Source organism: Micromonospora salmantinae (assembly GCF_022230905.1).
Taxonomy (GTDB): domain Bacteria; phylum Actinomycetota; class Actinomycetes; order Mycobacteriales; family Micromonosporaceae; genus Micromonospora; species Micromonospora salmantinae.
Map to the genome: position 1 here is coordinate 1 of NZ_JAKKFG010000015.1, position 55,450 is coordinate 55,450.

55 protein-coding genes, 3 pseudogenes and 1 riboswitch (1 of these 59 cut by a window edge) are annotated in these 55,450 nt (G+C 71.5%); of the genes and pseudogenes, 28 read left to right on the plus strand and 30 right to left on the minus strand.

Annotation, left to right across the window (positions count from 1 at the left end; all coding sequences use genetic code 11):
* The 4 genes and pseudogenes from PSH03_RS14215 to PSH03_RS14230 form a co-directional block, all read right to left on the minus strand.
* Positions 1-265: pseudogene (locus tag PSH03_RS14215) on the minus strand (hypothetical protein); the annotation flags it as partial.
* A 648-nt stretch (positions 266-913) separates the two neighbouring features.
* The gene (locus PSH03_RS14220; RefSeq protein ID WP_210787479.1) at positions 914-1,558 is read right to left on the minus strand and encodes a response regulator; all 645 of its coding nucleotides are present in this window, start codon (positions 1,556-1,558) and stop codon (positions 914-916) included.
* Positions 1,549-2,730, minus strand: a complete 1,182-nt coding sequence (locus tag PSH03_RS14225; RefSeq protein WP_238689413.1) for a sensor histidine kinase — start codon at positions 2,728-2,730, stop codon at positions 1,549-1,551. Before PSH03_RS14225 ends, PSH03_RS14220 begins: the two co-directional genes overlap by 10 nt.
* 99 nt (positions 2,731-2,829) lie before the next feature.
* The gene (locus PSH03_RS14230; RefSeq protein ID WP_210787480.1) at positions 2,830-3,612 is read right to left on the minus strand and encodes a DedA family protein; all 783 of its coding nucleotides are present in this window, start codon (positions 3,610-3,612) and stop codon (positions 2,830-2,832) included.
* Positions 3,613-3,694: 82 nt separating this feature from the next.
* Here PSH03_RS14230 and PSH03_RS14235 point away from each other — a divergent pair, with 82 nt between their 5' ends.
* From PSH03_RS14235 to PSH03_RS14245, 3 genes are read left to right on the plus strand one after another with little or no spacing between them, the layout of a single operon-like run.
* Complete coding sequence (locus PSH03_RS14235; RefSeq protein ID WP_238689445.1) at positions 3,695-4,420, plus strand: carbon-nitrogen hydrolase family protein; 726 nt, start codon at positions 3,695-3,697, stop codon at positions 4,418-4,420.
* A gap of 9 nt (positions 4,421-4,429) precedes the next feature.
* Entirely contained in the window at positions 4,430-5,263 is an 834-nt protein-coding gene (locus PSH03_RS14240) for an MOSC domain-containing protein (RefSeq protein WP_238689414.1), read from the plus strand.
* Between the two features lie 39 nt (positions 5,264-5,302).
* The gene (locus PSH03_RS14245) at positions 5,303-5,803 is read left to right on the plus strand and encodes a DinB family protein (RefSeq protein WP_210787483.1); all 501 of its coding nucleotides are present in this window, start codon (positions 5,303-5,305) and stop codon (positions 5,801-5,803) included.
* A gap of 43 nt (positions 5,804-5,846) precedes the next feature.
* Here the strand turns inward: PSH03_RS14245 and PSH03_RS14250 are convergent, their stop codons facing one another.
* From PSH03_RS14250 to PSH03_RS14275, 6 genes are all read right to left on the minus strand, one after another.
* Complete coding sequence (locus PSH03_RS14250) at positions 5,847-6,488, minus strand: histidine phosphatase family protein (protein WP_210787484.1); 642 nt, start codon at positions 6,486-6,488, stop codon at positions 5,847-5,849.
* A 33-nt stretch (positions 6,489-6,521) separates the two neighbouring features.
* The gene (locus PSH03_RS14255) at positions 6,522-7,979 is read right to left on the minus strand and encodes a serine/threonine-protein kinase (protein WP_238689415.1); all 1,458 of its coding nucleotides are present in this window, start codon (positions 7,977-7,979) and stop codon (positions 6,522-6,524) included.
* A gap of 98 nt (positions 7,980-8,077) precedes the next feature.
* Positions 8,078-8,281 (minus strand): hypothetical protein, encoded by a 204-nt coding sequence (locus PSH03_RS14260; protein WP_238689416.1) that lies wholly within the window; start codon positions 8,279-8,281, stop codon positions 8,078-8,080.
* Between the two features lie 2 nt (positions 8,282-8,283).
* The gene (locus PSH03_RS14265; protein WP_238689417.1) at positions 8,284-9,327 is read right to left on the minus strand and encodes a LacI family DNA-binding transcriptional regulator; all 1,044 of its coding nucleotides are present in this window, start codon (positions 9,325-9,327) and stop codon (positions 8,284-8,286) included.
* 136 nt (positions 9,328-9,463) lie between these two features.
* On the minus strand, positions 9,464-10,351 hold the full coding sequence (locus tag PSH03_RS14270; protein WP_210785056.1) for a Sco1979 family transcriptional regulator: 888 nt from the start codon (positions 10,349-10,351) through the stop codon (positions 9,464-9,466).
* 142 nt (positions 10,352-10,493) lie between these two features.
* On the minus strand, positions 10,494-10,733 hold the full coding sequence (locus tag PSH03_RS14275) for a DUF397 domain-containing protein (RefSeq protein WP_091406718.1): 240 nt from the start codon (positions 10,731-10,733) through the stop codon (positions 10,494-10,496).
* Positions 10,734-10,997: 264 nt separating this feature from the next.
* On the opposite strand from PSH03_RS14275, the gene PSH03_RS14280 reads away from it, so the two are divergent.
* A complete protein-coding gene (locus PSH03_RS14280; RefSeq protein WP_210785055.1) occupies positions 10,998-11,648 on the plus strand; it encodes a GGDEF domain-containing protein in 651 nt (216 codons plus the stop codon).
* A gap of 26 nt (positions 11,649-11,674) precedes the next feature.
* Here the strand turns inward: PSH03_RS14280 and PSH03_RS14285 are convergent, their stop codons facing one another.
* Positions 11,675-12,715, minus strand: coding sequence for a phosphotransferase enzyme family protein (locus tag PSH03_RS14285; RefSeq protein ID WP_238689418.1), 1,041 nt, complete (start codon positions 12,713-12,715; stop codon positions 11,675-11,677).
* Positions 12,716-12,839: 124 nt separating this feature from the next.
* On the opposite strand from PSH03_RS14285, the gene PSH03_RS14290 reads away from it, so the two are divergent.
* Entirely contained in the window at positions 12,840-13,484 is a 645-nt protein-coding gene (locus PSH03_RS14290) for a flavodoxin family protein (protein WP_238689419.1), read from the plus strand.
* A gap of 99 nt (positions 13,485-13,583) precedes the next feature.
* Here PSH03_RS14290 and PSH03_RS14295 read toward each other — a convergent pair whose 3' ends face one another.
* Complete coding sequence (locus PSH03_RS14295) at positions 13,584-14,075, minus strand: type II toxin-antitoxin system PemK/MazF family toxin (protein ID WP_210785052.1); 492 nt, start codon at positions 14,073-14,075, stop codon at positions 13,584-13,586.
* 50 nt (positions 14,076-14,125) lie between these two features.
* On the opposite strand from PSH03_RS14295, the gene PSH03_RS14300 reads away from it, so the two are divergent.
* Both PSH03_RS14300 and PSH03_RS14305 read left to right on the plus strand, forming a co-directional pair.
* Positions 14,126-14,641 carry an NUDIX hydrolase gene (locus PSH03_RS14300; RefSeq protein ID WP_238689420.1) on the plus strand — a complete coding sequence of 172 codons (516 nt, stop codon included), beginning with the start codon at positions 14,126-14,128 and terminating at the stop codon, positions 14,639-14,641.
* Positions 14,642-14,667: 26 nt separating this feature from the next.
* Entirely contained in the window at positions 14,668-15,900 is a 1,233-nt protein-coding gene (locus tag PSH03_RS14305) for a serpin family protein (protein WP_238689421.1), read from the plus strand.
* A gap of 169 nt (positions 15,901-16,069) precedes the next feature.
* On the opposite strand, the gene PSH03_RS14310 is transcribed toward PSH03_RS14305, so the two are convergent.
* From PSH03_RS14310 to PSH03_RS14330, 5 genes are all read right to left on the minus strand, one after another.
* Entirely contained in the window at positions 16,070-16,555 is a 486-nt protein-coding gene (locus PSH03_RS14310; RefSeq protein ID WP_210785049.1) for a DUF2267 domain-containing protein, read from the minus strand.
* A gap of 40 nt (positions 16,556-16,595) precedes the next feature.
* Positions 16,596-16,994 (minus strand): NUDIX hydrolase, encoded by a 399-nt coding sequence (locus PSH03_RS14315; RefSeq protein WP_210785048.1) that lies wholly within the window; start codon positions 16,992-16,994, stop codon positions 16,596-16,598.
* A 51-nt stretch (positions 16,995-17,045) separates the two neighbouring features.
* Complete coding sequence (locus tag PSH03_RS14320) at positions 17,046-18,332, minus strand: MGH1-like glycoside hydrolase domain-containing protein (RefSeq protein WP_238689446.1); 1,287 nt, start codon at positions 18,330-18,332, stop codon at positions 17,046-17,048.
* A 128-nt stretch (positions 18,333-18,460) separates the two neighbouring features.
* Positions 18,461-19,282: a sugar phosphate isomerase/epimerase family protein gene (locus PSH03_RS14325; RefSeq protein WP_112589707.1), complete on the minus strand. Its 822-nt coding sequence runs from the start codon at positions 19,280-19,282 to the stop codon at positions 18,461-18,463.
* Positions 19,279-20,319: a zinc-dependent alcohol dehydrogenase gene (locus PSH03_RS14330; protein WP_210785046.1), complete on the minus strand. Its 1,041-nt coding sequence runs from the start codon at positions 20,317-20,319 to the stop codon at positions 19,279-19,281. The genes PSH03_RS14325 and PSH03_RS14330 overlap by 4 nt, the downstream gene beginning before the upstream one ends.
* A gap of 115 nt (positions 20,320-20,434) precedes the next feature.
* Between PSH03_RS14330 and PSH03_RS14335 the strand changes: the two genes are divergently transcribed.
* From PSH03_RS14335 to PSH03_RS14350, 4 genes are read left to right on the plus strand one after another with little or no spacing between them, the layout of a single operon-like run.
* A complete protein-coding gene (locus PSH03_RS14335; protein ID WP_238689422.1) occupies positions 20,435-21,829 on the plus strand; it encodes an ABC transporter substrate-binding protein in 1,395 nt (464 codons plus the stop codon).
* Complete coding sequence (locus tag PSH03_RS14340) at positions 21,826-22,782, plus strand: carbohydrate ABC transporter permease (protein WP_210785044.1); 957 nt, start codon at positions 21,826-21,828, stop codon at positions 22,780-22,782. The genes PSH03_RS14335 and PSH03_RS14340 overlap by 4 nt, the downstream gene beginning before the upstream one ends.
* Complete coding sequence (locus PSH03_RS14345) at positions 22,782-23,648, plus strand: carbohydrate ABC transporter permease (protein ID WP_091406739.1); 867 nt, start codon at positions 22,782-22,784, stop codon at positions 23,646-23,648. The genes PSH03_RS14340 and PSH03_RS14345 overlap by 1 nt, the downstream gene beginning before the upstream one ends.
* 54 nt (positions 23,649-23,702) lie before the next feature.
* Complete coding sequence (locus PSH03_RS14350; RefSeq protein ID WP_238689423.1) at positions 23,703-24,308, plus strand: class I SAM-dependent methyltransferase; 606 nt, start codon at positions 23,703-23,705, stop codon at positions 24,306-24,308.
* 119 nt (positions 24,309-24,427) lie between these two features.
* On the opposite strand, the gene eccB is transcribed toward PSH03_RS14350, so the two are convergent.
* On the minus strand, positions 24,428-25,813 hold the full coding sequence (eccB, locus tag PSH03_RS14355) for a type VII secretion protein EccB (protein WP_238689424.1): 1,386 nt from the start codon (positions 25,811-25,813) through the stop codon (positions 24,428-24,430).
* A gap of 129 nt (positions 25,814-25,942) precedes the next feature.
* On the opposite strand from eccB, the gene PSH03_RS14360 reads away from it, so the two are divergent.
* On the plus strand, positions 25,943-26,662 hold the full coding sequence (locus PSH03_RS14360) for a polyamine aminopropyltransferase (RefSeq protein WP_238689425.1): 720 nt from the start codon (positions 25,943-25,945) through the stop codon (positions 26,660-26,662).
* 97 nt (positions 26,663-26,759) lie between these two features.
* Complete coding sequence (locus tag PSH03_RS14365) at positions 26,760-26,936, plus strand: hypothetical protein (RefSeq protein WP_210785040.1); 177 nt, start codon at positions 26,760-26,762, stop codon at positions 26,934-26,936.
* Between the two features lie 16 nt (positions 26,937-26,952).
* Here the strand turns inward: PSH03_RS14365 and PSH03_RS14370 are convergent, their stop codons facing one another.
* The gene (locus PSH03_RS14370) at positions 26,953-28,755 is read right to left on the minus strand and encodes an acyl-CoA dehydrogenase (protein WP_238689426.1); all 1,803 of its coding nucleotides are present in this window, start codon (positions 28,753-28,755) and stop codon (positions 26,953-26,955) included.
* Between the two features lie 153 nt (positions 28,756-28,908).
* Here PSH03_RS14370 and PSH03_RS14375 point away from each other — a divergent pair, with 153 nt between their 5' ends.
* The 3 genes from PSH03_RS14375 to PSH03_RS14385 all read left to right on the plus strand — a co-directional run bounded on the left by PSH03_RS14375 (position 28,909) and on the right by PSH03_RS14385 (position 30,955).
* Positions 28,909-29,331, plus strand: a complete 423-nt coding sequence (locus tag PSH03_RS14375; RefSeq protein ID WP_238689427.1) for an MmcQ/YjbR family DNA-binding protein — start codon at positions 28,909-28,911, stop codon at positions 29,329-29,331.
* A gap of 248 nt (positions 29,332-29,579) precedes the next feature.
* Complete coding sequence (locus tag PSH03_RS14380; protein ID WP_238689428.1) at positions 29,580-30,179, plus strand: DUF4291 domain-containing protein; 600 nt, start codon at positions 29,580-29,582, stop codon at positions 30,177-30,179.
* 80 nt (positions 30,180-30,259) lie between these two features.
* Positions 30,260-30,955 carry an alpha/beta fold hydrolase gene (locus PSH03_RS14385; RefSeq protein ID WP_238689429.1) on the plus strand — a complete coding sequence of 232 codons (696 nt, stop codon included), beginning with the start codon at positions 30,260-30,262 and terminating at the stop codon, positions 30,953-30,955.
* A 117-nt stretch (positions 30,956-31,072) separates the two neighbouring features.
* Here PSH03_RS14385 and PSH03_RS14390 read toward each other — a convergent pair whose 3' ends face one another.
* From PSH03_RS14390 to PSH03_RS14400, 3 genes are all read right to left on the minus strand, one after another.
* On the minus strand, positions 31,073-32,335 hold the full coding sequence (locus PSH03_RS14390) for an MFS transporter (protein ID WP_210785035.1): 1,263 nt from the start codon (positions 32,333-32,335) through the stop codon (positions 31,073-31,075).
* Complete coding sequence (locus PSH03_RS14395; protein WP_238689430.1) at positions 32,332-32,952, minus strand: ArsR/SmtB family transcription factor; 621 nt, start codon at positions 32,950-32,952, stop codon at positions 32,332-32,334. Before PSH03_RS14395 ends, PSH03_RS14390 begins: the two co-directional genes overlap by 4 nt.
* Positions 32,953-33,015: 63 nt before the next feature.
* Positions 33,016-34,593 (minus strand): LLM class flavin-dependent oxidoreductase, encoded by a 1,578-nt coding sequence (locus PSH03_RS14400; RefSeq protein WP_238689431.1) that lies wholly within the window; start codon positions 34,591-34,593, stop codon positions 33,016-33,018.
* A gap of 114 nt (positions 34,594-34,707) precedes the next feature.
* Here PSH03_RS14400 and PSH03_RS14405 point away from each other — a divergent pair, with 114 nt between their 5' ends.
* Positions 34,708-35,310 (plus strand): MarR family winged helix-turn-helix transcriptional regulator, encoded by a 603-nt coding sequence (locus tag PSH03_RS14405; RefSeq protein ID WP_210785032.1) that lies wholly within the window; start codon positions 34,708-34,710, stop codon positions 35,308-35,310.
* A gap of 94 nt (positions 35,311-35,404) precedes the next feature.
* On the opposite strand, the gene PSH03_RS14410 is transcribed toward PSH03_RS14405, so the two are convergent.
* Both PSH03_RS14410 and PSH03_RS14415 read right to left on the minus strand, forming a co-directional pair.
* A complete protein-coding gene (locus tag PSH03_RS14410; RefSeq protein ID WP_210785031.1) occupies positions 35,405-36,916 on the minus strand; it encodes a CehA/McbA family metallohydrolase domain-containing protein in 1,512 nt (503 codons plus the stop codon).
* A gap of 233 nt (positions 36,917-37,149) precedes the next feature.
* Positions 37,150-37,812 carry a hypothetical protein gene (locus tag PSH03_RS14415; RefSeq protein WP_238689432.1) on the minus strand — a complete coding sequence of 221 codons (663 nt, stop codon included), beginning with the start codon at positions 37,810-37,812 and terminating at the stop codon, positions 37,150-37,152.
* Positions 37,813-38,234: 422 nt separating this feature from the next.
* On the opposite strand from PSH03_RS14415, the gene PSH03_RS32670 reads away from it, so the two are divergent.
* Complete coding sequence (locus PSH03_RS32670) at positions 38,235-39,197, plus strand: helix-turn-helix transcriptional regulator (RefSeq protein WP_305076084.1); 963 nt, start codon at positions 38,235-38,237, stop codon at positions 39,195-39,197.
* A gap of 39 nt (positions 39,198-39,236) precedes the next feature.
* Here the strand turns inward: PSH03_RS32670 and PSH03_RS14425 are convergent, their stop codons facing one another.
* A complete protein-coding gene (locus PSH03_RS14425; protein ID WP_238689433.1) occupies positions 39,237-40,625 on the minus strand; it encodes an aminotransferase-like domain-containing protein in 1,389 nt (462 codons plus the stop codon).
* Here PSH03_RS14425 and PSH03_RS14430 point away from each other — a divergent pair.
* Complete coding sequence (locus PSH03_RS14430; protein ID WP_238689434.1) at positions 40,624-41,577, plus strand: DMT family transporter; 954 nt, start codon at positions 40,624-40,626, stop codon at positions 41,575-41,577. The two genes, PSH03_RS14425 and PSH03_RS14430, sit on opposite strands and share 2 nt — an antisense overlap.
* Here PSH03_RS14430 and PSH03_RS14435 read toward each other — a convergent pair.
* The gene (locus tag PSH03_RS14435) at positions 41,574-41,969 is read right to left on the minus strand and encodes a winged helix-turn-helix transcriptional regulator (protein WP_210785065.1); all 396 of its coding nucleotides are present in this window, start codon (positions 41,967-41,969) and stop codon (positions 41,574-41,576) included. The two genes, PSH03_RS14430 and PSH03_RS14435, sit on opposite strands and share 4 nt — an antisense overlap.
* 96 nt (positions 41,970-42,065) lie before the next feature.
* Here PSH03_RS14435 and PSH03_RS14440 point away from each other — a divergent pair, with 96 nt between their 5' ends.
* Both PSH03_RS14440 and PSH03_RS14445 read left to right on the plus strand, forming a co-directional pair.
* Positions 42,066-42,923, plus strand: coding sequence for an SDR family oxidoreductase (locus tag PSH03_RS14440; protein WP_210785027.1), 858 nt, complete (start codon positions 42,066-42,068; stop codon positions 42,921-42,923).
* A 167-nt stretch (positions 42,924-43,090) separates the two neighbouring features.
* On the plus strand, positions 43,091-43,555 hold the full coding sequence (locus tag PSH03_RS14445) for a GNAT family N-acetyltransferase (RefSeq protein ID WP_238689435.1): 465 nt from the start codon (positions 43,091-43,093) through the stop codon (positions 43,553-43,555).
* Between the two features lie 33 nt (positions 43,556-43,588).
* On the opposite strand, the gene PSH03_RS14450 is transcribed toward PSH03_RS14445, so the two are convergent.
* Positions 43,589-43,948: a hypothetical protein gene (locus PSH03_RS14450; protein WP_238689436.1), complete on the minus strand. Its 360-nt coding sequence runs from the start codon at positions 43,946-43,948 to the stop codon at positions 43,589-43,591.
* A gap of 451 nt (positions 43,949-44,399) precedes the next feature.
* Here PSH03_RS14450 and PSH03_RS14455 point away from each other — a divergent pair, with 451 nt between their 5' ends.
* From PSH03_RS14455 to PSH03_RS14470, 4 genes and pseudogenes are all read left to right on the plus strand, one after another.
* Entirely contained in the window at positions 44,400-45,347 is a 948-nt protein-coding gene (locus tag PSH03_RS14455; RefSeq protein WP_210785025.1) for an ion transporter, read from the plus strand.
* Positions 45,348-45,554: 207 nt separating this feature from the next.
* Positions 45,555-45,692, plus strand: a pseudogene (locus PSH03_RS32865) (acyl-CoA dehydrogenase family protein); the annotation flags it as partial.
* 514 nt (positions 45,693-46,206) lie between these two features.
* Positions 46,207-46,560: a TraR/DksA family transcriptional regulator gene (locus PSH03_RS14465; protein ID WP_210785023.1), complete on the plus strand. Its 354-nt coding sequence runs from the start codon at positions 46,207-46,209 to the stop codon at positions 46,558-46,560.
* 132 nt (positions 46,561-46,692) lie between these two features.
* Positions 46,693-46,899, plus strand: a pseudogene (locus tag PSH03_RS14470) (low molecular weight phosphatase family protein); the annotation flags it as partial.
* A gap of 9 nt (positions 46,900-46,908) precedes the next feature.
* On the opposite strand, the gene eno reads toward PSH03_RS14470, so the two are convergent.
* A complete protein-coding gene (eno, locus tag PSH03_RS14475) occupies positions 46,909-48,174 on the minus strand; it encodes a phosphopyruvate hydratase (protein WP_238689437.1) in 1,266 nt (421 codons plus the stop codon).
* 118 nt (positions 48,175-48,292) lie between these two features.
* Here eno and PSH03_RS14480 point away from each other — a divergent pair, with 118 nt between their 5' ends.
* Entirely contained in the window at positions 48,293-49,207 is a 915-nt protein-coding gene (locus tag PSH03_RS14480; protein WP_210785021.1) for a MerR family transcriptional regulator, read from the plus strand.
* Between the two features lie 483 nt (positions 49,208-49,690).
* Entirely contained in the window at positions 49,691-49,918 is a 228-nt protein-coding gene (locus tag PSH03_RS14485; RefSeq protein ID WP_184186009.1) for a GntR family transcriptional regulator, read from the plus strand.
* Positions 49,919-50,241: 323 nt separating this feature from the next.
* Here the strand turns inward: PSH03_RS14485 and PSH03_RS14490 are convergent, their stop codons facing one another.
* Together PSH03_RS14490 and PSH03_RS14495 are read right to left on the minus strand one after the other, a co-directional pair.
* A complete protein-coding gene (locus tag PSH03_RS14490) occupies positions 50,242-51,237 on the minus strand; it encodes a ribonucleotide-diphosphate reductase subunit beta (RefSeq protein WP_238689448.1) in 996 nt (331 codons plus the stop codon).
* A gap of 56 nt (positions 51,238-51,293) precedes the next feature.
* Complete coding sequence (locus PSH03_RS14495) at positions 51,294-53,612, minus strand: ribonucleoside-diphosphate reductase subunit alpha (RefSeq protein WP_238689449.1); 2,319 nt, start codon at positions 53,610-53,612, stop codon at positions 51,294-51,296.
* Positions 53,613-53,802: 190 nt separating this feature from the next.
* A riboswitch (cobalamin riboswitch) is annotated at positions 53,803-54,019 on the minus strand.
* A 289-nt stretch (positions 54,020-54,308) separates the two neighbouring features.
* On the opposite strand from PSH03_RS14495, the gene PSH03_RS14500 reads away from it, so the two are divergent.
* Positions 54,309-55,450, plus strand: partial view of an enolase C-terminal domain-like protein gene (locus PSH03_RS14500; RefSeq protein WP_238689438.1) — the 5' portion only. 256 nt of this gene lie beyond the right edge of the window; 1,142 of the gene's 1,398 nt are visible here — the first part of the coding sequence; the start codon lies at positions 54,309-54,311; its stop codon lies off the right edge, out of view.

A 55,450-nucleotide genomic window follows, 5' to 3' on the forward strand; every position in this document is an offset into this window, starting at 1 on the left:
TCGAGATGACCGCGGCCCGCTCGGGGAGGCCGGCCTTCTTGGTGGCCGCGATGATGGCCTTCACGTTGGTGGTCTGCTCGTCGTTGAGGGTGATGTGGGACTGCTCGCCCTGCGGCTTCGGCGCCGCCGACTGCACGGCTACCGCAACCGCCTTGGCATCCACGGCCGGGGTAGCGGCGTGGGCGGCGATCGGGCCGGCGAACACACCACCGGCGAACGCGAGACCAGCAACAGACAGCACGCTCTTACGGAAGATCGTGTTCATGGGGGTAGCTCCTTCGGGGGTAGAACACCCACACCGCCAAAGAGGGAGACGGCGGTGATGGGTGTGAGCACCTCGTCCGGCGCTGCACTAACAAGAGGAAAAGTCTTGGGGGGTGACACCCGGTCGGGCGTCGGGGTCGGCGACCTGGCGAGCGGGGAGCTCGTGGCGCCGGGTCCCTGTGTAACGACCGGGGGGCCGGGGTCATTCCGGGGTCGGCCCATCCATCAGCACCCTCGTCGAGGCGGTGCCCGGTGGTCGTTCGTGGGGACTGTAACGACCCGGTGGAGGCTGGCATTCCACCTGCGCGACCAGCCGTCAGGGGTCCGGCGGCCGGTCGGTGGTACTGCGATCGTCAGGGTGTGTAACGACCCCGGCCCGGCCATGATTCCGGCCCACGAGTGCGCCCGGCCACACCCCACAAGCACCCACCAACGGACAAAGCGCCCACACGACACCGGGCCCACGTCGTCGAACCGGCCCTCACCGGATGATCCACTCGGGTCCACGGAAGTCGGGGCATCCCGGACACCCGGACACCCCCGACATCAAGGAACCCGAGTCGATCATGCCCGGCCCGGGACGCCCGTGCCCGGCGTCCGATTCCGCATGCCTGGCCGCCGCCGTGCCCGGCATGCGAGTCCGGGCGGGTCAGGTGCCCAGGTAGCGCAGGATTGCGAGGATTCGTCGGCTGTAGCCCGTTGTGTGTGCGAGGTCGAGTTTGTCGAAGATCGCGTTGACATGCTTCTCGACGGCGCTCTGCGATACGTGCAGCCGCTGGGCGATGGCGAGATTCGTGTGGCCCTGGGCCATCTCGTGCAACACGTCCCGTTCCCGCGGCGTGAGCCGACCGAACGGGTCGGGCCGATCCGAGCCGGCCACCACCTGACGGACCACCTCCGGGTCGAGGGCGGTGCCTCCGGCGGCGATCCGGTCGAGTGCGTCGAGGAAGTCGTCCACCTGGGCGACCCGGTCCTTGAGCAGGTAGCCAACTCCCTCGGGACGGTCCGCGAGCAGCCGCCCGGCGTAACGCCGCTCCACGTACTGGGAGAGCACGAGGACGCCGGTGTCGGGCCACCGACGACGGATCTCCAGGGCGGCCCGTAGCCCGTCATCGGTGTGGTTGGGTGGCATCCGGACGTCGGTGACGACCACGTCGGGACGTGATCGTCCGACCGCCTCGACAAGCTGGTCGGCGGTCCCGACCGCCGCGAGCACCTCGTGCTCCTCGTCGGCGAGCAGCCGCGTCAGGCCCTCCCGGAGCAGCGTCGAGTCTTCGGCGAGGACTAGTCGCACGGCAGCTGCGCCAGCACTGTCGTCGGACCTCCGGCCGGGCTGGTCACCAGCAGCCGACCGTCCAGCGCGGCGACCCGCCGCGCGAGCCCGGACAACCCGCGTCCGGCCGGGTCCGCCCCGCCGACGCCGTCGTCGTGTACGCGCATCCGGATCCACCCATCCCGTACTCCGATTTCGACAGTGACCAGGGTAGCGGCGGCGTGTTTCGCGGCGTTGGTGAGCGCCTCGCAGGCCACGAAGTACAGCACCGTCTCGACCTGCCGGTCGGGGCGGACGGGCAGCTCGCAGCGGATCCGCACCGGCACCTCGGATCCGCGGGCGACGATGGCCAGGACCTCGCCCAGATCGCTGTCGTTCAGTGCTGACGGGTAGACCCGCCATGCCACCTCGCGCAACTCTTCGATGGCCCGCTGCACGTCCTCGTGCGCCTGGGCGAGCAGTGCGTGTGTGCGGTCGGCGTCGCGGGCGCGCCGGGCCCGGCCGAGCAGCATGCCGAGGGCGACCAGCCGCTGTTGGAGGCCGTCATGCAGGTCGCGTTCGATGCGCTGCCGTTCGGCGTCGACAGCGGCGATGACCCCGGCCCGGCTGGTGGTCAGCTCATGGACCCGCCGCGTCAGCTCGGCCCGACTTCCCGGCCCGAGCAGTCGTCGCGCCAGCCGGATGTCGAGCGCGGCGATGCTGGCAACGGCCTGAACGTTGAGCAGTAACAGCACCGCCCCGACGGCGATCTGGGACAGGGCGTCGAGGAGGGTCAGCTCTCCGCGCAGCGCCGCGCGCAGCACGATCCCGGCCAGCACCATGCCGACGCCGAGCACGGTGTACGCCAGCAGGCCGAGCGTGCCGGGTAACAGTCGGGCGGCCAGGTAGCCGAGCTGCCGGCGGGTCGCCACGGTGTTCGGCGCGGGCAGATCCTCTGCGGCGAGCGGCCCGGTGAGGCGGCGATGTTCCATCCGTACCAGCCGCTCCCCGTACCGGTCGGTCAGGTCAGCGACCCGACGGCCGGCCGCGGGCGCTACCGCGCGCACGCTGGATGCGGCGGCCGCGACGGCGAGGAAGGCGAGCTCGACGGCGGCCGTCGCGATGCCGACGGCGACGCCGAGCGGCAGCCGGAGCCGAAGCCACCACCCGCCGGTTCGCCGCTCCCCCATCACCTCGCCCGCCTTCCGCACCACGCCTGGTCCCCCTTGCTCTGCCTCATCTGATCCGCCCGCAGGCGACCCGGGGGTGGTGCGTGGGGTGAAGCAGAGCAAAGGGAACCAGAAGAGGGCTGGCTACCGCTCGTCCGAGGCCCACGATCCGCTTCGGTAGAGGGTGCCGCGACCGCCCGGGTCGGGCATCCCGTTCATTGCGCTCTGCTCGGGTTCGGTCGGCTCGGGGTTGCGGGCGGCGCGGCGGGCTTTGAGCACGCGGGACCCGACGAACCAGGCAGCCGCCGCCACGCAGACCACGATCACCACTTTCTGGAGCGTGCCGACGTAGCCCTCGACGAGGTGCCAGTTGTCGCCCAGCAGGTAGCCGGCGAGCACGAATGTGGTGTTCCAGATCAGGCTGCCCAGCGTGGTGTAGAGCAGGAACGTGGTCACCGGCATCCGCTCCACGCCCGCCGGGATGGAGATCAGACTCCGGAAGATCGGGATCATCCGGCCGAAGAAGACCGCCTTCACACCGTGCCGCAGGAACCACGCCTCGGTCCGGTCCACGTCGCTGAGCTTGACCAGCGGAAGCCGGGAAACGATGGCGCGCATCCGGTCGCGCCCCAGGGCCGCGCCGATCAGGTAGAGCGCGAGCGCGCCCACCACCGAACCCAGCGTGGTCCAGAAGATCGCACCGACCAGACTCATCCGCCCCTGCGCGGCGACGAACCCGGCCAGCGGCAGGATCACCTCACTGGGGATCGGCGGGAAGAGGTTCTCCAACGCCACCGCCAGGCCGGCACCCGGCCCGCCGAGTCGTTCCACCAGGTCAGTGACGTAGCCGACGATCCCGTCCTGTGGTGGCTCCGCTGCGGCGGCGGGGGTTCCGGTGGCGAACACGGCGTGGGACGTTCGAATCATGCGCCCACGTTACGAAGTCATCCTGAGAGCCGACCATGGGGCCGACCGCCCGACCGCGCGGGTCGACCACACCGGTGGGGGTGTGGAAAGCCGCACCCCGCTGCGGCTCGCCGTGGTCCAGCCGGCGTGCGTACCCCTGGATGTCGCGGCGAACGCGCGGGCGCACGCCGCCGCGGTCCGCGCGGCGCGCGCCCGGGTGGTGGTCTTTCCGGAGCTGTCGCTGACCGGGTACGAGTTGGACGCGCCGGTCGTGTCGGTCGACGACCCGCGGTTGACGCCACTGGTCGACGCGTGCGCCGAGGCCGGTGCGCTGGCCCTGGTCGGTGCGCCGGTCACCGGCGAGAACATCGCGATGCTGGCGGTGACCGGCGGCGGTGCGAGTGTGGCGTACCGGAAAATGTGGCTGGGGGACGCGGAGGCCCGCCGGTTCCGGCCCGGCGACGCCCCGGTCGTGCTCGATGTGGACGGTTGGCGGGTGGGGTTGGCGATCTGCAAGGACACCGGCGTGGCCGCGCACGCGGACCGGACGGCAGCGCTCGGAATCGACGTGTACGCGGCGGGTGTCCTCGAGTCGGCCCGCGACGCCGCCGTGATAGACCAGCGGGCGCACCGGATCACCGCCACGCACCGGGTCTGGGTGGCGGTGGCGAGCTTCGCCGGGTCGACCGGCGGTGGCTACACCGAGGCGGCGGGGCGGTCGGGCGTCTGGACGCCCGACGGCGAGGTGTACGCCCGCGCGGGCACCGAACCGGGCGAGTCGCTCAACGTCAGCCTCACGTCGCCGGACCGGGGCGGCGGGCGCGGTTAGGGTGACGGGATGATCTCCGGACGGGTGGTGCAGCTGCGGCGGTACCCGGTGAAGTCGCTGCTCGGAGAGCGGACCTCGGCCGCCGACATCAGCGCGAGCGGCGTCGCGGGTGACCGCGTGCTGGCCCTGCTGGATCAAACCAGTGGACGGGTGGCCAGCGCCAAGCAACCCCATCGCTGGCGCGGCCTGCTCACGCTACGAGCGACCGGCGGGCCGACCGATCCGGTACGGATAACCCTGCCCGACGGCCGGCGCCTGTCGAGCGAGGACCCCGACATCGACACGGCGCTCAGCGCGGCGGTAGGCCGCCCGGTGACCCTCGTCGACGCCGTACCACCCGGCGCCACCCTGCTGCGCTCGCACCCGGAGGCGGTACTCGCGGCCGGCCTCACCGACGAGGTCCCGGCCGACGAGAGCCGGCTCGGGTCGCTGCTGCCCGGGACCTTCTTCGACTTCGCTCCGATCCACCTGGTCACCACCGCGACCCTGGACCGGATCGCCGGGCATCTGCCGCCCGGGGCGGGGACGGTGGAACGCTACCGGCCCAACCTGGTGCTCGACACGGACACGGACGCCTTCGCCGAGAACGGCTGGGTCGGCCGGGAACTGCGCGTCGGCCCGGACCTGGTGCTCGCCGTGCTCGCACCGACGCCGCGCTGCGCGGTGCCCACGCTCGCGCAGGGCCCGCTGCCCCGCGAGACCGAGGCGCTGCGGGTGCCCGCCCGGCTCAACCGGATCGAACCGCTGCCCGGAATGGGTCCCCAGCCGTGTGTCGGCGGGTACGCCACCGTGGTCCGCTCCGGGCGAGTGGCGGACGGCGACCACGTTTCGGTCGGCCCGTGAGTGTTTGCGCGCCGGCAATGACCTTGGAATGCTTCGGGAATGACCTCCTTTCCCCCGACCTTCGCCGATGATGTCGTCGGCCAGTCGGCCCAGAAGCAGTTCGAGGCGTTCATCGACGAGCACCGCAGAGCGCTCAACGGCTACCTGGACGGGCTGACCGAGGAGCAGGCCCGCCGGTCGTTGGTGCCGTCCCGGACGACGCTGCTGGGTCTGGTGAAGCACGCCGCGTTCGTGGAGAAGGTCTGGTTCGACGAGGCCGTCACGTGTCGGCCCCGGGCCGAGATCGGCATCCCGGCCACGCCGGACGAGTCGTTCATCCTCGACGACGGCGACACGATCGCCTCGATCCAGCGAGCGCACCGCGAGGCGTGCGAGGCCTCCCGCCGCGCGACGGCGCCGCTGGGCCTGGACGACCTGCTTCGCGGCAACCGGCGCGGCCCGCTGCCGCTGCGCTGGGTCTACCTGCACGTGCTACGCGAGCTGGCGCAGCACTGCGGGCACGCGGAGATCCTGCGCGAGCAGATCCTGGCCGCCGACTAGCCGCGCCGCCGGCCGAAGCTGGTCGCGCGCGGCGTGGCCCGGATCACCCTCTGGCCCAACCGCCGGTGTCGGCGAAGCGACGCAGCGTCCAGCGGGCCGGCGGCCAACCGCCGGGGTCGTGGTCGGTGGTCCATTCGGTGATCGAGGCCGGGGGCACGTCCAGGTCGAACGCCCGGAAGACCGGCTGCGCGCCGAGCGCGTGGAAGGCGCCCTCGACGGTCTCGCTGTGGCCGACCAGGACCACTGTGGAGCCCCGGTGCCGGTGGGCGATCTCCATGATCGCGCGGCTGACGCGGACCACCAGCTCCGCCCAGCTCTCGTTGCCCTCCTCGAACGGTCGGAACACACCGCCACCCGCCACCGCGTGGTCGGTGCGGAAGAGGGCTGTCGGCAGGCCGTCGGCGTACGGGGGTGTGTGCCAGGTGCAGAGACCGCAGTCGGCCACGGGCCGGACGCCGAACGCCGCGCCGATCGGTTGCGCGGTCTCGACGGCCCTGCGCAGCACGGACGAGTAGACCGCCACCGGCCCGTCGACGGCGACCTCGCCGGTGAGCCGGTTGGCCAGGTCGTGTGCCTGCTCGTGGCCGAGGGCGGTGAGGCCCCGACAGCCACGTGGCCCACCGATGATTCCTTCGAGCTGGTGGACCGACTCGCCGTGTCGCACGAAGATCAGACGTGTCCGCATCGGGACATCATGCCAGCGGTATCGACGGCAGTATCAGTCGTCCGTACGGCTGGTGGAGAAGGTGTCGGCCCGGCTGAGCAGAGCGTCCAGTTTCGCGCCCGTCTGCGCTGGTAGACGGTCCCGCCGCACCAGCTCGGCGATGTGGTCCCGTAGGTCGGCGACGCGCTCGGCGCGGTCCCTGGTGCGGCGGTTGAGGTCGGCCAGGTCGTCACGCAGATCTTCGGCGGTCTTCGGGTCGACGTCACCGCGGGCGACCGCGGTGGCGAGGACGGCGGCGAATTCGCTGCTCACCTCCCGGAAACTGACCGGTAGCTGCTGCCCGGCGGTCGGGGGCGCGGTGCTGGCGGTGGGGCGTGTTGGGGACGGTACGGCCGGCGTCGGCGAGTGTGTCGTGGGCGCGGGGGCCGGGGCGGAGGTCGACGGCGCGGCGGCGATCTCGGCCGGGTCGGGTGTGCCCGGGTTGCCGAGCGGATTCTCCACGAACAGGACGCCGATGCCGATCAGCACGGCGAGCACGGCCGCGACGAGCACGGCGAGGGGCCGACGTGTTCGGCGTCGGGCCGGTGCGGCGGCTACCGGGACGGGGCGGGCCACCACCGACCGGTCGATCAGGGTGGGCGGGTGGGCGGCCGGCCGGATGCGCAGCAGCTCGGTGGGCGGCTCGACCGGCTGACCGGCGCCGAAGCGGCGGGCCAGGTGTGCGGCGCTCGGCCGGTCGGCCGGGTTGGCGGCCAGGCAGGCGACGGTCAGTTCGGCGATGTCGGCGGGTAGGCCGGGCACCCGCAGCGGCGGCACCGGGGTGCCCCGCCGGTGCACCTCCAGCGCGTCCTCCCAGCTCTGCACGGGCAGTGGCGCCCGCCCGGTGAGGGTGCGGTAGAGCAGTGCGCCGAGGGCGTACACGTCGCTCGCCGGGTCGGGAGGGCCGGCGGTCAGCCGTTCCGGGGCGAAGTAGGCGGGGGTGCCCATCAGCGATTCGCCGGACTGGCTGTCGAGGCCGCCGAGCGCGGCGATGCCGAAGTCGAGCACCTTGGCGCCGGTGTCGGTGAGCATGACGTTGCCGGGCTTGACGTCGCGGTGCACGACGCCGATGCGGTGCGCGGCGGCCAGCGCGGCGGCGATCTGCCCGGCCACCCGGACCGCCTCCGGCCAGGGCAGCGGCCCGGTCCGCAGCCGGTCGGCCAGGTTGTGACCGTCGACGAGCTCCATCACCAGGTACGGGACCACGACGCCGCCGGCCAGGGTCGCCTCGGCGTAGTCGTACACCTGGGTCACGTGTGGGTGGGTCAGCCGGGCGGCCGCGCGGGCCTCGCGTTGGATGGTGGCCCGCAGCTGTGGGTCGGTGGCGAACTGCCCGGCGAGCACCTTGATCGCGACCGGCCGCCCGAGCACCTCGTCGTCGCCTCGCCACACCTCGGACATGCCACCGAGACCGATCCGCTCGTGCAGTACGTAGCGGTCGTGGAGGCGGAGAGTGGGCGTGAGCGGCGACATGGCTTCACCAGTCTGCCTGGCAACACCGCCCTCGACCACTCTGCGTGCCCGGACCCACACTGTTCGTCCCGTGCGTACCGGAATGGGATTGGTGCGTGTCAGGAGCAGCGCGGGGTGCCGGGCAGCGGTCGCGGTTGGATGCGGTCGGCGAGCCGGCGCAGGGCGAGGGCGGTGGCCTGCCGGGTCGGGGCGAGCAGGGCCCGGCGGGGGTGGTCGACCTGGACCGGAGCGTTCGGTCGGGCCGAGTTGACGTGCCGGTTCATGGCGTCGAGCGCGGTGATGTATCCGCTGGGAAGTTCCATGGTCAACTCCTCGGGACGGGTCCGGTGGAAGCCCGGACGACGAGTGCGGTGGGCAGCAGCACGTGACCGGCCGCGGCGTCCGCGGGTGGGTCGAGCAGCAGTTCGGCGGCGATCCGGCCCTTCTCCTCGGCCGGCTGCCGGACGGTGGTGAGGCCGGCCGCGGCGGCCTCGGGGACGTCGTCGAAGCCGGTCACCGAGACGCTGGGACGATCATGGGCTGGCCGTGCGGCCAGGGCGTCCAGCACACCGAGCGCGAGGACGTCGGAGCCGGCCAGCACGGCGGTCGGCGGCGCGGGTTGGTCGAACAGCCCGGCGATGGCTGCGGCTGCCGCCGGGCGGCTGTTGCCGGGGACGTTTACCAGTGTCAGCTCGGCCCAGCCGACGCCGACCTCGGCGAAGGCGTCGGCGAACCCGCTGAGCCGGCCTCGGGTGGTCGGATGCGGCACCTGGTGGACCCCGGCCACTGTGAGCGGGCCGGCCGGCGCGTCGGGCAGCACGGAGTCGGCGAGCAGCGCCACCCGACGGTGCCCGAGCCCTGCGACGTGCGCGGCGGCGCTGCGTGCGGCGGCCCGCTCGTCGATGCCGACGAAGCGTTCGTCGGCGCTGGCGTCGTCGCGGGCGGCCGTGCTGACGAACGGCAGCCCGCGTTGGCGGATCACGTCCAACGCCCATTCCTCGTCGGCGACGCAGTAGACGCAGAACCCGTCGACGGCGGCGTTCTCCACCGCCTGTCGGGCGTCGGTCACCGCCGGGGGCAGCGGCACCAGCAGCATGCTGGTGCCGTGCCGTTCGGCCGCCGCGCCGACGCCGGCGAGGAAGCGGACCGCGAACGGGTCGGTGAAGGCGTACGACAGTTGCGAGGTGAACAGCACCCCGATCGACCCGACGAAACCTCGGCGCAGGGAGCGTGCGGTGGGGTTGGGGCCGGGGTACCCGAGTTGCCGGGCGGCGTCCAGGATCCGCTCGCGCAGGGTGGCGGAGAGCTGGTCGGGGCGGCTGTAGGCGTTGGAGACGGTGCTGCGCGAGACGCCGACGGCGTCGGCCACGGCTTGCAGTGTTGGCTTCACCGGCACCTCTCTGTATCGATCCAGTCTGTATCGATACAGAGACTAGCCGGACCGGTCGGCGTCGGTCAATACGTGGGCTGAGAGTCCGTTTGCGCGGGGCCTACGACGACGAGCGTCAGGCCGGGTAGGTGTCGTCCAGCAGCCGGCCGAGGATCTCCGCCGTACGCTCGGGCGGCTCGGCCTCGACGCAGAGCCGCTCCATGGCCACCGCGTAGTAATCCAGGTCGTCGCGCTTGTCCAGGTAGATGGCGCTGGTGAGCTGTTCGATGTAGACGATGTCCGGAAGCTCCTGGTCGCCGAAGCGCAGGATGGTGAAGGCGCCCCCGGCGGCGGCGTGGCCACCGGCGGCGAACGGGATGACCTGCAACCGGATGTGGGGCGACTTGGTCGCCTCGATGAGCGCGGTGAGCTGATCGCGCATGACCTCGGCCCCGCCGATGGGCCGGCGCAGTGCCGCCTCGTCCACCACGGCCCAGAGCTGCGGCGGGTTCTGCCGCTGGAGCAACTGCTGACGCTGCATCCGCAGCGCGACGCGCCTGTCGATCTCACCCGGACCAGCCGCGCCGTGCCCGAGCAGCACGACCGCCCGGGCGTACTCCCGGGTCTGCAGGAGGCCGGGCACGAACTGCACCTCGTAGCTGCGGATCAGCGCGGCGGCGGCCTCCAGGCCCAGGTACGACTGGAACCAGGAGGGCAGCACGTCGCCGTAGCGGTGCCACCAGCCGGGGCTGTTCGCGTCCCGCGCGAGTTTGAGCAGCGCGTCGCGTTCGTGGTCCTCGGTGACGCCGTAGAGGGTCAACAGGTCGGCGACGTCACGCTCCTTGAAGCCGACCCGACCCAGCTCCATCCGACTGATCTTGGATTCGGAGGAGCGGATCTCCCAGCCGGCGCCCTCCCGGGTCACTCCGCTGGACTCCCGGAGACGGCGCAGTTGGGCGCCGAGCAGCATGCGCAGCACGGTCGGCCCGGATGTCGGGCCACCCTCGGCGGGAACCATCGTCACGTGCGGACCTCCGGACACCGACCCACGACGGCCGGGCGCCCCGGCCCGGCCGACGTGTAAGCATGCCATGGACCGACAGTGAGGTGAACTCCTCCGCGCCGGTGAATCAGTCCCGTCACCGGGACGACCCACCCTCGGACGGTCAGTTGATCAGGTGGTCGAAATCTCCGTCCCGCGCACCGAGAACGAAGGCGGCGATCTCATCCACCGTGTAGATGAGCGCCGGCCCTTCCGGGTGTCGTGAGTTGCGGACCGCGATGCCCGCTCCCTCGGGCAGTTCGGCCAGTTCGACGCAGTTGCCGCTGGGGTTGCTGCGGCGACTCTTCTGCCAGCTCAGCGGAGGCAACTGGTGGATCGGTACGCCATTGGGTGGCTGCTGCATGGGGGCGTCTTTCTGTTACGAGCCCGCCGGTGGCCGTGGGAGGAGCGGTGACGGCGAGGGGGTGCGGTATCGACATTGGACGGTTCTGCACGTGCATCTGCTATTGCATCTGCATCCGACGGCGAGCATGATAACGCACATGATCGGTGCCCATCCGTTCACTTTGAGTTACCCCCACACGGGCAACGATCAGGCAAAACTGGGCCCGACGCGGCGTGCCGCGTCAACCGAAGGCTGGAGGCGGTCGCGGCGATGGGAGGGTTCGTGCCGGATCCGATGAGTGTCGCCTCCGGCGTCTGCGCGGCGGGCGCGCTGCTCTCCTCGTGGCAACTACGCCGACGGGCGGTGCGCGCCGAGGCCGAGATCGGTCACCTCCAGGCCGAACTGGCCGCCGAACGGCACGCCGCCAGTCACGACCCGCTCACCGGGCTGCCCAACCGCCGCGCCTTCTACCGCCTGGCAGCCGCCCTGCTCACCGACGCCGCCGGCCAGCCGCTGATCGCCGTGGTGCTCGATCTGGACGACTTCAAGCAGATCAACGACCGGTACGGGCACGCCGCCGGCGACCAGGTGCTGATCAGTGTTGCCGAACGCCTCGCCGGCTTCGCCGGGGACAACCTCGTGGCGCGCCTCGGCGGCGACGAGTTCGCCGGGCTGCTCTCCAGCCCCACCGTCGACCGGCGCTGGATCGAGCACTCGACCCGCCGGCTCAGCGAGACCGTCGCCGCGCCGATCCGGCTGAGCGCGTGCAGCGTCCGGGTCACCGCGTCCGTCGGGCTCGCCCCGGTGACCGGCCCGGCCCAGCTCACCGACGCGCTCAGCCGCGCCGACGCGGCCATGTACCAGGCGAAGAGCCTCGGTGGCGCCCGATCGCCCCGCCAACTGGTCGACAGCGCGTTCCTCGGCGAGCGCTGACCGTTCAGCTCCGCCCTTCTTCGTGGCTACCCGCTACGGACAGCCCGCGCCTCTGGGTCGAGACCGCGCACCGCCGCGTCGGCGAGGGTGACCAGACCCGCCGGTGACACCAGCCCTCGCACGATCCGCGCCGCCCGCTCCCGGTCGGCCGCCTCGGCGTCGAGGTCCAATGCCTGGCGGGTCCAGTCGCTGAGGTCGTCGAGCGCGCGGACCGCGAGGAACCAGGCCAGGCGCACCGGGTCGACGTCGATCCTGCCGTAGCCGGCGAGCGCCGCCTGCTGCTGCTCGGCACTGATCGGCGCGAAGGCGAGCACCCCACCGAGGACGAACATGAGGTCGCACTCGGGCGGGGCGAGCACAGCGTCGTCCCAGTCGATCAGCCACACGTGCCCGTCCGCGCCGAGCAGCAGGTTGCCCAGGTGCGGGTCGCCGTGGCAGACGACATTCGGGCCGGGCCGGTCGCGCTGGTCGACGGCGCGGCGCTCGACCTCGCGAATCAGCACCCCCAGCTGGTCGGCCACCGTGGACCACACCCCCACCAGCTCCACCACCAGCGGGTCCGCGAGGTCGGCCCGGTCCGGATCGCGCAGCCGCGCGGCCACCGCGCGGGTCGCGGTCACGATCGAGGGGTACGCGGCACCGCCCGCCGGTAGCAGCCGGCTCAGCTCGTCGGTCACCGGCACCTCGTGCACGGCGGCCAGCACCTCGCCGTACGCGCGCCAGTGCGCGCCGGTCATCGGGCCGTCGAGCGCCCGCTGGTCGGAGACCCACGGCACCACCGAGAGGCGGCGGCCGTCGTGGTCGATCGACAGCCGTCCGCCGTCGGCCCGCAGCGGCGCGGCGATGCCCGGCACCCCCTGTTCGGCCAGGTACGCCGTCACGACCAGGCCGGCCGGGGTGCCGCCACCGCTCAGCTTGACCGCGTACCGAGAGCCGTCGACGGCCTGAGCGAGCCACAGTCGGGCGTGCTGGTCCGCGCCGGAGGTGACCGGCTCCATCGTGGACAGGTGCAGGCCGAAGCCCGTCCGTACCTGTTCGGCCACCTGCCGTGCGACGTTCGGCACCATGCGGACACCATGCCAGCGCTCCGGCCGTCGACCCAGCGGTTTTGCCGGTCGCAGGGGTGTTCTGAGACGTCCTAGCCGGGTATGGCAGGCCAGTACCCGAACACGACCGCCGAGAGGAACCGACGTGGCGACCATCAGCGCCCTCGTACTCAACTGCACCCTCAAGCCGTCACCGACGCCGTCGAGCGCCGAGCAGCTCGGTCGGGAAGTGCTCGCCGAGCTGGCCGTGCAGGGCGTGGAGGGCGAGATGATCCGCGTCGTCGATCACGACGTGCGTTTCGGGGTGTCCACGGACGAGGGCGACGGCGACGGTTGGCCGGCGATCCGCGGCAAGCTGATGGCCGCCCAGGTGCTGATCATCGCCACGCCGATCTGGCTCGGCCAGCCCTCCAGCGTCTGCAAGATGGTCCTCGAACGCCTCGACGCCGAACTCTCCGAGACCGACGCCGACGGCCGGCTCCTCACCTACGGCAAGGTGGCCGGTGTCGCCGTGGTCGGCAACGAGGACGGCGCCCACCACACCATCGGCGAGGTGCAGCAGGCGCTCAACGAGGTCGGTTTCACCATTGCCGCCGCCGCCGCGACCTACTGGGTCGGTGAGGCACTGCAGACCGTGGACTACCGCGACGCCGGCCCCAAGCCCGACACCACCGGCCGCACCACGAAGGCCCTGGCGCTCAACACCGCGCACCTGGCCCGACTCCTCGCCGACCAGCCGTACCCGCCGCCGGACGCGAAAGGCGCGGCAGTCGGCCCAAGCCGCGAATAGACCTCACCGCCAGATGCGTCACTGCCCGGGCTGCCCCACCGCCGGGGCAGCCCCGGCGCACGGCTCGTTACCGATCCGCGCCAGCCGTGGCCGGCGCGGTCAGCGCCAGCCGTAGCCGGCGCGCAACGCCTGCCCGACGCGGTCGAACCGGGGCCGATCCAACACGGCGCCCTCCCGGCGGATGCTGTCCTCGCGCATGGTGAGCACCCGGTCCAGCCGGACCCAGCTCGGCCGGTTGTCGCGGTCCCACTCGCCCGGCCCGAGCGCGAACCAGTGCCGCTGCCCGTGCCGCTCGCTCTGGCTCGACAGCATCAGCCCGAACAGGGTCCGGCTGTGCCGCCCGACGACAAGCACCGGCCGGTCCTTGCCCTGGCGGGGGTCGTCCTCGTACGGCACCCACGTCCAGACGATCTCGCCCGGGTCGGCCTGACCGTCCCGCTCCGGAGCGTAGGTCAGCTCCCGACGCTGCAAAGCGCTCACCTGACGGCGGCGGGCCACCTGCGCGGGCGCCGGCCCGGTACGCCGGGGCGACGGGATCACCGCACCGACGCGGGAGATACGCGCCGCGACATTCCTCAACAGACCAGCCACGGCGGGCAGCCTACCCGCTGCCGAAGGGGGCGGTACGACAGACTGGCTCCATGAACGAGCTGCCCCGTGACCTGCCGATCCTGGAGCGACGCGCGGTGCGGGTGGTGGTCACCGACGGCACCGACCGGGTGTTGCTGTTCCACACCCGCGACCCGGACCACGCCCGGCTGGGCACCTGGTGGGAGCTGCCGGGCGGTGGCATGGATCCCGGTGAGACCTATCGCGACACGGCGGTGCGGGAGCTGCGGGAAGAGACCGGCATCGTGATCAGCGCCGACCAGGTTGGTGCGCCGAACTGGCGGCGGCGGGCGAGCTTCCTGCACCGCCAGTTACGGCACGTCCAGGACGAGGTTGTCGTCGCCGTACGGCTGACCGGCCCCGGCCCGGACGTGGACGAGGCGCACCGGCTCGACTACGAGCGGGAGGACTACTTCAGCTTCCGCTGGTGGCCGTTGCCGGCGGTGATGGCCAGTAGGGAACGGTTCTACCCCGGGCAGCTCCCCCGGCTGATCAGCCCCTTTCTCACCGGCACGGAGATCGACGAGCCGTTCGAGCTGTGGTCGTGAGCCGGGCCGGCGGGCAGAGTGGGGACATGAGGACCGATCTGCACGGGCCGCTCTCCGCGTACGCCGCGCGGCTGCACGCCACAGCCGGCGACCGACACCACGTCGCCTCCCCGCTCGGCGCCTGGCTGCTGCTCGCGGTCGCTGCCACGACGGCCGAGCCGGCCACCGCGAAGGGAACAGCCGCGGAGCTGGTGCAGGCGCTGGGCACGGACCTGCCGAGCGCGGCCGAGGCCGCCCGAACGCTGTTGGACGCGCCGCACCCGCTGGTCGGGTCCGCCACCGCGCTCTGGCACCGAGCGGGGCAGGGCGACGGCGGTGCGGCGGCGTGGCGGGCCGCGCTGCCCAACACGACCGAGGTCGGCGTCCTGCCCGATCAGGCCGGGTTGGACGCCTGGGCGCGCGAGCACACCCTCGGCCTGATCGAGACGTTTCCCCTGCGGGTCGGGCCGGACGTGGTGCTGGCCCTGGCCAGCGCATTGGCCACCCGGGTGTCCTGGGCGACCCCGTTCGACGTCGCCGACGCACGCGCGCTCGGCGGGGGCAGCCCGTGGGCCGGTCAACTGCGGCAAGCACTGCGCAGCCCGAGCCAGGGCCATCGCTGCGCCATCGTTTCCACCGCGCGGGCCGGTGACGTGATCGTGCACGCCGCACCGGCCCGGACGACCGACGGCGCGGGGCTGGTCGTCCTCTCGGTGGCCGCCGCACCGCAGGTGCCACCGGCCGAGGTGCTGGCCATCGCGTACGACCTCAGCGCCGGCGCGGCCGACGGCGCGCAACCGACGGGCAGCCGCTCGCTGTTCGACCTGCCGCTCGGCGAGACTCCGCTGTGGACGCTGACCGAGGAGCGGGTACGCACCCGGGCCCGCGACGGCCGCGAAGAGCGGCACACCGCCGTCCTGCCCTGCTGGTCGGCCCGGAGCGACCACGACCTGACCGCACCGATGCTCGGCTTTCCGGCCGTGGCGGCCACGCTGGCGACGGCGACGGCGCTGCCGATGGAGCGCTTCGAGGCACGGCAGACGGCGGTGGCCCGGTTCGACAGGTACGGCTTCGAGGCGGCGGCCGTGACCGCCATGTTCGGGTTGACCAGCCTGCCACCGGAGGGGGTCGCACGCACCGCCGAGCTGCGCTTCGGCCACCCGTACGCGGTGGTGGCCGTCGCCACCGATGCCAGGGCCGAGGGCGTCACCGGCCCGTGGCACGGGGTGCCGGTCTTCTCCGCCTGGGTGGCCGAGCCCGAGGAGGTGTCCGAGGCGTGAGTTACCTCGCGGAGGAGCAGGTGGCCGGGGTGCTCGGGCGGCCTACTCGCTGATCACGGCGAACGCCTACGACCCGACGGGTCAGGACGGCCACTTCGCCTGGTGCGTGGCGGCCCTCAACCGGGCCGACGTCACCGGGGCACTCCTGGACTGACCCCGCCGGGCCGGGTCAGAACCCGCCGTCGCGCGGCAGCCGCGCCACCATCTCCCGGAACTCCCGCACCGTCATCGCCGTGCGCAACGTGGCGAAGACGGCACCGGTTCCGGCCCGGGCGGTGGCCGGGTCGACCCCGGCACGCTGTTCCACCCGACGAAGGAACTCCGTCGGGCCGGCCTCCATCGGGGTAGCGCCGGCACCGCCGACCTCCAGGCCCACCCCGCTGGTCAAGCCATCGGCCCCGGCATCCGGGCCGAGGGCGCCGGCCGCATCCGGGGCTGGGAGGGCCGTCCCGGCCGGATCCGGGGCCGGGCCGCTCAGGTAGCCGTCGACCTCGTTCGGAAGGTGCCCGACGAGGTCGCCGGGCGCGCCGCCGGTCACCCGCTCGGCCAACGTCTGCAGCACGGCGCGGGCGAGCGCGGCGGCCTCCTCGGCCGGCAGGCCGGACCGTTGGGACACCGCGTCGATGAAGTACGGGAACCCGTCGCCGTCGGTCACGCTCGGCCGGTTACCCCTGGCCGGCCGCGACAAACTGCCGCTAGGCCAGCAGACCCTCGGCCAGCAGGTGGTCGAAGATGATCTGGTCGACCGGCGAGGTGCGGTGTCGGTCCGCGTACCCGAGCCAGGCCATCTCGGCGATCTCGCTGGCCGGCCGCAGCTGTCCCCGGTAGTCGGCCCGGTAGCAGGTCATCCGCACGGTGATGCCGGTCGTGTGGCCGTGCGCCTGGGCGGTGAAGGTGCCCAGCCGCACGGCACCGGGCACGTCGACCTCGACGCTCAACTCCTCGTCGATCTCCCGACGCAGGGTCTCCAGGTCGGTTTCGCCCGGCTCGCGCTTTCCGCCCGGCAGGTACCAGACGTCCTTGCCCACCGACCGGGTGCTCAGCACCCGACCGTCCTCGACGAGGATCCAGGCCACCTTGTCGATCTCGCGCACGATGCTCCTTACCGCCGCCGGGACCGGGGACGCTACCACCCGGCACCGTGCTCAGTCGGCGAGCAGGTCGAGCAGCAGCGCGGCCGTCCAGCTGAACGCCGGTGAGCCCAGCCCGGCGCCGGTGTCCGGGTGGAAGTACTCGTGGCAGCCGGCTCCGGCGACCAGACCGATCATCGAGCGGCGCAGCCCGGCGGCCAGCTCCGGGTGCCCGTGCCCGAGCAGCCCACGCCGGACCAGCCAGCCGATGTTGAGCCAGCTCGGCCCGCGCCAGTACCGCAGCGGCTCGAAGTCGGGTGCGCTGCGGTCGTAGGTGGGCAACGGCCGGTCCATCCGACGGGCCACCCCGAAGCGCGCCGACCGGGCCTCGACGACCAGCGCGTCGGCGTGCCGGGCCGGCAGGTCGGGCAGGATCAGGGGGGTCAGCCCGAGCACGGTACGGGCGCTCACCAGGCGGTCGGTGCGCAGGTCACGCGGCTGGAACGTGCCGGTGTTCCGGTCGTACAACCGGCGGAGGAGAGCTTCGGTGATGCGGGTCGCTCGGGCCCGGTGCGGCCCGGGGTCGTCGCCGACGAGCGCGGCGATCTCGGCGAGGGCGTGTTCGGCGGCCCCGAACGCCGCGTTGAACAACGGGCACTCCACCAGGAACGGGTGACCGGCGGCGAGGTCGCGGTCGGAGTAGCCGCGCTCACGGTAGGCGGCGACGATCGCCAGGTAGCGCGCGTAGTCCAGGTCCGTGGGGCGGTGCGCGGCGTCGGCGTGCGTGGTGTCGTGCCGACGGTACGCGCGCATGACTGCCGCCTCGGCCGGCACGGCGGCCATCGGCTCGTCCCACGCCGGGCTGTTGTCCAACCCGGACTCCCACGGGTGCACGATGCAGACCAGCCCGTCACCGGCCACGTCCCGCCGCTCGGCCAGGTAGCGCTGTTGGGCGACCAGCGCGGGATAGAGCCCGCGCAGCGCGGCCAGCCCGGTGGGGTCGGGCGTCCGCCGGTACGCCAGCAACGCGGCGAGCGCGTGCACCGGCGGCTGGACCAGGCCGGAGGTGGCCACCGTCGGTGCTCCCGGCACGTCGGCCGAACGCCACATCTCCGGCCCCGGGAAGTACGCGCCGACCCGCAGCGCCGGGTTGAACACGATGTGCGGCACCCGTCCGTCGGCCCACTGCGCCCGGAACAGGCTCGCCAGCTCCCGCCAGGCACGCTCGGGGCGGACCTGGGCCAACCCGATCGCGATGAACGCGGAGTCCCAGCTCCACTGGTGCGGGTAGAGCGTGCGCGAGGGCACCGTGTGGTCGTGTTCCCAGTTCGCGTCGAGCGTGTCGACGGCGAGTCGACGCAGCCCGGCCGCGTCGGCCGGGCCGGTGCCGGCGGCGTCGGCGCGCGTCGCTCCGGCGTCGACGGGCCCGCCGACGCTGGTCGGCTCGGCATCGGAGCGCGCGCCGGCGCTGGTCAGCCTTGCGTCGGCGGTCACGCGGCGGCCCGCCGGGGCAGCGCGTGTCGCAGCACCGTGGCGGCCTGTTGCAGGGCCCGGACCGGGTCGCCGCGGAGCCGGCACTCCAGGGCCAGCCAGCCCCGGTAGTCCAGCTCCAGCAGGGTACGCACCAGCGCCGGCCAGTCCAGGTGCCCGGCGCCGGGCTGGTACCGGTTGGAGTCGCTGACCTGTACGTGCCCGAGGTACGGCGCGGCGGCGCGCAGCGCGCGGTGCACGTCGTCCTCCTCGATGTTCATGTGGAAGGTGTCGGCGACCACCCGGACCGACGGCAGCCCGAGCGCGGCGCAGAGCGCCACCGCCTCGTCGAGACGGTTGACCATGTGGTCCTCGTACCGGTTGAGGGGTTCCAGGAAGAGGGTGACCCCCTCGGCCCGGGCGTGCTCGCCCAGCTCGCCGAGGGCGTCGAGGAGCACCTGCCGGTCGCCGTCCGGGGCCCGGGGCGGCTCGAACGGCGGCAGCCGTCGGGAGAACATCCCCCAGGCGGCCGGGGTCATCACCCCGACGCCGCCCAGCTCGGCGATCACCGAGAGCTGGGAGCGCAGGTTGCGGACGGCGTCGGCGGACCGGGCGGGGTCGAAGTCGCCGATGAAGTGGTCCATCTCGACGCAGACGGTGGGCATCACCACCCCGGCGGCGCGGGCCCGGCGCAGTTCGGGCAACCGGCGGGCGAACGCCAGATCGCCGCGGCCGCGTAGCTCGATGCCCTGGTAGCCGAGGGCGGCCGCGAGGGCGTACTTCTGGATCAGGTTGGTGCCCGGCAGGAGTTGTTCCTGACAGGCCAGCGCGATGGTGGTCATGAGAACCTCAGCACGACTTGGAGGACGTCACCGGCGCCGCGGTCGAGCAGCGCGAGGGCGTCGGCGACCGCGCTGGCGTCGACGATGTGGCTGACCAGCGGCAGCGGGTCGACGCTGCGGTCGGCCACCAGGTCCATGAAGGTCTGCGCGACCCGGTCTCCGGTCCACCGACCGGCCATGCTCGGCGCGGGGGTGGGCCCGGAGACCTGGGCGGCCACCAACTGGATGCGGTTGTGGTGGAACTCCTCGCCGAGGCCGAGCGCCTCGGCCTGGCCCTGGTAGAAACCGGCGGCCACGACCCGGCCGGCGTGCGCGGTGGAGCGGATCGCCTCGTGCAGCGCCGGGTACGCGCCGGACAACTCCAGGCAGACATCGGCCCCCCGGCCGTCGGTGGCCTGGCGCAGCACGGCGGCGGCGGAGGTGACAGTGGCATCCACAGTGGATCGCGCACCGTATCGGGCGGCGTGCTCCAGCCGGCCGGGAACCGGGTCGACGGCCACCACCCGGGCCCCGGAGAGCACCGCGAGCCGGGTCGCGAGCAGCCCGATGACACCCTGGCCGAAGACGCCGACCCAGTCGCCGAGGTGCAGGTCGCCGGCGAGCACGGCGGTCAGCGCGATGGCGCCGGGGCGGGCGAAGACCGCGGCGAGCGGATCCAGCCCGGTGGGGAGCGCGCGGACCGCGTCGGCGGCGAGCACGGCCTCGGCCCGGTGCCCCCAGATGCCCCAGACGAGCTGCCCGGGATGCCGGTCGGTGACCTCCGGCGCGACCTCGATGACCTCCCCGACCTCTTCGTAGCCGAAGCCGATCAACGGGTAGGGCACCGGCGTCTGTCGGGGGACGAACATCCGGGCGGCGTCGTCCCAGTCCTTGCTGAGCCGGGGATTGCTGCCCCGGTAGAGGGTCAGCTCGGTGCCGGCGGAGATGCCCGAGTAACAGGTGCGGACTCGGACCTGGCCGGGGCCGAGCGGATCCGGCGGGCAGGGCTCGAGGCTGATGCGTCGAGGCCCGGCGAGAGAGACCACCCAGTTGCCCATGTGTCACATCCCGGTAGCACTGGGCTCCAGGATAGCAAAAAATCGCGATATGTCTTGCTATTGATCAATCGAAGGTGTTGGATCCTTCTTGTACCCTTCGAGAGGAGTGCCATCGATGTCAGCACCTCCGAGGCGGATACTCGCCACCACCCTGATCCTGGCACTGACCACGTCCACCCTGCTGGCCTGCGGCGACGACGAACCCGACAGCAACAGCAAGAAGATCACCGTCTGGAGCCTGGAGGACGTGGCCGACCGGGTCACCGCCACCAAGGCGATCATCGCCGACTTCACCGCCAAGACCGGGATCCAGGTCGATCTCGTGACCGTCAACGAGGATCAGTTCCCCTCCCTGATCGCCGCCAACGCCGCCGCCGGCGACCTGCCCGACGTGGTCGGTTCGGTCTCCCTCGCCGGCATCCGTACGCTCGCCGGCAACGAGCTGCTGCACGCCTCGGCGAACGCGGAGGTCGTCGACAAGCTGGGCAAGCAGACGTTCTCCCCCCGAGCGCTGGAGCTCACCTCCGACGACGGCAAACAGCTCTCCGTGCCCAGCGACGGCTGGGGGCAGCTGCTCGTCTACCGCAAGGACCTGTTCGCCGCGGCCGGCCTACCCGCCCCCGACACGTACGAGCGGATCACCGCCGCCGCGGCCCGGCTGAACACCGGCGGCGTCGCGGGCATCACCGCGGCGACCGCCCCCAGCGACGTGTTCACCCAGCAGACCTTCGAGCACCTGGCGCTGGCCAACGGCTGCCAGCTCACCGACGACTCGGGGAGGGTGACACTGGATTCACCCCAGTGCGTCGAGGCGTTCCGCTTCTACGGTGACCTGATCCGCACCAGCTCGGTGAAGGGCGCGCAGGACGTGGACACCACCCGGGCCACCTACTTCGCGGGCAAGGCGGCCATGGTGATCTGGTCACCGTTCATCCTCGACGAGCTGGCCGGGCTGCGCAACGACGCCAAGCCGACCTGCCCCCAGTGCCAGGCCGACCCGGCGTTCCTCGCAAAGAACAGCGGGTTCGTCACCGCGATCAAGGGCCCGAACGGCACCGAACCGGCCCAGTACGGCGAGATCAGCTCCTGGGCCGTGCTGGACGGCGCGGTGACCGACCCGGCGAAGTCCTTCGTGGAGTACATGCTCGGTGACGGCTACCCGCGCTGGTTCGGCATGTCCCCCGAGGGCCGCTTCCCGGTGCGCAAGGGCACCCCCGCCGAGCCGGAGGCGTACCTGACCGCCTGGAACACCAGCCAGGCGGGTGTGGACGCGAAGAAGCCCCTCACCGACGTGTACGGCGAAGAGGTACTGGCCACGCTGCGCCGCAGCCCGGACACCTTCGGGCGCTGGGGGCTCACCCAGGGGCAGGGCAAACTCGTCGGCGCCATGCTCGGCGAGTTGCCGGTGCCCAAGGTGCTGGGCGACCTCGTCTCCGGCAAGTCCGACGCGGCGGCCGCCGCCAACCGCGCCACGAAGGACGTGGACGCCATCAAGGCGGGCGTCAATTGACCACCACCGCGCCCGGCCCCGGCCGCTCCCCCACCAGGGAGCGGTCGGCGCCACCCCGGCGCCGACCGTTGACCCTGCGCCGCCGCGAATCCCGGGCCGGGCTCGCGCTTGTCGCACCGACCCTGCTCGTCACCATCGCGGTCATCGGCATCCCGATCGTGTGGACAGTGGTGCTCGCCTTCCAGCGGGTCCGGCTGGCCACGCTGCGCAAGACCGGTCTGTTCGGCGAGTTCACAATGGACAACATCGACCGGGTGCTGCACACCCCCGGCTTCGCCGAGACGCTGTGGGTCACGCTGATCTACAGCATCGGCGGCACCGTCGGGTCGATCCTGCTCGGCCTGGTGGCCGCGCTGGTCGTCCGCCGGCCGTTTCGGGGTCGCACCCTGGTCCGGGCGTCCATGCTGCTGCCGTACGTGGCACCGGTGGTCGCCGTGACGTTCGTCTGGCAGGTGATGCTCGACCCACAACTCGGCATCGTCAACGCCTGGGGCCAACGCCTGCTCGGCTGGGACGCCCCGGTGCCGTTCCTCACCCAGGAGTCGACAGCGCTGGCCACGGTGATCGTCTTCGAGGCGTGGCGGTACTTCCCGTTCGCGTTCCTGTTCCTGCTGGCCCGGCTCCAGGCGGTGCCCGGCGAGTTGGAGGAGGCCGCCCGGGTCGACGGCGCCACCCCCACCCAGCGGTTCCGGCACATCCTGCTGCCGCAGCTGCTGCCGGTGATCGCCCTGCTGGGCGTGCTGCGCTTCATCATGACGTTCAACAAGTTCGACGACGTCTACCTGCTCACCGGCGGTGCCGCCGGCACCGAGGTGGTCAGCGTGCGGGTGTACGAGTTCCTCACCGCCCGTACCGACATCGGGGCCGCGGCCGCCCAGGCGGTCGTGCTGGCCGTGGTGCTCATCGTGTTCGTGCTGATCTATCTGCGCTTCTTCGGACGGAGGGTGGGCTGATGGACCGGGACGTGGTCGAGACGGTGAGCCTGCGCTGGCTGCGCCGCCTGGTGATCGCCGTGTTCCTGGTGATCACGGTCTTCCCCTTCTACTACATGCTGGTGCTCTCGGTGCGCCCCATCGAGCGGCTGCTGCTCGACCCCGGGGCGCTGGTGGTCGGCTTCGGTGAGCTGACCGTGGCCACGTACGCCGAGGTACTCAAGGCCACCGACGACGGCGGCCAGGGTTTCCTCACCTTCATCCGCAACAGTGGGCTGGTCGCCGTCGCGGCGACAGTGCTCACTCTCCTGGTCGCGATCCCCGGCGCGTACGCGGTGGCCCGGCTGCGGTTCTTCGGCCGGAGGCAGGTGGACTTCCTGTTCCTGGCGGTCTACCTGTTTCCGTCGATCGTCATCGCGATCCCGCTGTTCGTGGTCTTCACCCGCGCCGGGCTGCGCGGCTCGCTGTTCGGTCTGGTGCTGGTCTACATCTCGCAGACGTTGCCGGTGTCGGTCTACATGCTGAAGAACTACTTCGAGACCATCCCGGTCAGCCTGGAGGAGTCCGCCGCCATCGACGGCGCCGGCCGACTCGGCATCATCCGTCGTGTCAGCCTGCCCCTGGCGATGCCGTCGATCATGGCGGTCGCGCTCTACGACTTCATGATCGCCTGGAACGAGTTCCTCTTCGCCCTGCTCTTCCTGGTCGACAAACCCAACCGGTGGACGGTGTCGCTGGGGTTGTCCCTGCTCGCCGACGGGGTGGAGGTTCCCAAGACCGTGCTGATGGCCGGCTCGGTCGTGCTCACCCTGCCCATCGTGATCCTCTTCTTCGCCAGCGAACGGCTGCTCACCGAGGGGCTGACCAGCGGCGCGGAGAAGGGATGATGGTCTCGTCCGGGTCGCCCGCCCGGCCCCCACCGGCCCGGATACGGTGGCCTCATGGCCAACCCGACCCGCTGGGCGACCGACACCGGTCCCGAGCACTCACAGTGGTATATCGACCGGTTCCGCAAGCTCGTGGCCGAGGGCGCGGACCTCGCCGGCGAGGCCCGACTGGTGGACGCCCTCGTCGCGCCCGGCTCCCGCATTCTCGACGCCGGCAGCGGCACCGGCCGCGTCGGTGCCGCACTGGCCGAGCGGGGCCACACGGTGGTCGGGGTGGACGCCGACCCCGCGCTGGTGGATGCCGCCCACGCCGACTATCCCGGCCCGACGTGGCTGGTCGCCGACCTCGCCGACCTGGATCTGCCGGCGCTGGGTGAGGCCGAGCCGTTCGACGCGGCGGTGCTGGCCGGCAACGTACTCGCCTTCGTCGCCGTCGGCACCGAACCGGAGGTGCTGCGCCGGGTGGCAGCGCACCTGCGACCCGACGGCGTGCTGACAGTGGGCTTCGGCACCGAGCGCGGCTACCCACTGACCGCCTTCGACGCCGACGCGGTGGCCGCCGGGCTGCGCGTGGAGCAGCGCTTCGCCACCTGGGACCTGCGCCCGTGGCGCGACGACGCCCCGTTCGCGGTCACCGTCCTGCGCCGCCCGCCAGACTGACACCGCCTGCCACGCGTTGCTTCCCGGTGATCAAGAGATTTGCGTCAGCCTCGCGCCAGGTTCTGACGCAAACCTCTTGATCACCGCGGCCCCAGCGCACCGCCGCAGCTTTGGGCGGATCAGTCTGGGGCGGCGACGGCGCGGGCGGCGGCCGGGTCGAGGGTGGCGCCGGCGGGCACCAGGCTGACCAGCCCGGCCGGTAGCCGCACCGGCCGCACGCCGCGGTAACCCAGCATCGGGAGCACCTCCCGGTCGGCCAACACGTACCGTCGGCCCAGGTCGGTGACAACGGAGACCGCGCCGCCGGTCGCGCCGGGCGCCGCGACGGCCTCGACCACCGCACCGCGGCCCGGCTCCACCACCACGTGGTCGGCCAGCACCGCGCCGCCGGTGGGCGCGGTGCGGGGCACGGCCGTCAGGTCCCGCGGCGGTACGCCCCAGCGCACCTCACCAACCCCGCCGTCGTCGCCGATGCGGGTGCAGAGCGCCCCGCCGTCGCCGGCCGCGAGCCGGGGCGGGGTCGGTGGCGGGGCGTTCGGGCCGGTCGGGGCGAGATCGGGCACCGTGGGCAGGGCGGCGAACCGACCCAACGTCATCGGCTCCGGCTCGACCTGCCCGGTGCGGGCCAGCAACAACCCCGCCTGCAACTCGGTGATGCCGGCCAGGCCGGCGTCGAGCGCCACCGCGTACTGCCGGCCGCCACCGGAGTTGCTCACCAGGTAGACGGTGCCGATCGCCGCACCCGGCACCCGGGTGGCGGGCCGACCCAACGCGGGCAGATCGAGCGGGGCGAGGTCGGTGCCGGCGGGCAGCGAGTTGAGCAGCGCCGGCGCCACCCGAACCGCCTGGGCGCGGGTGGTGGCGAGCGCCGCCAGCACCCGGCTGGGATCACGGACGAGGTAGCGGCGCTGGTGCCAGACCAGGTACAGCCCGCCGTCGGGGTGGCGCAGCAGCAGCGCGTCGTCGCCCAACGGCCGACCGCCGTCGGGCTCGGTGCCGATCAGCAACGCGGAGCGGGGCGCCTCGACGCCGGTGCCGGCCGGGACCGTCGAGCAGACCGTCCACGCCGTGGCGGCCAGCCGGCCCGGGGCGGGCAGCGAGTCGGGTGCGTCGGCGATGCCCAACGGCAGCCCGCGCGGCACTCCGTCGATCGTGCGTCGGGACACCAGGACCGTCTTCGAACGGTCCGCGCCGACGATGAGCAGCGCCGAGGCGTAGTTGAGCACCGGGTGCAGCTTCTGCTCGCGGTAGACGAACCGGGCGCCGGACTCCTTCTCCACGATCACCGCGCCCGGGTCGCGCCACCCCTTGCCACCACCGGCGAACAGGCCGTAGAGGGCGAAACCACCGAGCCCGATCGCCGCGACCAGGACGCTGGCCAGGCCGGCGCCGGCCAGCCGCCGAAACGGCGACTGGGCGGGGTCGGTCTCCCGCATAACCAGGGCGGCGACTGCCCGCTGGACGCTGAACTGGTAGGAGTGCAGCTGGTCCTGCCGCGACGGCATGAGTCACCTCCGGTGGATCGGCCGGGCACAGGATATGCGCTGCGTCGATCTCCTGCGGACCCTGCGTGGCCGCCCGTCGCGGGGCAACCGCTACCATCCGTGGACGAATCCGGCGGCGAGAGGGCACCCGTGGGCGCGCGTTTCGAAGAGCTGGCCTGGCGGGAGACCCCGATCGGCGCGATCAGCCTGCGCCGACGCCGGGACCCGGCACTCCAGGTCGAGGTGTACGAGGTCAAGCTCGACGACGAGTATCTGATGTCCAGCCTCTTCCCGGTCGCGGAGATCGAGCTGGCCCGGCTCGGTCTCGCCGAGGTGGCCGGTGACTCGCTCGACGTGGTGGTGGGCGGTCTCGGGCTGGGCTATACCGCCTGCGCGGCGCTGGGTGACCCTCGGGTGCGCTCACTGTTCGTGGTGGAGGCGATCGAGGACGTGATCGACTGGCACCAGCGAGGGTTGCTGCCGTTCGCGGCGGGACTCGCCGAGGACCCCCGGACCCGCTTCGTGCAGGCCGACTTCTTCGCGGCGGTGGCCGGTGACACCGGCTTCGACGCCGAGGTGCCCGGCCGGCGGTTCGACGCGGTGCTGCTCGACGTCGACCACTCCCCGCGCAACGTCCTGCACCCGAGCCACGCGGCGTTCTACCCGCCGGCCGGGTTGCGTCGCCTGGCCGCCCTGCTACGCCCCGAGGGCGTCTTCGCGCTCTGGTCGGACGACCCGCCGGACGCCGAGTTCACCGCCGCGCTCAGCGAGGTGTTCGCGAGCGTACGCGCGCATGTCGTGCCGTTCGCGAATCCGCTGACCGGCGGGGAGTCGGCGAACACCGTCTACGTGGCGCGTACCGGCTCCTGATCGACTTCGGTAGGCCGCGCGCGCATGGTGTCGGCCGGACGGGGAACGAGAAGCCGGGGCCGGCCGCACCAGGCGCGGCCGGTTACGGGAGGTCGACATGCGTGCACTGCTCTGGGTTGTCGGCGTGGTCGCCGGCGTGCTGATCCTGCTCGGGTTGATCCTCGAGGCGGTCCGCTGGCTGATCATCATCGGCGTGATCGCGCTGGTGATCGTGATCGTCTGGGGCGTCGTCAAGGGGCGGCAGGCCGTGAGCCACCGGTCCCGCCGACGGTGACGGGCGGCGGGACCGGTCAGAACCAGTCCGGGCGCATGTCGAGCGTGGTTCGGTCCCGGCTCTCCAGCAGGTCGAACTGCGGGCCGGTCCGGGGCAACTCGACGGCGAAGAAGTAGCGGGCGGCCTGCCGCTTGCCGGCGTGGAACGCGTCGCCGGCCCCCTCCGCCGGCAGCGCCAGCACCTGCTCCAACCACATCCACGCGATCACCACGTGCCCGACGGCCTCCAGGTAGGCGCTGGCGTTGGCCAGCGCGAGCACCGGGTCACCGTCGGCCCACAGTCGACGGGTGACAGTGGTGACCCGGTCCCCCGCGGCGGCCAGCCGCTCCGCCAGCTCGGACGCCTCTCCCCCGACCTTGCGGGCCCGCTCGACCGTGTCACCGATCGTCGTGGTCAGCAGGGCGAGACCAGCCCCGCCCTGCATGATCATCTTGCGTCCCAGCAGATCCAGTGCCTGGATGCCGTGGGTGCCCTCGTGGATCGGGTTGAGCCGGTTGTCCCGGTAGTGCTGCTCCACATCGTGGTCGCGGGTGTAGCCGGCACCCCCGAGCACCTGGATCGCCAGGTCGTTGGCGGCGAGGCACCACTGCGACGGCCAACTCTTGGTGATCGGGGTGAGCACGTCCAGCAGCAGGTGCGCGCGCTCGCGGTCGGCCTGGGCCGGGGCGGTCTTCTGCTCGTCGAGCAACCGCGCGCAGTAGAGCACCAGCGCCAGTGCCCCCTCCACGTAGCTCTTCTGGGCCAGCAGCATCCGTCGTACGTCAGGGTGGTCGATGATCGGCACCTGCGCGGCGGCCGGGTCCTTCGCGCCGACCGGCCGGCCCTGCGGCCTCTCCTTCGCGTACGCCAGGCTCTTGAGATAGCCGGTGTAACCCAGCGCGGTGGCGCCCGCGCCGACCCCGATCCGGGCCTCGTTCATCATGTGGAACATCTGCGCCAGACCCTGGTGCGGCGCGCCGACCAGGTGACCGACCGCTCCGGCGCTGCCGGCCGGGGTGTGCGCGCCGTCGCCGAAGCTGAGCAGGGTGTTTGTGGTGCCGCGGAACCCCATCTTGTGGTTGAGCCCGGCCAACGCCACGTCGTTGCGCTCACCGAGCGACCCGTCCGGGCCGACCAGCACCTTGGGCACGATGAACAGCGAGATGCCCTTGACGCCGGGCGGTGCGCCCGGGATGCGCGCCAGCACCAGGTGGACGATGTTCTCGGCCAACTCGTGGTCGCCGCCGGAGATCCACATCTTGGTGCCGAAGAGCCGGTACGTGCCGTCCGCCTGCGGCTCGGCGCGGGTGGTGATGTCGGCCAGCGAGCTGCCGGCGTGCGGCTCGGACAGGCACATGGTGCCGAAGAACCGACCGTCCAGCATGGGCCGGACGTAGGTGTCCACCTGCTCGGGGCTGCCGTGAGCCAGCAGCAGGTTGGCGTTGCCCAGGGTGAGGAACGGGTAGGCCGAGGTGGCCACGTTGGCGGCCTGGAACCAGGTGAAGCAGGCCGCCGCGACGGCGTGCGGCAGTTGCAGGCCACCAACAGTGGCGTCCAGCCCGGCGGTGAGCAGGCCCGTCTCGGCGAAGCTGTCCAACGCCGCGCGGACCTGCGGGATCAGCCGCACCCGCTGCCCGTCGAAGGTGGGCTCGGCCAGGTCGGCGGCGCGGTTGTGCGGGGCGAACTGCTCGGTGGCCACTCGCTCGGCGAGATCCAGGGCGTCGTCGAAGGTCTCCCGGGAGTGCTCGGCGTAGCGGGGGCGCTCGACGAGTTCGGACACCCGCAGCCACTCGTGCAGCAGGAAGTCGAGGTCACGGCGGGAGAGCAGGGTGGACGGCACGGCACTCCTCAGCGGGCACGGGGGCGGGTCGGGCCGGGGCGACGGCCCACTGTCGCCCCGCCCATCCTGGCGGATCGACGGGGCACGCACCACCGGCCCGGGCGGGGTTCGACGAGCGGAACGTGTCACACCGACCGGTTAGCGTCGTTGTCCGTGACCGCACCCGGAGACGTCCCGCCCGAGGTCCTCGACCGGCTGCGGCCGATCTGCCTCGGGTTGCCGGAAACCTACGAGGAGCCCGCCTGGGTGGGCACCCGCTGGCGGATCCGCAAGCGGACCATCGCCCACGTGCTCACCGTCGACCCCGACCGCCAGCCGGTGCACGGACGGGCTGCCGCACTCGACCAGCCCGCCTGCCTGCTGACCTTCCGGTCGCCACTCGACGAGATCGCCGGGCTCCTCGCCACCGGGCACCCCTTCTACAAACCGGACTGGAGTCCGAACGTGATGGGCATGGTCCTGGACGAGGACACCGACTGGGAGGAGGTCTGTGAGTTGCTCACCGAGAGCTACGTGGTCATGGCCCCGAAGCGGCTCGCCGCCCGGGTCGGCCCTTCGGCACCGCCGATTGGCTGAGCGCCGAGGGCACCCTGCCGCCGGTTGAGCGCCGACGGTCTGCACCTGACCGCCGGGCTCAACGGCGGGGTCTCGGCCGTCGAGTACCCGGTCCAGATCCACCGGATGCCGGTGGAGATCGGGCCGCCCGCCCGCCCGGGACCACGCCTGAGTGCCCAGTTCGGCAGCCGCCGGTCGGCACCGGGTCTCCCCCGGCTCGGGTACGAAACCCGGTGGAGAGGTGCCCTCCGGTGGGTGAAGATCGCAGGGTGTCCGTTCCTGCCCGTCAGATCCGTGCTCGTTTCTCGGCCGACACGATCACCGTGTACCAGGCGTACCCACCGGAGATCGCGCTGCCGGCGGTGGCCGCCGGTCGCTTCGTGCCCCCCTTCAAGCGGGACCGGATGACCTGGATCAAGCCGTCGTTCCTGTGGATGATGTACCGCTGCGGTTGGGCCACCAAGCCCGGGCAGGAGCGTGTGCTGTCCATCGACATCACGCGGGAGGGCTTCGAGTGGGCGCTGGCGAGAGCCTGTCTGAGTCACTACGACCAGGGCCTGCACGGCGACCGGGCGACGTGGTCGCGGCAACTCAAGGCCAGCCCGGTACGGGTGCAGTGGGATCCGGAACGGACACTGCACCTGAGCGCGTTGCCCTACCGGTCGTTGCAGGTCGGACTGTCCGGCGAAGCCGTCGTCCGGTACGTCGACGACTGGACGGTCAGCGTCACGGACATCACCTCCACCGTCCACCGCGTACGGGACCTGGTGCGGGACCATGACGTGCGGGCGGCCACGGACCACCTGCCGGCCGAACGAGGCTATCCGCTGCCGAGGCAGATCGCGGCCCACCTCGACGCCACCGGCTGACCCTTCGCGGTCACCGGCCCAGGCCCGCACCTGGTCCTGACGTTTCGGGGCTGTCGGAGGGTGCCGCTAGGGTCCCGGCCATGGCTGATTTCGTGTTGGTGGCGGGGGCGTGGCTGGGATCCTCGGCATGGGACGAGGTGGTGGCACCACTTCGGGCGGCCGGCCACGGCACGCACGCGTTGACCCTCTCCGGTCTCGCCGACCGGCGGAATGTGCCCGCCGGGCAGCAGACCCACGTGCAGGACATCGTCGACGAGATCGAGCGCGGCGACCTGCGCGACGTGGTGCTGGTCGGGCACAGCTACGCCGGCATTCCGGTGGGCCAGGCCGCCGAGCGGATCGGCGACCGGTTGACCCGGGTGGTCTTCGTGGATTCCGAGGTGCCGGTCGACGGTGGGTCGTTCGCCTCCGGCTGGTGGCAGGGCCAGGCGGCCTTCGAGGCGCAACTCGCCGACAACGGCGGCGATTGGGCTCCGGCCGGCGTGGCCGACTTCGACGGTCAGGGTCTCACCGACGAGCAGATCGCCCGGCTGATCGAGGGCACCACGCCGCACCCGGGGGCCACGCTGACCGAGCCGGCCGTGCTGACCCGGCCGCTGGGTGAGTTACCGGCGACGTACGTCAAGTGCCTGCTCGACGGGCCTGAGCCCAACGACACGGTGGCGAAACTGCTGACCAGCGACCACTGGCGACTGGTCACCATCGACACCGGCCACTGGCCGATGTTCTCCCAGCCCACCGAGCTGGCCCGGATCCTGTTGGTCGAGGCCGGCTGACCTTCGCTGGCCGGGGCCGCAGCCCCAGACCAAGGCGATCCGAGCTGCCGACGACGAGGGCTGCCGTACGGCGGCCCCCGTCGTCACCGGCGGCATCGTCGAGCGCCGCGGCAGCCCTCAGGTCGTGTCGAGGGTCTGGATGTGGCGCACCGGTGACGCGAGCAGCCACAGCACGGCGAGCACGCCACCCAGGCCGGCGATGGCCAGTGTGGGCCGCAGCCCGATGGTGGTGCCCAAGGCACCGCCGACCAGCGCGCCGAGCGGTCGGATGCCGTAGTTGACGGCGCTGTAGGCACCGGCCCGGCGTCCCAGCGCGTCGGCGGGTGTCACGGCGATGAGGAGGGCGTTGAGGTTCACGTCCATCAGCATCACCCCGACGCTGGAGACCAGCTCGATGGCCGCCAGCGTGGCCACCTTCGTCCAGGTGGGTCCGGACACCAGCGCGGTCAGCGCCAGTGGCGCGGGGAAGAGCACCGCGCCGATCATGGCGGTGCGGCCCAGACCGATGGCGCGTGAGACTCGCGGTGCGAGCGCCGCGCCCATGAATCCGCCGATCGCCCCGAAACCGAGGGCGATGCCGATCGCGCCGGCTGACAGGTCGAGTTCGCGGCTGGCGTAGAGCACCAGCAGCGCGCCGGTGATGAAGGTGAAGAAGTTGACAGTGCTGGTGCAGCCGAGGGCGGCCCGCAGCACCGGGTGCCGCAGCACCAGCACGAGCCCTTCGCGGACCAGGCCGAGAGTGGACGTCCGACGCGGTGGTGGCGTGGGCTCGGTCACCGGGATGCGGCTGAGCAGTAGCGCGGAGCCGAGGAAGGAGAGCGCGTCGACGACGATCGCGACCGGCGCGCTGAGCGCCTGGACCAGCCCACCGCCGACGGCCGGGCCGGCGATGAAGGAGAGCGACCGGCTCATGCTCATCTTGCTGTTCGCGTCCACGTACGCCGATCGCGGCACCAGGCCGACGAAGAACGCCTGACGCGCCATGGCGAAGAGCACCGCTCCGAAGCCGGTGAGCAGTGCCACCAGGTAGAGCTGGGTGAGGGTGATCGCGTCGAACAGGTAGGCCACCGGCAGGCTGAGCAGCACAGCGGCGCGAATCAGGTCCGCGATGATCAGCAGTCGCCGCTTGTGGGTGCGCTGGTCCACCCAGGCGCCGAGGAACAGGCCCAGCAGGTTGGGCAGCCAGATCAGCGCGGTGAGCACGCTGACCTGCACGGGTGTGGCGGTGAGCAGGGTGACGGCGATCAGCGGTAGGGCCAGTTCGCTGATCCGATCGCCGAAATGGGAGATCGTCTCGCTGATCCAGAAGGTGCGGAACCGCCGGTCACGGTGCAGGGCCGGCGGGGGCCCGGTGTCGGTGGGGACGTCGGTGGCGGTCATGACGCGGCCGCGCCGTCGTCGCCGGGCTCGGCCGGGGCTTCGTCCCCCGCCTCGGGCAGCAGGTAGCGCAGCATCCGGACGATCCGCGCGTCGGCCGGGGCCGGCTCCTCCTTGCGCCGCACGTACGGGGCAATCAGCTCCTCGATGGACTCCTCCAGTTGCCGCAGTTCGTCGGCGGTGGCCACGAACCTGGTGTCGGCCATGCCGGCCAGCGCGCGCCACTCGGGGTCCAGCCGGGGCTCCTCATGCAGCAGCCACTGCTGGGGTGCGTCGGCGTTGCGGGCGAACATCTCGCCGCGTAGCTGCTGGCTGGCGGACTGCCCCTCGGCGCCCTCCGGCACCGTGAAGCGGAAGCCGCGGGCTGCCGCCTGCCACCAGCGTTCCCGCTTGCTGGTGGCACCGTCCCAGTCGAGGACCAGGCCGAACGTCGCGAGGTGCCGCAGGTGCCAGCTGACCACCGACGGTGTGGCGCCGACGTGCGGCGAGAGCCCGGTGGCAGTCGCCGGGCCGTGCCGCTGAAGGTGCTCCAGGATCGCCAGCCGTACCGGGTGGGCCAGCGCCCGCAGCGCCTGCGGCTCACTGATCTCGAAATCCCCGTACGGATTCTTGAGAGACATGTTTCGAGAGTAGTCTCTCAGATTTGATCGGGGCAACCCCGAGCCGCCGCCACGGCGCGTTGATCAGGCGATGCCCAACCGCGCCAACGGCTCGACCAGCTCCCGCTCCTCGTAACTGAGGTGCGACAGGAGGGCGTCGGTCAGCAGGTCCACCGCGGCCCGCAGCTCGGCGAGCCCGTCCGGAGACCCGACGTACGCGACCAGGGCCCGGTCGACACCCTCCAGCACGTCGTGGATGACGTGATGCTCCTGCTCCAGCCGGTCGACCACCGGGCCGAGTCGGGGGTCACGCGCCCGCAACCTGGGGAAGAACGACTGGTCCTCGATCGTGTGGTGGGTGGTGACGATGCGGCAGTACGACTCGCAGTAGACGCCGAGAGTCCACCGGTTCTGCCTCATGGTCATCGTGTTGATGTGGGACCGGGCCGCGCCGGCGTCGATCTCGCCGGCCGCCACCTGCTCGATCAGGTCGTGAATCTGGGCCAGTTCGGCGCGCAGGCCGTCGTGGATCTGCACGAGGTGCGCGCCGGTGGCCTGCTCCTGCGGGGTGTAGGTGCGCTCCGGGTCGGGCGCGGGCCCGGTCGGCCGGCTCGACTCGTCCCACACCTGCTGCTCGCTTCGCCGTACGCCGTCGTCCGGGGTCGGCACCACGGCGAACGCGCCACCGGTCGCGGTGGCGCGGCTCGCCCGGGCCGGCGGCGCAGCGACCGGCTCCGGCTCCAGTTCGGGCGTACGCTCCGGAGCCGCGCCCCGGTCACGTTCGGCCGCGACCAACTCGCGGACGGCGGGGGCCACCTCACCGGCGAAGCGGCGCAGGTCGTCGGGGTCGTCGCTGCCCAGGATGAAGGTGCCGACGCCCTCCTCCAGTGCCAGCTCGGCCAGTTCCTCGGCCCACTGCTCGGCGGGCCCGTTCAGCGGGCCGCGCCCGACGGTCGAGAACTCTCCGGCGATGTTGAGCAGCCGGCGCACGTCCTGCGGGGACCGGCCGGCCTGCTGCGCGGCGTCGTCGATGATCGCGTTGCCCCTGGTCAGATCACCGGGCTGGAGATAACCAAGCGTGGGCAGCCAGCCGTCGGCCCGACGACCGGTGAGCTGGAGCATCCGGGGCTTGTACGCACCCAGCCAGATCGGCACCGCGTGGGCCGGCGCGGGACCGCGCTTGGCGCCCACCACCCGGTAGAACTCGCCGTCGACCCGCACTCCGCCGCGCGTCTCGACGTCCCAGAGCTGACGGACGACCTCGATGGCCTCCTCCAGGGCTCGTACGCCCTGGCCGGGGGTCAGCCGCCGGCCGCCCATCGCCTCGATGGCATCCCAGAACGCCCCCGCCCCGAGGCCGAGGCTGATCCGACCACCGCTGAGCAGGTCCAGGCTGGCCACACTGCGGGCGAGGACCGCCGGCGGGCGCAGTGGCAGGTTGGTCACGTTCGCCGCCAGGTGCACCCGGTTGGTGCGGGCCGCCACGAAGCTCAGCAGCGTCCAGGTGTCGAGGAACGCCGGCTGGTACGGGTGATCCTGGAAGGTGACCAGGTCCAACCCGACCTGCTCGGCCAGGACGGCGACACCGACCGCGCGGTCCGGACTGTCAGCGCTGGGCGTGACGAAGGAGCCGAAGACCAGGTCGTGGCCGTAGTCGCTCATCTGCGAGCCTCCCGATTTCCTCGACGCCTCGGACGATGCGTCGCAACCTTAACCTTATGACAGACAGAACATCTTCCGCCAACAAGGTCTGACTCACTGCGGTATTGTCGGGGCATGACGGGTGCCACTCACCGGCCGGACCGGCCCGATCCGCTCGACGACGACCTGGGCTGGATGCTCGGCATCGTCTTCCGCGGCTACGTCCGGGCGGCCGAGCACGCGCTCACCGACTTCCCCGGTGGCCCGCGCGGCTACCAACTGCTCACCGCGGCCAGCAACGGGCCGGCCCGGAACCAGGGCGCGATCGCCGAGGAGATCGGCATCGACCGCACAGTCCTCACGTACCTGATCGACGACCTGGAGCGGCCCGGGTTCGTGGCCAGGCGCGCGGACCCGGCCGACCGGCGCAACCGGCTGATCGAGGTCACCGACGCCGGCCGTGCCGCCTGGGAGCAGCGGCGGTTGGCGCTGCGGCAGGTCGAGTCGCACCTGCTGGGGGCGCTCACGTCGACCGAGTCGGCGACGCTGCGGTCACTGCTGCAGAAGGTCGCCTGCTCGGCCCAGGCGGTGGACCCGTTGCGCGACCTCTGCGAGGTGGTGACACGGGTGCAGGCCGACTCGGCGACGGCGGCGCCCGCTACGCGCCGGACCGGCGCCGCGGCGGCGCGGAGCGGGCGAACCGCCACCCCCCGAGCCCGCCGCAGCAGGCCCGACTGACCCGCGGATACTGCGGGCGGGCCCGCCCCCGCACCGCCCGACGTCGTCCGTCGAGCGGTGCCGGACAGGCCCGCGATGTCGCTACCGCACCGGGTCAGCGCACGTGCACGAAGACCGGGTTCGAGTAGAACCACAGGTCGTCCCACGGGCTCTCCAGCCCGTCGGCGAGCGGCTCGGCCTCGTCGGTGCTGGTGCCACGCACCCGTGCGTAGGTGTCCGCCTCGACATTGCGCAAGGTGTGCCGGATGACGTAGCTGTCGCCGTGCCGACGCCAGTCCCGCGGGCCGAACCGGGCCGCCACAGTGGTGGTGGGGTTGGTGTCGGCGTCCAGGCTGGCGCTCGGGCCGGTGATCTGGCCGACGATCAGGTCGACCCGGCGGACCTCGGGCCGGTCACCGTTCGCGTTAACCCCACCCAGCGGGCGGAAGGTGATCTCGATCTCGACATCGGTACGGCTACGACGGCTCACCGTGATCGTCTCGCCCACCTCGGCGGTCCTGCCCTGGGACGTGGCGGTGACGTCGAGGCTGCGGATCAGGTCACCGGTGGTGACCCAGATCCGGCCGTTGCGCAGCCCGTCCATGATGTCGCCGTAGTCCTGGCGGGCGTGCACGTACGTCTTGCTGTACTCGCCCGGCCAGAAGTCGGAGCCGCCCCGGGTCCAGTGCACGTGCGAGTCCGAGGTCGCGGTGATCCACCAGCGCCGACCCTCGCCGAGCAGTGAGTCCCACAGACCGCCGACCCGGGCGGTCATCTGGTCGAAGCCGCCGTAGGTGGGGTGGTTGCCGTAGCCGCCCCGCTTGCCACCGTTGAGCGGGGCGGCCTGGTGACCGGGCGCACCCTCGAAGCCGATGTAGACGTCCGGCGCGGCGTTGTTGCCGTTGCGGAACTCGCGCGGGGTGTCCTGACCGTAGACGCCAAGACCGGGCGCCGATCGGGACGCGTGGTGGGCGATCACCAGCGGCTTGTGCGGCATGCCCCGGGCCACCTTGAGGAATTCCACCATCTTGGCCTCGGTGTCGCGGGCCGGGTCGGTGGGGAACGCGTCGTACTTGGCGAACCGGCTCTCCAGCTCGAAGAGCTGCTTCGCCTCGTCCTCGTGGCGCGGGATCATCAGCGTGTGGTGGTCCAGCGAGGGCGCGTCGAACTCCATGCCCCAGAACTGGAGCACCTCGGGGACCAGCTTGCGGGACCGCAGCAGGTCGGGGTACGCCTGCTCGATGTTCACCTTCGAGTGGGTCGGTCCACCGTGGTCGGTGCACATCGCCCAGGTCAGGCCGAAGTTCTTCGCCATGATGGCGTTGGTGACGATCGGGTAGACCGCGTCCGCGCCCTTGTGGAAGACGATCGGGGACTTCGTGGTGTCGAACTCGCCGCTGTACTCGGAGTGGATGTGGTGGTCGCCCGCACGCCACGCCCGGTTCTTGGAGTTGCCCCGGTCGGTCTTGTCGTCGTCACCCGGCCGGCGGTCCTCGTCGGCCCAGGCCGCGCCGGCCCCGACCAGTGGGCTGGCCGCGGCCAGCGTCGCGCCGACGCCCGCGTACTTGACCAGCTTGCGCCGGGACAGCTGCGCGTGCTCGGTCTCTTCGGGATGCTTGTCTCTCACCTGAGAGCCTCTCCTCGATCAAGCGAATGCTCTTTCGATCAAGGAGCCTCGGAGAAGGCGGTGAACAGCCGTCGTACGCAGCTGGTGCGCACGATGAACACCCTGCCCCGACCTGCGCGCAACGCCGGGTGGGGCAGCAGCGGGTCACCCCGTGCTCGCGCGGTGTCCAGTCGGGACCGGCACCGACGTGTCCGGGTCAGGGCACCGGACGACCGGTGTCCCCGGCGGCGCGGTCAGATCCGGGCGCGCGGCAGCCAGCCCAGGAATCGGAGCCGGACCCGGGGCAACGGCAACGTGGGCAGGTCCTGAGCGGCGGCGACGAGGCAGGAGCCGAGATAGACCGCGAGGGAGGCGCGCGCTCCACCGAACTCGGCGAGCAGTTGGCTCTGCTTGGTGGCGCAGGGCCACTCGCGGCCGCATCCGGTGCAGGTCCAGCTCGGCGGGTTGGGCAGGTGCTCCGGCAGCTTGGCGCGGCGGTACCGGCCGACGACGCTGTTGTCCGAGCGCACGTCGCGTCGCCGTGCCGCGGGACCTTCGTTGCGGTGGGCCACCGGACGGGCACCGGGCAGGTAACGCCCGACGGTGCCGAAGAGCACCCCGACGCGGATCAGGGCGTCCGGTCCGACCTGCTGGGTCAGCAACGCGGTCATCAGGTAGTGCCCCAGCAGGTCGAAGGCCTCACGGTGCAGACCCAGGTCGCGGCAGAGGTCGACGAACTCCGGCGTGGTCAGTGGCACCCGGTCGTCGAGTGCGCGGCGCAGCACCTCACGGAGCCCACGCCCGAGCCTCTGCAGCGCGTCCCCCTCGCCCAGACCCAGGCTGTCCTCGTCCGCCACCCGGGCCAGCGCCTCGGCGACGGCCAGCCGAACGACGCGGTCAGGATCGGTACTGTCCAACGCTTCCCCCTCCGTGGGCCGGCCTCCCGGCAGTGACCCGGTCATCCTCCGACGAATCATGAACAAGATTTCGCTGTCGGTCGCGCGGGTGGCTAGGACAGCAGGCGCAGAACCATTTGGCGCGCTAGCCGGAAAACGAAGTCGAGCTGCCGACACATCGCAGTGATTAGCAGGACGGCACGTAGGCGATTGTCGTATGGTGACATTCCCATCTACAGATATTGCGTTTCAGCGTCAGTGAATGGTCAGACCAGATCCGACACGCTCAACCGGTCGCTGCCGTCCCGCTCGCGACGTTCCATCCCACCGCGCCACCGGCCAACGACGTGCCGGGTCACCGCCGAGCACCCCGGCACGTCCCGAACCTGCCGTCGGCACCCGTTCCAGCACCCGGCGGCACCTCCACCGGACGGAGACAGCGGATGACGTCATCGCCAGTGCAGACCCACCAGTTCGACAGCCGTGACCCGGCGGCCATCCAGCAATTCCTGTCCACCACGTACGACCCGAGACTGCGCATTCAGAGCAGGAACGGATACCGGCTCACCCACCACCGCGCCGACACCGGCCCCTTCGCCATCGCCACCACCCGCCAGACCGGGCACCTCGAGATCGATGCCAGCACCCTCGGCGGGCTGGTCATCGGTCGCACCCGCACCGCGCACGTCGATCGCTCCTGCGCCGGATCGGCCCACCGGTTCGGCCCCGGGGAGGTCTTCCTGGTCACCAGGCCGGAGGAGCCGTGCACCGTCCACTGGCATCCCGGTGAGGTGGAGCTCTGCGTACTGGACCTGTCGGTGCTGGCGCAGGTGGCCACCACCGCGCCGGCCCGCCGGCCCGGTCGGATCGAGTTCACCGAGCTGGGTGCCGCCAGCACGGCCCTCGCCCGGCAATGGCGCAACACCACCAGCTTCGTCCGCGACGTCGTGGTGAACAGCCCGGCTGCCGGGGCACAGTCGCTGGTGATCGGCAACGCCGCCCGGATGCTGGCCGCGGCGGCGCTCGCGGTCTTCCCCAACACCGCGTTCACCGAACCGACCGCCGCGGACCGGAACGACGCCACCACCGCCACGCTCCGACGGGCGATCACATTTCTCGAGGAGCACGCCGACCGGGACATCAGCGCCGCCGACATCGCCGGCGCCGCCGGCGTCTCCCTCCGGGCGGTGCAACTCGCCTTCCGCCGACACCTCGGCACCACCCCCATGGCCTACCTGCGGCGGATCCGGCTCGTCCGGGCACACCACGACCTGGTACGCGCCGACCCGCGCCAGGAGACGGTCTCGGCGATCGCCAGTCGATGGGGATTCGCCAGCCACAGCAGGTTCACCGCGCGATACCACGCCAGCTTCGGCGTGCCGCCGCGCGAGACGTTGAACACCTGAGACCCGCGCGCAGACGCCAACCAGCCAGGCGCCCGGTGTTCAACGCAGGACGCGGGCGAGGCGTCGAACGGCCTCGTCCATGAGTTCGGGTGCGGCTGCCGCATAGGTGAGGCGCAGGTGCGGGGCCGAGGGCTCGGCCGCGTACCAGGGCCGGCCCGGGAAGACGGCGACGCCTTCGGCCGCCGCGGCAGCGGCCAGTGCCACGTCGTCGGTTCCGGCAGCGAGGCGTACCCAGAGGTGCATGCCGCCACGTGGGACCGACTGTGGAACAAGGCTTGGCAGATGCCGACGTAGCGCGGTCAACAACGCGTCACGGCGTGTCCGGAGGGCAGTGCGCAGTGCCCGGCGATGCCGCGACCACGCCGGAGAGGTGAGGAAGTCGATCGCCGCCTGTTGCAGTGGTCCCGCGACGAAGAAGTCGTCGAGCAGCCGAGCAGCGCGCAGTCGCGCCCCGGCGGGGCCACGGGCTCCGACGGCGGCGACGCGCAGCCCGGGGGCAGTCGACTTGGTCAGCGAGCGCAGGTAGATGACGTGACCGTCGGGATCATCGCTGGCCAGTGGTGGCGGGGCCGGATCGTCGATGGTGAGGTCACGGGCGTAGTCGTCCTCGATCAGGAACGCCCCGGCCTCGCGTACGGCCTCGGCGACCTGCGCCCGGCGGTGCTCCGCCAGCGTCGCGCCGTGCGGGTTGGCGTACAGGGGCTGGCAGTAGAAGAGCCGGGCGTCGGTGCGGGCGAACGCGGCGGCGAGTTGGTCGGGCCGTACCCCGTCGGCGTCAGCCGGCACGGGCACCACCCGCAGCCCGGCCGCACGGGCCGCGGCCAACGCACCCAGGTAGGTCGGCGACTCGACGAGCAGGGCGTCGCCGGGCGCGGCGAGCGCGCGCATCGCGGACGACAGGGCGGCCTGCCCACCGGGGCAGATCACCATGTCCTCGGCGTGCAGCCCCGCCCCGGCCTCGCGGGCGAACCAGGCGCGCAGGTCCGCGCGACCCTCGACCGGCCCACGCTGCCAGCTCGCGGGCTGGCGGGCGGCTCGGGTGAGGGCGCCGCCCAGCGCAGCAGCAGGCTGTAGGTCCGCGTGGAGGTAGCCACCGGACAGCGGGATCGTTCCGTCGGGCGTCAGCGCCAACAGCTCCTGCATCTCGTCCTGGCCGAACCGACGGGGCCCGAGCGCGACGGTCTGCCAGGACAGGTCGGGTACGCCCGGCTCGTCCGGCGGAGCGGCCACAAAGGTGCCTCGGCCGGGTCGCGCCTCGATCAGCCCCTCGGCCGCCAACTGCCGGATCGCCTCGGCGACGGTGACCGGCGAGGCCTGATGCCGGGCGGTCAGCTCGCGTATCGAGGGCAGCCGGGCACCGGGACCGGCGACGGCCGCGAGACCGCGCAGATCTTGGATAACGCGTTGCGCTGCGTTACCGTTTTCCATGAGGGACAAGAGTAGCGCTACTGCCAGAAACACGGTAACAGCGGATCGGATCGTCGGGCTCGGCCTCGGCGCCCTGGGCGTGCTCGGCTTCAGTCTGTCGCTCCCGGCGACCCGCATCGCCGTGCAGCAACTCGATCCGTGGTTCGTCGCCTTCGGCCGGGCTGTCGGCGCGGGGCTGCTGGCATGGACGTACCTGCGTCTCACCGGCGCACCGCGGCCCACCCGCGGTCAGTGGCAACGGCTGCCGGTCGTCGCCCTCGGAGTCATCGTCGGCTTTCCCTTGTTCACCTCGATGGCGCTTCTCACCCAGACCTCCGCGCACAGCGCGGTCGTCATCGCCGCGCTGCCCGCGATGACGGCCGTGTTCGCGGTACTGCGGGCCGGCGAACGCCCGCCGCCGCTGTTCTGGATCGTGAGCGCCGGGGGGTTGCTGGCGGTTCTCGCTTTCCTCGGCGCCAGCGGCGCGGTACGCGGGGCCCTCAGCCTGCCCGACCTGTTCCTGCTCGCGGCGGTCGTGCTCTGCGGCCTCGGCTACGCCGAGGGCGGCGCGCTCGCCCGCGAGTTGGGCGGCGCTCGGACGATCTGCTGGGCGTTGCTGCTCTCGCTGCCCGTCACCGTTCCCGTCACTGTGGTTGCCGCCGCCGGTCCGCCACGGGCCGACGCTCTCGGCTGGTCGGCGTTCGGCTACCTCACCGGGGTCTCGATGTTCCTGGGCTTCTTCGCCTGGTACGCGGGCCTGGCCCGGGGCGGGATAGCGCAGGTGGGCCAGGTCCAACTCGCCCAGCCGGTGCTGACCCTGGGGTGGTCGGCGCTGCTGCTCGGCGAGGTGGTCTCCCCCGCCTCGATCGCGGCGGCGTTGGTGGTGCTGGGATGCGTGGTGGCGACCCAGCGCATCCGCCAGAACCCCCGGACGGTGGTGGCGCGACGCGAGGCCGGCGCGGGATCGTCCTAGCCCCGGTCGCGCTCGCGGTTGTCGCGGGCGGTCTGCAACTCGGGCACCGATGCCTCCAGCAGGTCGGCGAGGCCACGCAGTTGCTCGGCGACCCGGGCACCGAGCGGGGTCAGCGAGTATTCGACGCGCGGTGGGATCGCGGTGAGCACCTCGCGGGTGAGCATCCCGTCGCGTTCGAGGGTCTGCAGGGTCTGGGAGAGCATCCGCTCGCTGACCCCGTCGATGCGGCGACGCAGCGCGTTGAACCGGTAGCGGCCCTCGCCGAGCGCCAACAGGGCCAGCGAGGCCCACTTCGAGGTGACGTCCTCGAAGGCCGCACGGGAGGTGCAACCCCGCGCGAAGACATCGCTGACGAATTCCTGGGTAGGCCCCGCCGGGTCCTGGGCCGGCATGTCGCTCACCTCACCAGCCTATCTCACGCCGCCCATTGGTTAGTGCTGTAGATTCGTAAGTGCTTACTGCTTCTCTCCTACCCGCCGGAGGTTCCCATGCCCACCTATGCCGTCACCGGCGCCACCGGCCGGCTGGGCCGCCTGGTGATCGAGCAGTTGCTCGACAGCGGCGTGCCCGCCGCCGAGATCGCCGCCATCGTCCGCAGCCCGGAGAAGGCCGCCGACCTGGCCGCGCGCGGGATCGAGATCCGCAAGGCCAACTACGACGACCCGTCGACGCTGCCCGGTGCCGTGGCCGGCGTACGCCGCCTGCTGCTCATCTCCGGCGACACTCCTGGTCAGCGCGTCGCGCAGCACACAGCTGTCATCGACGCCGCCAAGCTCGCCGGGGTGGAGCGTCTCGTCTACACCAGCATCCTGAAGGCCGACACCACGGCGAACCCGCTCGCCCCTGAGCACAAGGCCACCGAGGAGGTCCTCGCCGCGTCCGGTCTGACCTACACCGTGCTGCGCAACAGCTGGTACACCGAGAACTACACCGACCAGCTCCCGCAGTACCTGGGGTCCGGCACGATCCTCGGCGCCACCGGCGGCAGCAAGATCTCCGCCGCGACCCGCGCCGACTACGCGGGGGCGGCCGTGGCCGCGCTGACCCGGGAGGAGGACGGCAACACCGTCTACGAACTGGGCGGCACCGCCTTCACCTTCGACGAGCTGGCCGAGGCCGTCACCGAGGCGACCGGCACCAATGTCGTCCACCAGGACATGTCCGCCGCCGAGCTGGCCTCGGCCCTGGAGAACGTCGGCCTGGACGCGGGCACCGCCGGTTTCGTCGCCGCGCTCGACCACTCGATCGCCAATGGCGAGCTGGCAACCGACAGCGACGACCTCAGCCGGCTGCTCGGCCGGCCGAGCACCCCGCTGCGCGACGCCATCCGGGCCGCGCGGGCCTGAACCCGATCCATCGCCGAAGCGGGCGGCGGGGGCGTCCGGTCGCCGTCGCCCGCCACGCGGTGAAGCCGCGCACGTATCCTCGACGGCATGGTGAGGCAGCCCTCCCGGCCCGTCGGGCCGCCACGGCAGGTCGTGCGGTCCGAACTGGACACTGCGGCCTCGGCCCGGTGAGCGCCGAGGACTTCGTCGTCCGCGCCGCCGTGGCACAGGACGACCCCGAACTGGTCTTCGACGTGCTGTGGCAACTCGCTCCCGACGACGCACGGCCGGACACCGCCCGGCTCGCCACCGCCTGGCGCGACCTGCACGCCCAAGCCGGCCGCCGCCTCCTGCTGGCCGTCGCCGGGGACACCTTCGTGGGCACCCTGGACACCCTCGTCGCCCCCAACCTCACCCACGGCGCGCGACCGTACATGGTGGTGGAGAACGTGGTGGTCGCGCCCGGCTGGCGCCGTCGTGGGGTCGCCCGGGCCCTCATGCTGGCGGCGCTCGACGAGGCGACGGCGGCCGGCTGCTACAAGATCCAACTGGTGTCGAACGCCGCGCGCACCGACGCCCACCGGTTCTACGCGTCCATCGGGTTCGCGCAGTCCGCTCTCGGTTACCGCCGATACCTCGCCGCCGCGACGTGACACCGGCTGCGGGCGCTCCCGCGTGCCGGCCGACTACTCCGCCTCGTTCTGCTCTTCGGTGAGCTCGGCCAGGACGTCGGCCGCGTCCCGGTTCCCGCCGTCGGCGAGCCGGCGCAGTTCACCGACGTCCGCCCTCTCCGCGGCCACCTCGACAAGTTGGTCGGCGGCGTCCCGGTCGCCCCGGTCGGCGAGACGCCGCAGCTCGTTCGTGTCGCCGAGTTCGGTGGCGAGTTCGACAAGTTGGGCCGCCGCGTCGGCGTTGCCGTCCTCGGCCAGCTGACGCAACTCGACCAGGTCACCCCGCTCCCCCGCGAGCTCGACGAGTTGGTCGACCGCGTCCCGGTCACCGTCCTTGGCCCGTTGGCGCAGGTCAGCAAGATCAGAGTCGGACATCGCGCACCTTCCCGCAGTCGGCGCGGGGTCGCCTGGTCCCGCTCACCATCGAGAACCTAGTCGAGGTGCGGGGAGAAACGGCAGAAACCACAGGTCCGCCGAGGCGGTCAGGGTGATGGCGGCCACGACGATGCCGCCCCGGCTGTGCGCCGGAGCGGGGCCGCGGCTGCCACGTTCGGGCCTGCTCCAGATCGGCTGCCGGTCGGGGCCGCTCGCGGCTGCGTCACTCACTGATCCACTGTGAATCGCAAACGGCGTTCCGATTTGTGTCGTCGCCGCACGGATCGCGCCGACGCGCAGCGAACGGAGTCACGCTGCACGAACGGCACTGTCGCGCAGCGTCATTGATCTTGGCTAGGCTGGTGGGCATGCCCGCACACCATCCGCACCGCCACGACGACGGCCGGAGGTGGGCCCCGGCCCCGGCGCGCCTCATCGAGCCGGCCGACTGGTGAGTGACGCACCCGTGCCCGCCCAGCGGGGTGCTCCGTCCACACCGCCACCGCACCGCTCGGGTTGGACAGACCGTTGCGACCGGCTCGCCCGGTCACGGCCCTTCGAGATCGCCATCGTCGTGGTCATCCTCGCCAACGGCATCGTTCTCGGCCTGGAGACGTACGACGATCTGAGCCCGGCGGGCACCGCGCTGCACGGGCTGGAGCTGTTCTTCCGGGCCGTCTTCGTCGTCGAGATCGCCGTCCGGCTGGCCGCCTACGGCAGACGCCCGCAGGACTTCTTCCGGCACGGCTGGAACGTCTTCGACTTCGTGGTGATCGCGGCGATCTTCATCCCGGGCCTGCACGGCGACCCGGCGCTGCTGCGGGTCGTCCGGGTCGCCCGCATGGTCCGGCTGGTGCGGTTCTCACCGGGTCTGCGGACCATCGTCTCCGCGCTGTGGCGCAGCCTGCCGGGCGTCACCGGGTTCCTCGCCCTGGCCGTGGTGACGCTCTACGTGTACGGCATGGCCGGCTGGCTGATCTTCGGCAACAGGTATCCGGAGGAGTACGGCGACATCGGCCGATCGCTGCTGACGTTGTTCGTGCTGCTGTCGCTGGAGACGCTGCCGGACCTCATCGAGCAGGGCATGGCGATCTCACCATGGACGCTGCTCTACTACGTCAGCTACGTGGTCATCACCGTCAACCTGCTGCTCAACATCCTCATCGCGGTCATCGTGAACTCCATGGAGGAGGCGCGCCGGTTGGAGATGACCGAGCGACTGGCTCCCGGGTACGACGAGGACGGCGACGGCGTGCCGGACGAGGTGGACCGGATCGCGCTCACCCAACGGCTGGACGATTTGCGGGCGGTCATCACCGAGTTGGAGCGCGAGCTGCGCATCGACCGGGACGACGGGCACGGGCGACCCCACCGGGACAACGCCCGCGTCAGACGGTGATCCGACGCTCGCGCTGCGTCTACGGGTTCCGATAGTGCCGACGGCGGTCCCATCGGCCTGCCTGAAGGGGTACCGGCATGACGACCAGTGTCGGCAATGCCCAGACCGCCACCGATCCCACGGACACGCTCGGCACGGTGATCGACGACGTGATCCGCCCGCAGGCGCCGATCGTCGCCCCGGGATGGGGCCTTCCCTCATCCGGGTGTGGACGCTCTCGCCGCAGCGGGTCTGCTCGGCCTGGCCTCCTCGACCGAGGTCGGCGGCGCCGGCCACGGCATGCGGGTGGTCGCCGAGGTGATCGAGCGGCTGGCCGCCGAGTGCGGGTCCACAGCGATGGTGGTGCTCATGCACTACGCGGCGACCGCCGTCATCGAGGCGCAGGGCCCGCACGACGTCCGCGCCGCCATCGCCACCGGCGATCACCTCACCACTTGGCGTTCTCCGAGTACGGCTCGCGCAGCCACTTCTGGTCGCCGACCGGCACCGCGACGGCCGCCGACGACGACACCGTCCGCCTCGACGCCCGTAAGAGCTGGGTCACCTCGGCCGGCGAGGCCAACAGCTACGTCTGGTCGAGCCTTCCGCTGACCCGCGATCACCGCCGCCACGACGCGCTTGTCGACACCGCGGGGCTCAACGCGGATGTCTTCGACGCGCTGATGGTGCTCGCGGCGGGTGGTTGGCATCCGGAGGACGTGGCCGCCGGCTTCGACCGGGTGCAGGCTCTGCAACACGCGATGGATCAGGGCCGTCAGCGCCGGCTCGTCCGCCTGGGGTTCCGGCCCGACGAGGCGGCGGCGCTCTCCGCCCTGCACTCCCGCAACTTCATGTGGGCGAGCAGTACTGTGGAACGGTCATGGAGAGGGATTCCGGCGCGGTCCGCGGGGAGTTGCTGCGGCTGCGCGAGCAGACCGAGGCCCAGGCCACCGCCCTGGACGGCGACCTGCGGAGCCTCTTCGAGGCGTCCCGGTCGTCCAACGCCGATGACGAGCACGACCCCGAGGGCAGCACGATCGCCTTCGAACGCGCGCAGCTCACCGCCGTCCTGGACGCCACCCGCCGACGCCTGGCCGAGCTGGACGTCGCGCTGCGACGGGTCGACGACGGCAGCTACGGCGTGTGCGAGCGGTGCGCCCGTCCGATTCCCGCCGAGCGGCTCGTCGCCCGCCCGTCCGCGCGTACGTGTGTCGACTGCGCCAGCCGACGGTGACGGCGCCTGCCGGCCGCGAGGGCGGCAGGCACCGCGTATCCGTTGATCAGCTGGCGCAACAACCTCCTGCGGGCGCGGCGTCGACGGCGATGAGGCTGATCGGCGCGGACCGCAGCCCCTCCGGAGATGCCGCGCTCCGCCGGCTCCGCCCCCGCCGCACCGTCAACCCCGCCGTCGTCCAGGCCATGCGCGAGGTCGGCATCGACATCACCGACCAAACCCCCCAACCTCCTGGAGTACGCCACCGCCGAGTCGTCCGACGTCATAGTGACCATGGGCTACGGCGACACCTGCCCGGTCTTCCCCGGCAAACGTTACGAGGACTGGAAGCCCGACGACCTGCACCCCTCAGCGGCCTCCGGCGTAGCTGGCGCGCTCGCCGAGCTCCTCCTCGATGCGGATGAGCTGGTTGTACTTGGCCGTGCGGTCGGAGCGCGACAGCGAGCCGGTCTTGATCTGACCGCAGCCGACGGCCACGGCCAGGTCGGCGATCGTGGTGTCCTCGGTCTCCCCGGATCGGTGCGACATCACCACCCGGTACCCCGCCTTGTGCGCGGCGTCGACCGTCGCCAGGGTCTCGGTGAGGGTGCCGATCTGGTTGACCTTGACCAGGATCGCGTTGGCGTAGCCGCCGTCGATCCCGTCGCGCAGCCGTTCGACGTCGGTGCAGAAGACGTCGTCGCCGACCAGCTGCACGCGCTCCCCCGCCACCGCGGTCAGCCGCTTCCAGCCGGCGATGTCGTCCTCGGCCATCGGGTCCTCGATCGAGCTGATCGGGTAGCGGGAGACCAGGTCGAGCAGGTAGTCGATGTGCTCCTCGACGGTGCGCTGGCGTCCCTCTCCGACGTAGTCGTAGACACCCGCGCGGAAGAACTCCGAGCTGGCCGGGTCGAGGCAGATCCGCACGTCGACGCCGGGCTGGTAACCGGTGTCCTCGATGGCGCGCAGCACGAACCGCAGCGCCTCGCCGGCGTCCGTGACGTTCGGCGCGAAGCCGCCCTCGTCGCCGACATTGGTGTTGTGCCCGGCCGCGGCCAGTGACGCCTTGAGGGTGTGGAAGACCTCCGCGCCCATCCGGACCGCCTCGGCGAACGTCTGCGCTCCGACCGGGGCGATCATGAACTCCTGGAAGTCGAGCGGATTGTCGGCGTGCGCGCCACCGTTGATGATGTTCATCATCGGCACCGGCAGCAGGCGGGCGCCGACGCCACCAACGTAGCGGTACAGCGGCTGCCGGTGGGCCGACGCCGCCGCCTTCGCGGTCGCCAGGGACACCGCCAGGATCGCGTTGGCGCCCAGTCGACCCTTGTCCTTGGAACCGTCGAGAGCGATCATCGTCTCGTCGATCAGGGCCTGGTCCTCCGCGTCGAGCCCGAGCACCGCGTCGGCGATCTCGCCGTTGACGGCGGCGACGGCCCCGCTGACGCCCTTGCCGTGAAAACGCGTCCGGTCCCCGTCGCGCAGCTCGACCGCCTCGTTCGCCCCCGTCGACGCGCCGGACGGCACGGCCGCCCGACCGGTCGACCCGTCGGCGAGGACCACGTCGGCCTCCACTGTCGGGTTGCCCCTGCTGTCGAGGATCTGCCGAGCCCACACCCGACTGATTGCCGTCATCACACACTCCCTGTTCAAGCTGCCTTTTCGCAGCCAGACTGGCAGGAAACGGCGGGCCTGACACCGCGACGATGGACACGTTGACCCGTACCCCGGGGTGCGGGTTTAGGGTCGCGGGATGCGGGTGGGTGAGTTGGCACGCCGGACCGGAACCACGGTCCGGGCACTGCGGTACTACGAGTCGGCCGGGCTGGTCGTACCCCGGAGGCTGAGCAACGGCTACCGCGAGTACGACCCGGTCGCGGTGCGGCTGGTGGCGCAGATCCGCGAGCTGATGGCGCTCGGCCTCACCGTCGAGGAGACCCGCCCATTCGTCGAGTCGATCGCCGATGGTTCCGACGACACCGACGTGTGCGCGGCGGCGGTGGCCACGTACCGCAGCACCATCACCAACCTCCAGGAACGGATCGGCAAGTTGACCGCCCAGCGGGACGCGCTGGACGCCCGCCTGGACGCCGCCGCGACCCAGGTCGTACCCGGCAGTCCCGCCGAAGGCGCCGACCCCGCCGCGCTGGTCGGCGTCACATTGCCACCGCTGTCCTTCTACGGCACCGACGGCCGCCCGGTCGATCTCGGCGCGCTCGGCGCTGGGCGCAGCGTCATCTTCGTCTACCCACTGACCGGACGACCGGGCGTCGACCTGCCCAACGGGCTGCTGGAGATCCACGGCGCCCGTGGCAGCAGCGAGCAGGCCGCCTGGTTCCGCGACCACCACGCGGAGCTTCGCGCGGCCGGCGCCGCCCGGGTGTACGGCTTGTCCGCGCAGTCGACCGGGTACCAGCGTGAACTCGCGCACCGACTGCGGCTGCCCTACCCGCTGATCCCCGACCCGAGACTGACCCTGGCCGACGCGCTGCGGCTGCCGACCCGCACCGCGGGCGACATGACGCTCTACGAACGACTGACCCTGATCGTCGCCGACGGCGAGATCGAACACGTCTTCCACCCGATCCCGGACCCGGCGTCGCACCCCCTGCACGTGATGCGGTGGCTCACCAAGCGACGCCAGGGCCCCGGATCTGTTGCCGCCTAGAAGTCGTCGTCGAACTCGCCGCACTGCTCGGCGTCCATCGTTACTTCTGCAACATGATCGATGCGGCGTCCGCCACAACACCCAACGACCAATCGAGCTGACGGCATTCGCTCGGACTCGCGCACTCGAGGCGGCCGCCTGAACGCCACGGCTGGTCAAGTGCCCGAGTCCATGAGCATCAAGCGTCCGCATCGCGGCGAACAGTTCGTCTGCCCGACTTACCGGTTCATCGATCGGCACGGCGGCACCCTCCCGCGTTCACGACGTTGGCCCCACCTGGGGGCAGCGACCATCTGCCGCGCTCCCCCAGGTGGGTGTGCGGCCGAGAACCCAGGAGTTTGCCGAAACCAGGGAACGCGACCTAGCTGCAACCTATTCCGACTTGTAGGAGTAGGTCAAGATGCTTCGTGGAACTTGTTGGAACAGGTCCCCTCGTGATCAGATTGGGCTGCCGAAACCAGGGAACCTTACGGAGATCGACCCATGCCGACCGAGCGAGTGGACTACCGGCGAATCGCCAACGAGATCGCGGGAAAAATCAAGTCGGGTGAGCTTGCTCCGGGCGAGAAGCTGCCGTCCACCCGCGAGCTGGCCGAACAGTACGGCGTGCACATCTCCACGATCAACCGGGTCATGACGATCCTCAAAGACCGGGAGTTGGTAGAGGGCCATCCAGGCAAAGGTGTCTACGTCGCAGAGGCCCAGAGCTGAGCGCGCCGCTTCCTTGATCACGCGCCGCTTCCTTGATCAATTGATGAGAAGCAGTTCAGCACCGTCGGGTTTAGACGGAGTGGCTGTTAGCCAACACCGCACCGCCTCGTCGATCTCGGAGTTGTGGTGGGTGACAAAGTGCCTGCACAACACCAATCAGGCACCACAACTCCATGATCGACGTGACTGGAACGCCCCTTCCCCGCGATCTTGCACTTCCTGTCGCGACATAAAGAGCATTGCGCGCATATCGGCAACCGAAACTGCAAGATCGGCGCGGACGGGGCGTTCCTCAGGGGCAACGCGTGGGTTGAGGTTGCCGCCTAGAAGTCGTCGTCGAAGGCGACAGTGCCGGTCACCCCGACCTGGTACGCCGACACCCGCCGCTCGAAGAAGTTGGACAGCTCCTGCACGTCCTGCAACTCCATGAAGCCGAACGGGTTGCTCGACCCGTAGTGCGGCGCGATGCCGAGCTGGGCGAGGCGGCGGTCGGCGACGTGCTGGAGGTACTCCCGCATGTCGGCCAACGTCAGACCGGGCACACCGTGGCCCACCAGGTCCTCGGCGAACTGCACCTCACACTCGACGGCCTCGGTGAGCATCCGGCGAACCTGGTCGGCGAGGTCGTCGTCGAACAGGTCCGGCTCCTCGGCACGAACGGTGTCGACGACGTCGAACGCGAACGCCATGTGCATGGACTCGTCGCGGAACACCCAGTTGGTGCCCGAGGCGAGGCCGTGCAGCAGGCCGCGAGAGCGCAGGAAGTAGACGTAGGCGAACGCGCCGTAGAAGAACAACCCCTCGATGCAGGCGGCGAAGCAGATCAGGTTGAGCAGGAACGTGCGCCGGTCCTCGCGGGACCGCAGCTCGCGCAGGTCGTTCAGCGAGTCGATCCACCGGAAGCAGAACTCGGCCTTACGACGGATCGAGGGGATGTTCTCGATGGCCGCGAATGCCTCGAAGCGTTCGGCCTCGTCGGGCACGTACGTGTCGAGCAGGTTGAGATAGAACTGGACGTGCACGGCCTCCTCGAACAGCTGGCGGGACAGGTAGAGGCGACCCTCCGGGCTGTTGACGTGCTGGTAGAGGTTGAGCACCAGGTTGTTGGCGACGATCGTGTCACCGGTGGCGAAGAACGCCACCAGCCGGCTGACCAGGTGCCGTTCGGCCGGCGACAGCTTGCCCAGGTCGGCGAGGTCGGCGTGCAGGTCGACCTCCTCGACCGTCCAGGTGTTGCGGATCGCGTCGCGGAACCGGTCGAAGAAGTGCGGGTAGCGCATCGGGCGGAGAGTCAGGTCCATCCCGGGGTCGAGCAGCATGTGCGTGGTCCTCGTGTCGGTGGTGCTGGCGTCGGTGGTGGCGGCGTCGGCGGCGGTCACTGGCAGGCCTCGCACGACTCGGGGTTCTCCAGCGAGCAGGCCAGCGCCTCCGCGTCGACGACGACGGGTGCGACAGCGCTGACGGTGGCCTGCTGGATCCGCGTCGCGGGGCGCGAACGCAGGTAGTAGGTGGTCTTCAGCCCGGCCTTCCAGGCGTACAGGTACATCGAGGAGAGCTTGCCGATGGTCGGCGCGGCCAGGAACAGGTTCAGCGACTGGGACTGGTCGATGAACGGGGCGCGGGCGGCGGCCAGGTCGATCAGCGCCCGCTGCGGCAGCTCCCACGCGGTGCGGAACAGCTCCCGTACGCCGGCCGGCAGCTCGGCGATGTCCTGCACCGAGCCCTCCGCCCGCTTGATCGCCGAACGGATCCGCTCGGTCCACAGACCACGGGCCTTCAGCTCGCGTACCAGGGCGGTGTTGACCTGGAGGAACTCCCCCGACAGGGTCTCGCGCTTGAACAGGTTGGACACCTGCGGCTCGATGCACTCGTAGCACCCGGCGATCGAGGCGATGGTGGCGGTCGGCGCGACCGCCACGAGCAGCGAGTTGCGCAGCCCGTACGCCTCGACCCGCTCGCGCAGCGCGTCCCACCGCGCGGTCTGCGTACCCTCGACACCCCACAGGTCGGGTTGGAGCTGGCCCCGCGCGGCCCGGGTCTGCGGGTACGCCGGATGCGCGCCGAAGTCGCGCGCCAGGTCGGCGGAGGTCTCCAACGCGGTCAGGTACAGCTCCTCGCTGATCCGGGTGGACAGCTCCCGCGCGGCCGGCGAGTCGAACGGCAGCCGCAGCGCGAAGAAGACGTCCTGTAGGCCCATCAGCCCGAGTCCGACCGGCCGCCAGCGGGGGTTGCTCGCCGCCGCCTGCGCCGTCGGGTAGTAGTTGATGTCGATGACCCGGTCGAGGAAGGTCACCGCGGTCCGCACCGTGACGCGCAGCCGCTCCCAGTCGATCCCGCCGTCGGTGAGGTGGGCGGCGAGGTTCACCGAGCCGAGGTTGCACACGGCGGTCTCGGCGTCGCTGGACACCTCGACGATCTCGGTGCAGAGGTTGGACAGGTGCACCACGTTGCCCGGCTCGGCGGTCTGGTTGCACAGTCGGTTGGCGGCGTCCTTGAAGGTCATCCAGCCGTTGCCGGTCTGGGCGAGGGTCCGCATCATCTTCCCGTACAGCTCCCGTGCCGGGACCTGCCGCACGTGGCGACCCTGCGCCTCGGCCTCCCGGTACGCGGCGTCGAACCGCTCCCCCCACAGGTCGGGCAACTCGGGCACCTCGTGCGGGTCGAACAGCGACCACAGCGCGTCGGCCTCGACCCGGCGCATGAACTCGTCCGGGATCCAGTTGGCCAGGTTGAGGTTGTGGGTGCGCCGGGCGTCCTCGCCGGTGTTGTCCCGCAGTTGCAGGAACTCCTCGATGTCCGGGTGCCACGGCTCCAGGTAGACGCAGGCCGCGCCCTTGCGTCGGCCACCCTGGTTCACCGCGGCGACGCTCGCGTCCAGGGTGCGCAGCCATGGCACGATCCCGTTGGACTGCCCGTTCGTGCCCCGGATCAGCGCTCCCCGGGAGCGGACCCGGGAGTACGCGATGCCGATGCCACCGGCGAACTTCGACAGGTTGGCGACCTGGGCGTACCGCTGGTAGATCGAGTCCAGCTCGTCGAGCGGGGAGTCGACCAGGTAGCAGGAGGACATCTGGGTGTGCCGGGTCCCGGAGTTGAACAAGGTCGGTGAGCTGGGCAGGTAGGCCAGGCTGGACATCAGCCGGTAGAAGCCGACCGCCTCGTCCGCCGTCCGGGACAGGCCGCAGGACACCCGCAGCAGCCAGTACTGCGGGGTCTCCAAGACCAGTCGGCTGGTGGGGTGGCGCAGCAGGTATCGGTCGTACACGGTGCGCAGGCCGAAGTACTCGAACCGACGGTCGCCGTCCGGGTCGATGGCGTGGTCGAGCGTCGCGGCGTGTGCGGCGACGAACGCGGCGGTGTCGTCACCGATCAGGCCCTCGGCGTGGCCGACCCGGATCGCCGCGCTGAACGAGGTGACGCCCTGTCGGCGCACCTCCTTGTCGACGTAGCCGGCCAGCAGCCGCGCGGCGAGGCGCGAGTACTGCGGCTCCTCACCGATCATCTCGGCGGCGGTCTGGATGGACAGCCGGTCCAGTTCAGCAGTGGTCGCGCCGTCGTAGAGGCCGCTGATGGTGCGGGTGGCCACCCGCATCGGGTCGACGTCGGTCAGGTCGTCGGCCCACCGCTCGACCGCCCGGACGATCTTGTTCACGTCCACGGGTTCGGTGCCGCCGTCGCGCTTGCGGACCTGCATCGGCGTCCGGCGCACTGTCGCGTCGCCGCTGGCCGGGACTACCTCGGTGACTGTCACCACTCGCTCCTCGGAGTTCGAGACCTGGTGGCCCGGACGCGAGGAGACAGACACCGACGGACGCCACGCCAACCGGCGTGGGTCAGGTGGCGTCAGCCGTCCCACGCGGCCTCGGACCGCCGCCCACCCGGTGCGGGTACGCGGCGCGCTGGCAGGTCTTCGGACTCGCGGGCACGACCGGGCTCGCCGGTCTCCTACTGGCCGTCGCTTCCCAGGCCGATTGGTGGCCCAGTGCTGATGACGGCGGTCGTTCCCACTCACCGCTGCGGGACAGTCCCGGATTTCCACCGGGTTCCCTGTTGCCTCGACCACCCCGGATGAGCGGCCGAACCAGCTGCGCTCGACACCATATATAGGGACGCAGCCGTTGTCACACCCCACATGTCGGTCTCGGGCGTGTCGGCGACGACTCGGTGACCACTGTCACCACCCCGGCCGACCACACCACGCCGACCGACGCCCGGCCCCGGAGTCGGGGCTCCCCACGCGGTCACGATGGGCGGTATGGCGGATCGACCCGGCAAGGCAAACATCATATGTCTGAGGGTCTCCAGTGATCCACATCGTTGACGCGCTGGAGAAGCCCTCCGTATACTCCCAGTGATCATCTGATCTTTAGCCTAGCCGGGCGAGGAGCGCATGCCGCAGATCACCGCCGTCACCGTCGAAGACGTCCGCTTCCCCACCTCCCTGACCGCTGACGGGTCAGACGCCATGAACAAGGACGGCGACTACTCGGCGGCCTACGTCGTCCTGCACACCGACGGCGTCGACGGCGCGGGCGCGCCACTCGCGGGGCACGGCCTGACCTTCACCATCGGCCGAGGCAACGACATCGTCGCGGCGGCGGCAGTCCACCAGGCACAGCTTCTGGTGGGCCTGGACGTGGCGACGATGGCAGCGGACATGGGCGCGGTCTACCGCCTCCTCACCTCCGACTCGCAACTGCGCTGGCTCGGTCCGGAGAAGGGTGTCGTCCACCTGTCCCTGGCGGCCGTGCTGAACGCGTCGTGGGACCTGGTCGCCCGGGTCGCCGACAAGCCGCTGTGGCGGCTGCTCGTCGACATGTCCCCCGAGCAACTCGTCGACATCGCGGACCTGCGCTACCTGTCCGACGCGCTGACCCGCGACGAGGCACTGGCCATCCTGCGGGCCAAGGCGGACACGAAGGCCGCCCGCCTCGCCGAGCTCGACCGGACCGGCTACCCCGCCTACACCACCTCGGCCGGTTGGCTCGGCTACGGCGACGACAAGCTGCGCCGGCTGTGCCAGGAGGCGGTGGACACCGGCTACGGCTACGTCAAGCTCAAGGTGGGCGCCAACCTCGACGACGACATCCGCCGATGCGCCATCGCGCGGGAGATCCTCGGACCGGATCGCAACCTGATGATCGACGCCAACCAGGTGTGGGACGTCGGTCAGGCCATCGACTGGGTCACCGCCCTCGCCCAGTTCACGCCACTGTGGATCGAGGAGCCGACCAGCCCCGACGACATCCTGGGCCACGCGGCCGTCCGCCGCGCCGTCGCTCCGATCGGCGTCGCCACCGGCGAACACTGCCACAACCGGGTGATGTTCAAGCAGCTGTTCCAGGCCGAGGCCATCGACTTCTGCCAGCTGGACACCGGCAGGTTGGCCAGCATCAACGAGATCGTCGCCGTGCTGCTGCTCGCCGCGAAGTTCGACGTCCCGGTGTGCCCGCACGCCGGCGGTGTCGGGCTGTGCGAGATGGTCCAACACGTGTCGGTGCTCGACTACGTCGCGATCTCGGGGGACCTCAC

Excerpts from the sequence above, each read along its gene's own strand:
- PSH03_RS14230 (WP_210787480.1), bottom strand. The coding sequence starts at position 3,612 with ATGATTCGAACGTCCCACGCCGTGTTCGCCACCGGAACCCCCGCCGCC.
- PSH03_RS14240 (WP_238689414.1), top strand. The coding sequence starts at position 4,430 with ATGATCTCCGGACGGGTGGTGCAGCTGCGGCGGTACCCGGTGAAGTCG.
- PSH03_RS14245 (WP_210787483.1), top strand. The coding sequence starts at position 5,303 with ATGACCTCCTTTCCCCCGACCTTCGCCGATGATGTCGTCGGCCAGTCG.
- PSH03_RS14250 (WP_210787484.1), bottom strand. The coding sequence starts at position 6,488 with ATGCGGACACGTCTGATCTTCGTGCGACACGGCGAGTCGGTCCACCAG.
- PSH03_RS14255 (WP_238689415.1), bottom strand. The coding sequence starts at position 7,979 with ATGTCGCCGCTCACGCCCACTCTCCGCCTCCACGACCGCTACGTACTG.
- PSH03_RS14260 (WP_238689416.1), bottom strand. The coding sequence starts at position 8,281 with ATGGAACTTCCCAGCGGATACATCACCGCGCTCGACGCCATGAACCGG.
- PSH03_RS14275 (WP_091406718.1), bottom strand. The coding sequence starts at position 10,733 with ATGCAGCAGCCACCCAATGGCGTACCGATCCACCAGTTGCCTCCGCTG.
- PSH03_RS14285 (WP_238689418.1), bottom strand. The coding sequence starts at position 12,715 with ATGGTGCCGAACGTCGCACGGCAGGTGGCCGAACAGGTACGGACGGGC.
- PSH03_RS14300 (WP_238689420.1), top strand. The coding sequence starts at position 14,126 with ATGAACGAGCTGCCCCGTGACCTGCCGATCCTGGAGCGACGCGCGGTG.
- PSH03_RS14305 (WP_238689421.1), top strand. The coding sequence starts at position 14,668 with ATGAGGACCGATCTGCACGGGCCGCTCTCCGCGTACGCCGCGCGGCTG.
- PSH03_RS14325 (WP_112589707.1), bottom strand. The coding sequence starts at position 19,282 with ATGACCACCATCGCGCTGGCCTGTCAGGAACAACTCCTGCCGGGCACC.
- PSH03_RS14330 (WP_210785046.1), bottom strand. The coding sequence starts at position 20,319 with ATGGGCAACTGGGTGGTCTCTCTCGCCGGGCCTCGACGCATCAGCCTC.
- PSH03_RS14335 (WP_238689422.1), top strand. The coding sequence starts at position 20,435 with ATGTCAGCACCTCCGAGGCGGATACTCGCCACCACCCTGATCCTGGCA.
- PSH03_RS14345 (WP_091406739.1), top strand. The coding sequence starts at position 22,782 with ATGGACCGGGACGTGGTCGAGACGGTGAGCCTGCGCTGGCTGCGCCGC.
- PSH03_RS14350 (WP_238689423.1), top strand. The coding sequence starts at position 23,703 with ATGGCCAACCCGACCCGCTGGGCGACCGACACCGGTCCCGAGCACTCA.
- eccB (WP_238689424.1), bottom strand. The coding sequence starts at position 25,813 with ATGCCGTCGCGGCAGGACCAGCTGCACTCCTACCAGTTCAGCGTCCAG.
- PSH03_RS14365 (WP_210785040.1), top strand. The coding sequence starts at position 26,760 with ATGCGTGCACTGCTCTGGGTTGTCGGCGTGGTCGCCGGCGTGCTGATC.
- PSH03_RS14385 (WP_238689429.1), top strand. The coding sequence starts at position 30,260 with ATGGCTGATTTCGTGTTGGTGGCGGGGGCGTGGCTGGGATCCTCGGCA.
- PSH03_RS14390 (WP_210785035.1), bottom strand. The coding sequence starts at position 32,335 with ATGACCGCCACCGACGTCCCCACCGACACCGGGCCCCCGCCGGCCCTG.
- PSH03_RS14395 (WP_238689430.1), bottom strand. The coding sequence starts at position 32,952 with ATGTCTCTCAAGAATCCGTACGGGGATTTCGAGATCAGTGAGCCGCAG.
- PSH03_RS14400 (WP_238689431.1), bottom strand. The coding sequence starts at position 34,593 with ATGAGCGACTACGGCCACGACCTGGTCTTCGGCTCCTTCGTCACGCCC.
- PSH03_RS14405 (WP_210785032.1), top strand. The coding sequence starts at position 34,708 with ATGACGGGTGCCACTCACCGGCCGGACCGGCCCGATCCGCTCGACGAC.
- PSH03_RS32670 (WP_305076084.1), top strand. The coding sequence starts at position 38,235 with ATGACGTCATCGCCAGTGCAGACCCACCAGTTCGACAGCCGTGACCCG.
- PSH03_RS14430 (WP_238689434.1), top strand. The coding sequence starts at position 40,624 with ATGAGGGACAAGAGTAGCGCTACTGCCAGAAACACGGTAACAGCGGAT.
- PSH03_RS14425 (WP_238689433.1), bottom strand. The coding sequence starts at position 40,625 with ATGGAAAACGGTAACGCAGCGCAACGCGTTATCCAAGATCTGCGCGGT.
- PSH03_RS14435 (WP_210785065.1), bottom strand. The coding sequence starts at position 41,969 with ATGCCGGCCCAGGACCCGGCGGGGCCTACCCAGGAATTCGTCAGCGAT.
- PSH03_RS14440 (WP_210785027.1), top strand. The coding sequence starts at position 42,066 with ATGCCCACCTATGCCGTCACCGGCGCCACCGGCCGGCTGGGCCGCCTG.
- PSH03_RS14450 (WP_238689436.1), bottom strand. The coding sequence starts at position 43,948 with ATGTCCGACTCTGATCTTGCTGACCTGCGCCAACGGGCCAAGGACGGT.
- PSH03_RS14465 (WP_210785023.1), top strand. The coding sequence starts at position 46,207 with ATGGAGAGGGATTCCGGCGCGGTCCGCGGGGAGTTGCTGCGGCTGCGC.
- eno (WP_238689437.1), bottom strand. The coding sequence starts at position 48,174 with ATGACGGCAATCAGTCGGGTGTGGGCTCGGCAGATCCTCGACAGCAGG.
- PSH03_RS14480 (WP_210785021.1), top strand. The coding sequence starts at position 48,293 with ATGCGGGTGGGTGAGTTGGCACGCCGGACCGGAACCACGGTCCGGGCA.
- PSH03_RS14485 (WP_184186009.1), top strand. The coding sequence starts at position 49,691 with ATGCCGACCGAGCGAGTGGACTACCGGCGAATCGCCAACGAGATCGCG.
- PSH03_RS14490 (WP_238689448.1), bottom strand. The coding sequence starts at position 51,237 with ATGCTGCTCGACCCCGGGATGGACCTGACTCTCCGCCCGATGCGCTAC.
- PSH03_RS14495 (WP_238689449.1), bottom strand. The coding sequence starts at position 53,612 with ATGCAGGTCCGCAAGCGCGACGGCGGCACCGAACCCGTGGACGTGAAC.